This window comes from Clostridium sp. YIM B02555, assembly GCF_022320955.1.
Taxonomy (GTDB): Bacteria; Bacillota; Clostridia; order Clostridiales; family Clostridiaceae; genus Clostridium; species Clostridium saccharoperbutylacetonicum.
Genome location: NZ_JAKJJY010000001.1, coordinates 115,343 through 173,013, shown reverse-complemented (window position 1 = coordinate 173,013; position 57,671 = coordinate 115,343). Strand labels below are relative to the sequence as shown.

The 57,671-nt window shown below is 28.9% G+C and carries 44 protein-coding genes, 1 tRNA gene, 1 riboswitch and 1 other annotated feature (2 of these 47 running past the window's edge); of the genes, 12 read left to right on the top strand and 33 right to left on the bottom strand.

The features are described 5' to 3' along the window. The 3 genes from L3B98_RS00765 to L3B98_RS00755 all read right to left on the bottom strand — a co-directional run. On the bottom strand, nucleotides 1–2,231 hold the 5' portion of the coding sequence (locus L3B98_RS00765; protein WP_238915178.1) for a YhgE/Pip domain-containing protein. The gene continues 70 nt to the left of window position 1, outside the view; only the first 2,231 of its 2,301 coding nucleotides appear in the window; its start codon is at nucleotides 2,229–2,231; its stop codon lies off the left edge, out of view. A gap of 648 nt (nucleotides 2,232–2,879) precedes the next feature. Then, entirely contained in the window at nucleotides 2,880–3,533 is a 654-nt protein-coding gene (locus tag L3B98_RS00760) for a class I SAM-dependent methyltransferase (RefSeq protein WP_238915177.1), read from the bottom strand. A gap of 112 nt (nucleotides 3,534–3,645) precedes the next feature. Further along, nucleotides 3,646–5,613: a class I tRNA ligase family protein gene (locus tag L3B98_RS00755; protein ID WP_238915634.1), complete on the bottom strand. Its 1,968-nt coding sequence runs from the start codon at nucleotides 5,611–5,613 to the stop codon at nucleotides 3,646–3,648. A gap of 128 nt (nucleotides 5,614–5,741) precedes the next feature. Further along, nucleotides 5,742–6,016, bottom strand: a binding site (T-box leader). A 254-nt stretch (nucleotides 6,017–6,270) separates the two neighbouring features. Between L3B98_RS00755 and L3B98_RS00750 the strand changes: the two genes are divergently transcribed. From L3B98_RS00750 to L3B98_RS00725, 6 genes are all read left to right on the top strand, one after another. Then, complete coding sequence (locus L3B98_RS00750; RefSeq protein WP_238915176.1) at nucleotides 6,271–6,570, top strand: hypothetical protein; 300 nt, start codon at nucleotides 6,271–6,273, stop codon at nucleotides 6,568–6,570. Between the two features lie 457 nt (nucleotides 6,571–7,027). Beyond that, nucleotides 7,028–7,112 (top strand) — tRNA-Leu (locus L3B98_RS00745). A gap of 384 nt (nucleotides 7,113–7,496) precedes the next feature. After that, entirely contained in the window at nucleotides 7,497–9,095 is a 1,599-nt protein-coding gene (locus L3B98_RS00740; RefSeq protein ID WP_238915175.1) for an MBOAT family O-acyltransferase, read from the top strand. Continuing rightward, nucleotides 9,082–10,431: a lipolytic protein G-D-S-L family gene (locus L3B98_RS00735; protein ID WP_238915174.1), complete on the top strand. Its 1,350-nt coding sequence runs from the start codon at nucleotides 9,082–9,084 to the stop codon at nucleotides 10,429–10,431. The genes L3B98_RS00740 and L3B98_RS00735 overlap by 14 nt, the downstream gene beginning before the upstream one ends. A gap of 27 nt (nucleotides 10,432–10,458) precedes the next feature. After that, nucleotides 10,459–11,970, top strand: coding sequence for an amino acid adenylation domain-containing protein (locus L3B98_RS00730; RefSeq protein ID WP_238915173.1), 1,512 nt, complete (start codon nucleotides 10,459–10,461; stop codon nucleotides 11,968–11,970). Nucleotides 11,971–12,087: 117 nt separating this feature from the next. Further along, nucleotides 12,088–12,315 carry an acyl carrier protein gene (locus L3B98_RS00725; protein ID WP_077360715.1) on the top strand — a complete coding sequence of 76 codons (228 nt, stop codon included), beginning with the start codon at nucleotides 12,088–12,090 and terminating at the stop codon, nucleotides 12,313–12,315. Between the two features lie 201 nt (nucleotides 12,316–12,516). On the opposite strand, the gene L3B98_RS00720 is transcribed toward L3B98_RS00725, so the two are convergent. The 12 genes from L3B98_RS00720 to L3B98_RS00665 all read right to left on the bottom strand — a co-directional run bounded on the left by L3B98_RS00720 (nucleotide 12,517) and on the right by L3B98_RS00665 (nucleotide 24,612). Then, a complete protein-coding gene (locus L3B98_RS00720) occupies nucleotides 12,517–13,152 on the bottom strand; it encodes a lytic transglycosylase domain-containing protein (RefSeq protein WP_238915172.1) in 636 nt (211 codons plus the stop codon). A gap of 45 nt (nucleotides 13,153–13,197) precedes the next feature. Continuing rightward, nucleotides 13,198–13,797 (bottom strand): dephospho-CoA kinase, encoded by a 600-nt coding sequence (gene coaE, locus L3B98_RS00715; RefSeq protein WP_015390985.1) that lies wholly within the window; start codon nucleotides 13,795–13,797, stop codon nucleotides 13,198–13,200. A gap of 35 nt (nucleotides 13,798–13,832) precedes the next feature. Beyond that, nucleotides 13,833–16,436: a DNA polymerase I gene (gene polA, locus L3B98_RS00710; RefSeq protein WP_015390984.1), complete on the bottom strand. Its 2,604-nt coding sequence runs from the start codon at nucleotides 16,434–16,436 to the stop codon at nucleotides 13,833–13,835. A 289-nt stretch (nucleotides 16,437–16,725) separates the two neighbouring features. Further along, on the bottom strand, nucleotides 16,726–17,178 hold the full coding sequence (locus L3B98_RS00705; protein ID WP_015390983.1) for a DUF3284 domain-containing protein: 453 nt from the start codon (nucleotides 17,176–17,178) through the stop codon (nucleotides 16,726–16,728). 35 nt (nucleotides 17,179–17,213) lie between these two features. After that, complete coding sequence (gene trpS, locus L3B98_RS00700; RefSeq protein ID WP_077360711.1) at nucleotides 17,214–18,233, bottom strand: tryptophan--tRNA ligase; 1,020 nt, start codon at nucleotides 18,231–18,233, stop codon at nucleotides 17,214–17,216. 36 nt (nucleotides 18,234–18,269) lie between these two features. Then, a complete protein-coding gene (locus tag L3B98_RS00695) occupies nucleotides 18,270–18,509 on the bottom strand; it encodes a TIGR04540 family protein (RefSeq protein ID WP_015390981.1) in 240 nt (79 codons plus the stop codon). Between the two features lie 325 nt (nucleotides 18,510–18,834). Next, nucleotides 18,835–19,269 carry a universal stress protein gene (locus L3B98_RS00690; RefSeq protein WP_015390980.1) on the bottom strand — a complete coding sequence of 145 codons (435 nt, stop codon included), beginning with the start codon at nucleotides 19,267–19,269 and terminating at the stop codon, nucleotides 18,835–18,837. A gap of 180 nt (nucleotides 19,270–19,449) precedes the next feature. Further along, nucleotides 19,450–20,187 (bottom strand): 4Fe-4S binding protein, encoded by a 738-nt coding sequence (locus L3B98_RS00685; RefSeq protein ID WP_238915171.1) that lies wholly within the window; start codon nucleotides 20,185–20,187, stop codon nucleotides 19,450–19,452. 154 nt (nucleotides 20,188–20,341) lie between these two features. After that, nucleotides 20,342–21,178 (bottom strand): carboxylating nicotinate-nucleotide diphosphorylase, encoded by an 837-nt coding sequence (gene nadC / locus L3B98_RS00680; protein WP_343073590.1) that lies wholly within the window; start codon nucleotides 21,176–21,178, stop codon nucleotides 20,342–20,344. Then, entirely contained in the window at nucleotides 21,156–22,463 is a 1,308-nt protein-coding gene (locus tag L3B98_RS00675; protein WP_238915169.1) for an L-aspartate oxidase, read from the bottom strand. The genes nadC and L3B98_RS00675 overlap by 23 nt, the downstream gene beginning before the upstream one ends. Nucleotides 22,464–22,482: 19 nt before the next feature. Then, nucleotides 22,483–23,403, bottom strand: a complete 921-nt coding sequence (gene nadA / locus L3B98_RS00670; protein WP_238915168.1) for a quinolinate synthase NadA — start codon at nucleotides 23,401–23,403, stop codon at nucleotides 22,483–22,485. A gap of 162 nt (nucleotides 23,404–23,565) precedes the next feature. Further along, nucleotides 23,566–24,612, bottom strand: coding sequence for a PocR ligand-binding domain-containing protein (locus L3B98_RS00665; RefSeq protein WP_238915167.1), 1,047 nt, complete (start codon nucleotides 24,610–24,612; stop codon nucleotides 23,566–23,568). 246 nt (nucleotides 24,613–24,858) lie between these two features. On the opposite strand from L3B98_RS00665, the gene L3B98_RS00660 reads away from it, so the two are divergent. The 4 genes from L3B98_RS00660 to L3B98_RS00645 all read left to right on the top strand — a co-directional run bounded on the left by L3B98_RS00660 (nucleotide 24,859) and on the right by L3B98_RS00645 (nucleotide 28,207). Further along, nucleotides 24,859–25,227 carry a GntR family transcriptional regulator gene (locus L3B98_RS00660; RefSeq protein ID WP_015390974.1) on the top strand — a complete coding sequence of 123 codons (369 nt, stop codon included), beginning with the start codon at nucleotides 24,859–24,861 and terminating at the stop codon, nucleotides 25,225–25,227. A 74-nt stretch (nucleotides 25,228–25,301) separates the two neighbouring features. Continuing rightward, nucleotides 25,302–26,006, top strand: a complete 705-nt coding sequence (locus tag L3B98_RS00655; RefSeq protein WP_026106449.1) for an ABC transporter ATP-binding protein — start codon at nucleotides 25,302–25,304, stop codon at nucleotides 26,004–26,006. After that, complete coding sequence (locus L3B98_RS00650) at nucleotides 26,000–26,803, top strand: ABC transporter permease (RefSeq protein ID WP_238915166.1); 804 nt, start codon at nucleotides 26,000–26,002, stop codon at nucleotides 26,801–26,803. The genes L3B98_RS00655 and L3B98_RS00650 overlap by 7 nt, the downstream gene beginning before the upstream one ends. A 228-nt stretch (nucleotides 26,804–27,031) precedes the next feature. Next, nucleotides 27,032–28,207, top strand: coding sequence for a metallophosphoesterase (locus L3B98_RS00645; RefSeq protein ID WP_238915165.1), 1,176 nt, complete (start codon nucleotides 27,032–27,034; stop codon nucleotides 28,205–28,207). 134 nt (nucleotides 28,208–28,341) lie between these two features. On the opposite strand, the gene L3B98_RS00640 is transcribed toward L3B98_RS00645, so the two are convergent. The 3 genes from L3B98_RS00640 to L3B98_RS00630 form a co-directional block, all read right to left on the bottom strand. Beyond that, on the bottom strand, nucleotides 28,342–29,106 hold the full coding sequence (locus L3B98_RS00640) for an amino acid ABC transporter ATP-binding protein (protein ID WP_275298338.1): 765 nt from the start codon (nucleotides 29,104–29,106) through the stop codon (nucleotides 28,342–28,344). Continuing rightward, the gene (locus tag L3B98_RS00635; protein ID WP_238915164.1) at nucleotides 29,106–29,912 is read right to left on the bottom strand and encodes an amino acid ABC transporter permease; all 807 of its coding nucleotides are present in this window, start codon (nucleotides 29,910–29,912) and stop codon (nucleotides 29,106–29,108) included. The genes L3B98_RS00640 and L3B98_RS00635 overlap by 1 nt, the downstream gene beginning before the upstream one ends. Before the next feature lie 85 nt (nucleotides 29,913–29,997). Continuing rightward, nucleotides 29,998–30,831, bottom strand: a complete 834-nt coding sequence (locus L3B98_RS00630) for a transporter substrate-binding domain-containing protein (protein ID WP_238915163.1) — start codon at nucleotides 30,829–30,831, stop codon at nucleotides 29,998–30,000. A 315-nt stretch (nucleotides 30,832–31,146) separates the two neighbouring features. Next, nucleotides 31,147–31,324: riboswitch (Lysine riboswitch) on the top strand. Between the two features lie 152 nt (nucleotides 31,325–31,476). On the opposite strand from L3B98_RS00630, the gene L3B98_RS00625 reads away from it, so the two are divergent. Further along, nucleotides 31,477–32,970: an amino acid permease gene (locus L3B98_RS00625; RefSeq protein ID WP_238915162.1), complete on the top strand. Its 1,494-nt coding sequence runs from the start codon at nucleotides 31,477–31,479 to the stop codon at nucleotides 32,968–32,970. A 536-nt stretch (nucleotides 32,971–33,506) separates the two neighbouring features. Here the strand turns inward: L3B98_RS00625 and L3B98_RS00620 are convergent. The 7 genes from L3B98_RS00620 to L3B98_RS00590 all read right to left on the bottom strand — a co-directional run bounded on the left by L3B98_RS00620 (nucleotide 33,507) and on the right by L3B98_RS00590 (nucleotide 44,203). Next, nucleotides 33,507–35,345: an APC family permease gene (locus tag L3B98_RS00620; protein WP_015390966.1), complete on the bottom strand. Its 1,839-nt coding sequence runs from the start codon at nucleotides 35,343–35,345 to the stop codon at nucleotides 33,507–33,509. Between the two features lie 333 nt (nucleotides 35,346–35,678). Then, complete coding sequence (hcp, locus tag L3B98_RS00615) at nucleotides 35,679–37,316, bottom strand: hydroxylamine reductase (RefSeq protein WP_238915161.1); 1,638 nt, start codon at nucleotides 37,314–37,316, stop codon at nucleotides 35,679–35,681. Nucleotides 37,317–37,562: 246 nt separating this feature from the next. Next, nucleotides 37,563–38,243 (bottom strand): Crp/Fnr family transcriptional regulator, encoded by a 681-nt coding sequence (locus L3B98_RS00610; protein WP_238915160.1) that lies wholly within the window; start codon nucleotides 38,241–38,243, stop codon nucleotides 37,563–37,565. Nucleotides 38,244–38,411: 168 nt separating this feature from the next. Continuing rightward, nucleotides 38,412–40,997: a right-handed parallel beta-helix repeat-containing protein gene (locus tag L3B98_RS00605; RefSeq protein ID WP_238915159.1), complete on the bottom strand. Its 2,586-nt coding sequence runs from the start codon at nucleotides 40,995–40,997 to the stop codon at nucleotides 38,412–38,414. Between the two features lie 270 nt (nucleotides 40,998–41,267). Next, nucleotides 41,268–41,801 carry an ECF transporter S component gene (locus L3B98_RS00600; RefSeq protein WP_238915158.1) on the bottom strand — a complete coding sequence of 178 codons (534 nt, stop codon included), beginning with the start codon at nucleotides 41,799–41,801 and terminating at the stop codon, nucleotides 41,268–41,270. A gap of 30 nt (nucleotides 41,802–41,831) precedes the next feature. Next, nucleotides 41,832–42,977: an alanine--glyoxylate aminotransferase family protein gene (locus tag L3B98_RS00595; RefSeq protein WP_238915157.1), complete on the bottom strand. Its 1,146-nt coding sequence runs from the start codon at nucleotides 42,975–42,977 to the stop codon at nucleotides 41,832–41,834. 209 nt (nucleotides 42,978–43,186) lie between these two features. Continuing rightward, on the bottom strand, nucleotides 43,187–44,203 hold the full coding sequence (locus tag L3B98_RS00590; RefSeq protein WP_238915156.1) for a CAP domain-containing protein: 1,017 nt from the start codon (nucleotides 44,201–44,203) through the stop codon (nucleotides 43,187–43,189). Nucleotides 44,204–44,495: 292 nt separating this feature from the next. Here L3B98_RS00590 and L3B98_RS00585 point away from each other — a divergent pair, with 292 nt between their 5' ends. Further along, nucleotides 44,496–45,185: a PHP domain-containing protein gene (locus L3B98_RS00585; protein ID WP_238915155.1), complete on the top strand. Its 690-nt coding sequence runs from the start codon at nucleotides 44,496–44,498 to the stop codon at nucleotides 45,183–45,185. 91 nt (nucleotides 45,186–45,276) lie between these two features. Here the strand turns inward: L3B98_RS00585 and L3B98_RS00580 are convergent, their stop codons facing one another. From L3B98_RS00580 to L3B98_RS00545, 8 genes are all read right to left on the bottom strand, one after another. After that, entirely contained in the window at nucleotides 45,277–45,873 is a 597-nt protein-coding gene (locus L3B98_RS00580; RefSeq protein ID WP_015390958.1) for an HD-GYP domain-containing protein, read from the bottom strand. A gap of 174 nt (nucleotides 45,874–46,047) precedes the next feature. Beyond that, on the bottom strand, nucleotides 46,048–48,798 hold the full coding sequence (locus L3B98_RS00575; RefSeq protein ID WP_238915154.1) for a calcium-translocating P-type ATPase, PMCA-type: 2,751 nt from the start codon (nucleotides 48,796–48,798) through the stop codon (nucleotides 46,048–46,050). Nucleotides 48,799–48,913: 115 nt separating this feature from the next. Then, complete coding sequence (recQ, locus tag L3B98_RS00570) at nucleotides 48,914–50,695, bottom strand: DNA helicase RecQ (RefSeq protein WP_238915153.1); 1,782 nt, start codon at nucleotides 50,693–50,695, stop codon at nucleotides 48,914–48,916. Nucleotides 50,696–50,914: 219 nt separating this feature from the next. Then, nucleotides 50,915–51,943, bottom strand: a complete 1,029-nt coding sequence (locus L3B98_RS00565; protein ID WP_077360683.1) for a sugar diacid recognition domain-containing protein — start codon at nucleotides 51,941–51,943, stop codon at nucleotides 50,915–50,917. 189 nt (nucleotides 51,944–52,132) lie between these two features. Continuing rightward, nucleotides 52,133–53,275, bottom strand: a complete 1,143-nt coding sequence (locus L3B98_RS00560) for a glycerate kinase (protein WP_077360681.1) — start codon at nucleotides 53,273–53,275, stop codon at nucleotides 52,133–52,135. Nucleotides 53,276–53,327: 52 nt separating this feature from the next. Beyond that, a complete protein-coding gene (locus L3B98_RS00555) occupies nucleotides 53,328–54,626 on the bottom strand; it encodes an SLC13 family permease (RefSeq protein WP_077360679.1) in 1,299 nt (432 codons plus the stop codon). A gap of 459 nt (nucleotides 54,627–55,085) precedes the next feature. Further along, nucleotides 55,086–55,925: a sugar phosphate isomerase/epimerase family protein gene (locus L3B98_RS00550; protein ID WP_238915152.1), complete on the bottom strand. Its 840-nt coding sequence runs from the start codon at nucleotides 55,923–55,925 to the stop codon at nucleotides 55,086–55,088. A 509-nt stretch (nucleotides 55,926–56,434) separates the two neighbouring features. Further along, on the bottom strand, nucleotides 56,435–57,671 hold the 3' portion of the coding sequence (locus L3B98_RS00545) for an FAD-dependent oxidoreductase (RefSeq protein WP_015390950.1). It continues 1,292 nt past the right edge of the window; the window shows 1,237 of its 2,529 coding nt (coding positions 1,293–2,529); its start codon lies off the right edge, out of view; it ends in the stop codon at nucleotides 56,435–56,437.

Genomic DNA, 57,671 nt, shown 5'->3' with positions numbered 1-57,671 from the left:
TTAAATAAGATTCCCATAACAACTGACACTATCATAAATACACACAGTATAGCAGTATCCTTAATTAATATTGAATAAATTATTCCTGCATTTATCTGCCTAACAGCACTTATTGCATAAGTGAAAGGAAGATATGGAAATAATTCTTGAAATCCAATTGGATTAACTTCTATTGGGAAATTACCATTGGTACCTGCCACTTGTAGTACTAATAATACTACTCCAATTACAATACCACCATAGCCAAACAAACTTACTGCAGTATATATTATACAGTTAAATACAATACTTATAAATATGCAATATAATACAAACATTACAGGATGAACAGCATAAGAATGTAATAATAATAATGCACCTAAACTTGCCACAATTGCTTGTCCTATTCCAATAAATAAGAACAAGGTCAATCGTCCAAAATATTTTTCATAGTTCTTTAATTTTTTACCTTCCTCCACTGGCTCTGCTTCTGTTCCAATTAATACTGATAGTATATATCCTCCAATCCAAAGACATAAAACTGTATAAAATGGTGTAACTGTAGAACCATAATTAGGCCATGGAAACAATCTGTTATCTTGAATTTCTACTGGACTAGCAAGAAAATCACTTTGCGTATCCCAGTTATTTGTTATCATATCTAACAATTCATCAATATCTTGCTTATTATCAATTCTTTTTAATTTTTCTGCTAATTCATGGACATTATCTTGAATGTCTGGGAATTTTTCTTTTAGTTTTTTTAATTCTTCATTAGATGAATCAGATGCATTTTTAAAGGTATTTAACATAGCTTGAACATCTGGTAATACATTCTTTCCTTGAGCTGATAGATTCAAACCATTGTCTAAAATCTCTCTCATTGAATCAAACCCCTTATTAATTGTTGGCATGATTTCGGAATCATATTTATCAGTAATATCTGAAACTAATTTATGTGAATCATCTAATACCTCTATAGTATCGGAAAGATTTTTTGTATCTATAGGGTTTTTCCCATTATTTAATTTATTTAAATCATCATTAATTCTATTAGTAAGTTTATCAAGGTTATCATCAACAGTATTCAATCTATCTTGAATATTAGATATAGTGCTGCTTTCCTTTTTCAATGCACTCTTTGCATTATCTAATGCCTCTGCCTGCTTATCAAGAGTGTTTTGAATATTTTTCATTTCAGGTGAACTCTGTTGAAGTGCAGGATCTATTGTAACTTTAGAAATTTGAATTTTAGTAAGATGATTTATGGCTCTTTTAATGTCACTTAATTTAGCTCTTGCCTCATCTACACTTGCTTTTGTGGCTTTTACAGAATCTGCAGCCTGTAATAAAGCTTTTTTCTCAACTTCAGGTAATACTTTTTGATCAATATTCTTAAGTTCAACACTTGCAGTATCAAGAGTATTTTCAGATTTAACTAAATCTTCTTTAATTTTTGGTGAATCTTTTTCTAAATCCTTTTGTGTTTCATTTAAATAATTTTGAGTATAATTTAAAAATTCAGAAGTTCCATCAATTGTATCTGCTACTGTTGGTATAAGCTGATTAGTTGTACTGACTAAGTCTGATGCACTTATTGTTCCATCTATAGCTTGATCTAACATTTGTCCAAGTTCTGGCATATTATCATCTAATTTATAAATTGAATCCATTATATTTCTAAGTTGAGATCTATTATTTTCTATATCCACTCCAATTTCATCTAATAACCTAAACATAATTCCAGAAATACTCTTTGCAATGTTTTGATCTAATTGAGTTTTTACAGAACTTACACCAGCATCTGTTATCTTGGAAGCTATAACATTTTTCTTTTCATTTACTGTATAAATTAATTTAGGCTTTATAACATCCTTTTTTACTAATGTTGTAACATCTTTGGAAAAGTCTTCTGGTATTTCAATAGTTGCATAATATTTTTCATTAAGTAAGCCTTCTTGTGCAGTTTCCTTGTCTACAAATACCCACCCTAATTTGTCATTATCCTTAAGCTTATCAACTAAATCATTACCCAGATTTATATCATGCTCCTTATATACGGTTCCTTTATCCTCATTAACAATTGCAACTTGTATCCCACTAGTATTCGCATATGGGTCCCATGATGCCTCAATGTTTACTAATGAGTATAAAGACGGTAGTATCATCAAAACAATTACCACAACAGTTGCTATCCAGTTTGTAAATATATTTTTTATATCTCTCACAAAAATTTTCACTATATTCTTCATGCTTTATCCCCTATTAAAAATCATTTATGTTTTTTAATTTATGTATAACTAATATCATTTTACTAAATAGATTATAACACAAAAAATGACTACGAGTCATTTTTCAAATAATAATTTTTTGTAAATTTAATTTTAATCTTTAATTCCAATAAAAATATCCAAATCGAAAATTAGACTTATGCAACAATTACCTAAATTAGATACATTTATCTTCCACAGGACTAGTGAAATTTTCGCTGGAAGGTTCTAAATGGCGGCTTGTCGTCATTTCAGCGTGTTCCAGATGTAAAATCTGGACAAGCTGTAAATAAAACAAGCCCCCATTAAGAACCATCATCATCTCAATTTCACATGCCTGCTTCCAGAAAAATGTATCTGATTTCTAGTGTAGTGTTACGATTATAATTTCTCAACAATACATATATATTAAATTTATAAGTTGAATTATTAATTTGGATATCTATATACAATCAACAATATATAAATACTATTATACTATATGTTCTTTATAATTATAAAAAATTCTAAAATTTAATCAAATACACGTTTATATCAAAAAAAGGAACTCAAGATCACTCTTAAATTCCTAATATCGCAACTTTTTATTTATGATTTTATCTCTTACTGTATTTAAATTTATATAACGAATTAAATTCGTATTGCTTCAATATAGTAGTGCTTACTATTTTGCCTCTTTCCATCAAAATAACAATCATCAACATGTCTAATTCGTTTTATTTTGAAGTTCTTAAGAAGCCTATCAATGTCATTTAAATCAACAAAGTAATGTGGAACATCTTTCTCCGGTCCATCTGTTTTTATAACAGTATTATCATCAATATGTTCAAAATTTGCTTCTGAAAATGACCAAGTTTCCTTTGAACATAAAGTAAAATAGATACATCCATTTGGTTTTAATACTCTTTCAATTTCAGCTAATATTTTAATAAAACCTTCTGTATCTGTGTGAGAAATCACATGATAGGACCATATACAATCAAACTCATTATCAAGAAAAGGTAACACATTCATATCACATACTTTTGTTTCAATATCAACCTTTTCTCTTTCCTTCCACTGATTTAAATAATTTACACCATAATCTGATAAATCCACAGCTGTAACTTTGAATCCATTCTCTGCAAATAATATTGAGTGTCTACCCAAACCACACCCCAAATCAAGTATTGATTTTCTACCTTCCTCACGCCACTTATGTACATAATAGTAGCTTTCTTCACAAGGTGTAGTCCATACAGACTTATTTGCTATTCCCCAATCCCATTCTTTTGACTCAACCATAAAATCCTCCCAAATACATGTTATAAATAGAATTACATCTTAATAAGTTAATTCATAATTTACAAATATAATTCAATTATAACACATATTGTAACCTTCATATTATTCTTGTTTAATATTGATATTCCAATTTTTTAAAGAAATCCACCTTTGGTTCAAGGAATTTAAATTTATGATTCTCACCATCTTTAAAATAGGAAGTAATCGGGTCAAATATCTTATCCCAGTTCCATAACTCATCATCTACATTTAAGTAATCTCTAAACATTTCTGAACCTTCTGGCGCTATTGGATGAATTAGTATTGCTATAACTTTGCAAGCATAAAAACAATCCGCAATTATTTTTCTTTTCAATTCCTCATTTTTAATATTACTAGCCCAATGCTTATTTACATCTCTTATATAATCATCAAGAACATATGCTATTCTATGAAAATCTTGATTATACATATGTCTCTCATATTCCAATACTGTTTTTTCTGTTAACTCTTTAATTTTTTCGCTTACTTCTTCTTTTGGAATATTTTCATTTAAGCTTTGTAAAGTATAAAAGCATGAACGTATCAATCTATTAAATACATTAGTTAAAAGGTTTCCTTCTTTTAGCACTGGATCTGCTCCTGACTTTTCTTCTTCCTTCATATAAACTTGTGGTTTAAATCCAACACTTTTTGAAGATAGCCCCAAACTCATGAAATGCATACGCAATTGATCCTTTGTATAAAATTCCAACAATTCATCTGCCATTGGTGGCTTGATTTCTGAGCTGCTGCTTGCTTTTTTATCCATAAACAAAATATGTTTATTAGATACAATATGTGGTAATTTTACTTTGGTTATATCTACATTATCACCTTTAGCTGTCTTAAGACCAATTAAAATTGCCATCTCAGCAATTGAATAAAAATAAATATTATCTTCTCCAATAAATTGATATACCATTGAGTCTTCATCTTCCCACCAATTATGCCATTCTTCAGGATTTTTTCCTATTGACTCTAAATATGTCTTTATAAAAGAAATTGGTGCCCATAAAGATTCTGGCCATACCCAAAAAGTTAAATTTTTCAATTCTTCTTTATCTGGTACTTTTACTCCCCATTCAATATTTCCTGATAATCTGAATGGAACTAAAGTCTTTCCACTAGTATAATTAATACTTAAATCATCTAATATTTCTTTAGCTTTATCTCTGTCTTCTAATTTTTCAAAAACAAAAGTTATTGAAGATTTTTTTTCTTCATCTATAGTCTCATGCTTTGGAAATTTAGCTTCTAATTCATTTATATCGTCTATATATTTTCTTGGCACATAAATTAGTGGTTTCTTTAAAAATTCATCTATAGCATTAATTTCATATTTTCTTCTATTAGAATTCTTCTTTAAAAATTCATTAAGTTCCTTCATTATATCCATAGAATCCTCTAAATTGAAATACCAGTTATCAACGTTTTTTAATATAGGCTTATTTCCAGATAAGGTGCTAATAGGATTAATTAGTTCTGATGCCATATATTGATGACCTAATGAACATTCTTCTGCATATGCTTTGTCTGAATTACATCCCGCAATTGGGCACTTCCCAACTACTTGTCTTCCATTAAGAAATGTTTTTTTCTCTTCATCGTAAAATTGTAATGCTGACAACTTCTTTATATAACCATTTTCGAATAATGTATTAAATATTTCTTCTGAAACTTCATTATGAATTTCTCCTGACCTTCCAAGGGCTGAAGCCCCAAAAATATTTAAGCTGATATTATAATCCTCTAAGGTTTTCTTTTGACTTAAATGATTAGCTGTCACATAGTCTTCCATGGTATTTTTATATCCATCTTCCTTTAACTTTCTGTAGCTTTCAAGAATAGGTGAACCATAACAATCTGTACCTGATACAAAGATAACATTTTCCTTTCCAATTCTATCTCTTAAGAATCTTGCAAATATATCCGCATGAATGAACATTCCTCCAATATGGCCAAAATGAAGATTCTTATTTCCATAAGGCATTCCTGCAGTAACTACAGCTTTTTTAGGAAATATTGGTCTTTCGTTTCTTTCTAATCTTTTACTTATCATACATCTCACTCCTGCTTTAGGCACTATCAAATAAATAACAAGTCCTCTTGCTAACCTATTTTCATGTGCCTTAAAATTCAAACTTAATATTTTTTTCGTCAAAAAAGCCCCTGCAGAAAATTTACTTCTACAGGGGCGAAAATTCAATTTCACGTTGCCACCCTTTTTTCTAAAATGTCACCATTTTAGACTCATTTAAGTACACCATCTTCCTATAATTCTAGGCAAAATCATACTCTAGTTCTGTAACGTGAACCCACGTCATAGCATCACTTATAATTCAATTCATAAGATCCGTATGCAGCTCCAAGACTTGCTTCATTATGTTTTCATAATTTCCTCACACCAACCGAAAACTCTCTGAATATTCCTTCATAATTACTCTTCTCTTCATAGCCTTTATTTTTTATAATTATATACCTCCAGTATTAACATGTCAATTATATTGAATAACACTTTTTCTATTACAATAAATGCAATCATTTTTACTTACTCTTTTTGAAACTATTAACTTGCAGAAGAATATATTTACTTTATTTATTTTTAGATATTTTAATTTTTATAATACTCTTAGTTATTATATATCCAATTAATCCAAACACTAAATAAATCAAAATATATATAAATGCTGAATCATTCAAATAAACCATCAGTAATATGATAAAGTCTAATGTAGAAATACACAATGCTAATAATATATTAGTATTATTTACAGCACTTATAATTCCTTGCAAAAGAAATAACAAAGGAAATAATAAAATTAACGATAAAATAAAAATCCCTTTAAATTCAATTACATTAAAATTAAGCATATTAGAAAATGAGATTATTGTTATTATAGTCATAAATAATGAAGGGAATATAATTGTAAGCACATTTCTCTTTTTTATAAAAACTCCACCTTTCCTACTGACCACTTATACCTATAAAACATTAGAAGAAAATACATACATTTAACTTAGATAATATTATTCAAAAGCCCTCTTTAAAATCCTATATACTCCCGCCTGATAGCCCTTCCATTGTTTCACACCTTTCAGCATTCCTAAAGTTTTTCTTATTATGTTACATTGTTAATATCTAATTATCACTAATTTACTTAACTTTCCATATAATTATATTATATACATAATCAGAAGTACTTACTATAATTTATTCCATATTAATTGTTTTACAAAAATCATCTTAAACCAGTATGTTTCCTATAAATTGTTATCTTTTTATATTGTTATATTTAAAACAAGTTTTAACTCCAATTTCTTCTTAATAGCATTTTTTGTAATTTTGGTGAATTATATAATCTAAATAAGTAATATCAACGATTTCACATAAAATTAATGTTCAGGTCTCAAAACGAAACTTCTTGAAATTTTAGTAAAAATGAATTATTATTATATTGTTACTTTTATATTTTGCAGGTGTGCTGGAACTGGCAGACAGGCACGTTTGAGGGGCGTGTGTTGAATAACGTACGGGTTCAAGTCCCGTCACCTGCACCAACACCACACCTACACTGTAGGTGATATAGGAAATAACACACGATTCTTTGGTAAAGATAACCGAATCGTGTGTTATTTTTTTGTAACTACATTAAATAATTGATTCTTGAAAATTAATGAATTTTATTAAAATTAATAACTATTTAAACTACCCCAAGTAAAGTCCACAAAGTTTGGAGCTTACTTGGGCTTTTCTATTTTATAGGCTCTATTAAATTGGCTGATAAATGCTATTAATAGTATTAAATTATTACCTATCGTTTAATCATGCTTATAGTTGGATTAACTTCTAAATATTTTTAAAGCTGTCACTATTTTGACAATATAATAAATTATACTGAATACAATATTATATATTATGTACTTAAATGAGGAAGTGAAGTAATGTCATTTTTGCAGTTTAATTTTTGGCTTTTCTTATGTATATTAATTTCTGCATATTATCTATTACCTAAAAAATTTCAGTGGATATGTTTACTGATTGGCAGTTATGTTTTTTATTCATTTGCTGGTTTAAAGACTATTGGATATATACTTTTTACAACACTTAGTGTTTGGATTGGGACAATTTTCATTGATAAAATTAATGAGAAGAAGGAAATTGAGCTAAATGAAAAAAAAGAAGTTCTTACACCTGAAGTTAAGAAAAATATAATAACTTTAGCAAAGAAAAAACAGAAAATAATTTTTTGGTGCGTATTATTAATTAATTTTGGAATTCTCGGTTTTTTAAAATACTTTAATTTCTTAGCTATAAATCTTACTGATTTGTTCAATTTGGTATCGAAAGGAAAAATAGAACCTATTACATTAGGGTTATTGCTCCCACTTGGCATATCGTTTTATACCTTTCAATCCATGGGATATTTGATTGATGTATATAATGGCAAATATAAAGCTGAAAATAATATTTTTAAATTCGCACTATTTATCTCCTTTTTTCCTCAAATTATACAAGGTCCCATTAATAGATTTGATAAATTAGCAAATCAACTATATGAAACTCATAAATTTGATTTAAAAAAATTTGAATATGGAACGCAGTTAATTTTATGGGGACTGTTTAAAAAAATGATAATTGCTGATAGAGCTGTTTCAGTTGTTAATCAAGTATTTAATCATTACGACCAGTATGGTGGCGGTATTACAATATTAGGAATATTATTTTATTCCTTACAACAGTATGCAGATTTTTCAGGTGGAATTGATGTAGCAATGGGAATTGCAGAATTATTTGGAATTGATATGGCGATAAATTTTAAACGCCCTTATTTTTCAACTTCCTTGTCAGAATTTTGGCGTAGATGGCATATAACTCTAGGCTCATGGATGAGAGATTATATTTTCTATCCTTTAGCACTAACCAAAAGAATGTCCAAATTAGGAAAACTAGCAGGTAAATACCTGGGAAAGAGAATGGGAAAAGTCATACCAGTTGCCATTTCTAACCTTGTTGTGTTTTTAGTTGTTGGAATTTGGCATGGACCATATTGGCATTACGTGGCATGGGGATTATATAACGGTATTATAATTGCCTTTAGTGCAATTATAGATCCCTTTTATATATGGTTAAAAAGAATACTAAAAGTAAATACTGAATGCTTCTCATATCATCTATTTAGGATATTAAGAACATTTTTTATTGTAAATTTAGGCTGGTATTTTGATAGAGCAAATAGCTTAGACGCTTCACTTTATATGCTGCATAATACAATAGTGAATTTTAATATTAATCAATTAATGGATGGAACAATCTTTAAACTAGGACTTAAAGAATTTGATTTTCAAGTTTTAATCGTGGCAACTATTGTTCTATTAACAATAAGTATAATGCAAGAAGCTGGTATAAAAATTCGTTCATTTTTATCTGAGCAAAATTTAGTTTTTAGATGGATAGTGCTATATATATTAATTTTTACCATCATCTATTTTGATGCTAGTTCTACAAATTTATTGGGAGGTTTTATGTATGCACAATTCTAAAGCAGCATGGTTTAAAGTAATTACATTTGTAATAGTATTTATTATGATAAATTATGCTTTAACCTTTGCATTTGTACCAAAAGGCAATAATACAAGAATGACGATGCGTGAAATGTATTCCAAAAAAGAAAATATAGATGTGGCATTTGTAGGTGCTTCACTATCAGAAAGAGATATTAACCCATACACAATGAACAAAGAACTAGGCTTAAAAACCTTCGATTATGCATTTCCTTCACAAATGTTTGTTGGTACTTACTATTCCTTAAAGGAGTTGTTTAATTATCAAAAGCCTAAATTAATCATTTTAACTGCAGAACAAAATAATTTTACATCTAAGGTAGAAAAATCCTTGGTATATCTTTCAACGGCACCATATATGAATTCATTTTTTAATGAAGTACAATATTATTTTGCTTCCTCAGCTCAAGATGGTTCTTATTTAGACAGACTGTTTCCATGGCGTGGATATCATGTAGACTCTATACAAAATTTAATAAAAAATATTTATGGAAAATTAACTCCGACTTATATCAATTATCCAGAAGCTGGACAAGTAGAAGCTTTAGCAAATAATAAAAGTGGTTATATAGGAAAAGGAGCTGTAAAAGTTAATCCAACTGATTCAAAAGGAACTATTAATTATGATAATGTGAAAGGTTCTCATGACATTAGAAATATAAGTGATATACAAAAAATGAATGTGGACTACTTGAAAAAAATATCTGACTTATGCAAAGCAAATAATTGCGAATTAATCCTCTTGACTACACCTGCTCCTGTATATCAAGTTCTAAGAGTAAAGAATTATTTTGACTTTAATAATGAAATAGCTAAAATTGCCAAGAATTTAAATATTGAATATTATGATTATAATTTAATTAAACCAGAGTTATTTAAATCAAAGGAAGATTACTTTAGTGATGCTGAGCATCTTAACAGCAAGGGAGCTGAAGCTTTTTCTGAGTCTTTGGCAAACTTCTTGAAACTAAGGCAAAATGGCGAAGATATGAATAAATATTTTTATAAGCCTGAAGAATATAATGCAGCCGAAAACTATGTTTCAATTACATGGTTCAGTTTTACAAAGAAAGACAGTAAAATAACATTAACAGCGGATTCTATTCATGGAACTAAGGTAACTCCAGAATATCAATTTGTGTTGACAGACTTACAAAATGGTAAGGAGCAGATAATACGAAATTATGATAAAAATCCAACGTTTGTCTTTGATTCTACAATATATAAGAAATACAAGATACGTGTAAATGCCAAAATAGCAGGTTCTAATGATAATAATAATGTTCGTTACTATGAAGAAGACATTTCAAAATAATATTTTATAGAATTTGGAGGAAATGATATGGAAAAAAGTATTTTAGCATACTTAGAAAATTCAGAGCAAACATTTCCAAATAAAGTTGCCTTTTCCGATAACCAATATGAACTTACTTATAGTGAATTGGCAGATTCAGCTCGAAGTATTGGAAGCTATTTAATAGAAAAAATCAGTACACATAAAGCAGTTGTTGTTTATATGGAAAAAAATTCACGAAATATTGCAGTTTTTATGGGAGCGGCATATGGAGGATGCTTTTATGTACCAATTGATTCACAAATGCCAATTGAACGTATTAACATAATCTTAAAAACACTTGAGCCTGCGGCTGTAATTTATGATGATAAAACAGCGAAATTCCTTTCCCTTATGGAAACAGATTGTATAAAAATATCTTATGATGAAATTTGCAAAACTCCTCAAGATAAAGAAAAGCTTGCGATTGTCAGAAGAAAAATGATTGACACTGATCCTTTATATATTCTTTTTACAAGTGGATCAACAGGAATACCAAAAGGAGTTATTGTATGTCATCGTTCCGTAATTGACTACTCTGGTTGGGTAGTTAAAACCTTTGATTTAAATGAAAACACTATATTCGGAAATCAAACGCCATTTTATTTTAGCATGTCTGTATTAGATATATTTGCAACAATTCGAAGTGGTGCAACACTTCATATTATACCTAAACTGCTCTTTTCATTTCCAATAAAATTATTGGAGTTTTTAAATGAAAAAGATATAAACACAATATACTGGGTACCTTCGGCATTAAGCATAGTAGCTAATTTTGGTGCATTAGAGGTCGTAAATCCACAAAATTTGAAGAAAATTTTGTTTGCAGGTGAAACAATGCCTACTAAACAACTTAATATTTGGCGTAAACATGTTCCTAACGCAATTTATGCAAACTTATTTGGACCTACTGAAATTACTGACATTGGAATTTATTATATAGTAGATAGAGAATTTAAAGATGATGAACCTATTCCAATAGGAACCCCATGCGACAATGTAGATGCAGTGATTCTTGATGAGAATGGAAAAGCAGTTGAAGAATATGGCAAGATTGGTGAATTGCTAATTCGTGGTTCTTTTTTATCCTGTGGATATTATAATAACCCAGAAAAAACAAAAGAAGTCTTTATTCAAAATCCATTAAATAATAGTTATCCTGAAAAAGTTTATTGTACAGGTGATTTAGTTTATTTAAATGAAAATGGAGAGATGATATATGTATCACGAAAAGATTTCCAAATTAAGCACATGGGAAACCGAATAGAATTAGGAGAAATAGAAAATGCAATTGGTGCATTAGATGGTGTTGATATGTGTTGTTGTCTATATAATAAGGAAAGTGATCAAATTATTGCTGTATACACAGGAAATTTAGAGTTAAAAAAATTATCTCAGCTTTTAAAGCAAAAGTTACCTCGCTATATGATACCAAATATTTATCACAAGAAGGAAAGCATGCCACTTAATGCGAACGATAAAATTGATCGAGTAAAATTAAAGAATGACTATATAAAATAACCATGCATACATTGAAATTAATTTTTATATTTAAGTAAATAACTTGTTATGCAGGTTATTTACTATGATTTTGTTATAACAACATAATATAAATTATTATAATAAAGGAGAATTGTTATGGAAAATTTAATTGAATTATTAAAAGGTGTTAGAGACGATATTGATTTTAGAGAATGTGGTTCTCTAGTAGATGATGGAATTTTAGATTCATTTGATATTGTTGAAATTGTCAACTTGATTGGTGAGGAATATGATATTAAAATTCCTGCCATTGAAATAGTTCCTGAAAATTTTAATAGTGTAGATGCAATTTTAAATATGATACAGCGCTTACAGGAAGAATAAGTATTATAAAAATAAAAAATAACGTTCAATCAAACCAAGATTAAGTGCTCATAACTTCTAAAAAAATTCTATACTCTAAAAGGACTAATGCCAGAAATGTTCTAAAAAAAAGCTTAGTAATTCGCAGTTACTAAGCTTTTCTTATTTATATTATATCGGAAATTTAGATAAAATAATCAATATAATAAATAAAATAATTGATTAACTTAAAAAATGAACACTAATCAAACTTTTAATTAAATTAGCTGCTTTATTTATATCAAAGAAACTTGCGTTTTCCTTATATAAATATTTGTATATATTATAGTAGGTATTTACTTTATCTACATATTTCTTAGTCTCTCCAAAAGGTATATAATCTATACACTTTCCATTTGAAGAATACTTTTCATTATCAAGCCAGGCTTTCACATTTGTTGGTCCCGCATTATAAGCTGCAATTGTCAAATCTAAATTCTTATCAAAACTATCGTTTAATTTTTTTAGATACCAGCATCCCATTTTTATATTATATTCTTCATTATATAAATCTTCTTTGGAAAATTTACTGTATCCCATTTCCTTAGCTGCCCATTCTCCAGTCTCAACAGTAATTTGCATGAGTCCTACAGCATTTTTATGAGAACGTGCATCATCATCAAAATTACTTTCAGTTTTTATTACAGCCAGAACAAACAATGGATCCAGCTCATATTGAGAACTATATTTATCTACATATTCTTTATATTTATATGGAAAAAAGTTCTCTTTTATGAGATACCTGCATCCTACAATAATTGCTACAAAAATTACAATAAACCATATTAATTTACGTAGAATCTTTCCTCCAAAACTCATTATCTTCTCCTTAATTTAGGCGTACTTTAGAAATTAACAAAGAGTTTAACTTATTAATTTTATAAAATCTATCAAATCATAAACTTGCTTTTGTGTTGCAATTTCTTCTCCGTTGTTATCAATAATAATATTTGCAAATTCCTTCTTAGCTTCCATAGACATTTGAGCATTTATTCTAGTTACAACCTCAGATTTACTTAATTTATCTCTATTCATAACTCTTTGAATTTGTACTGAATTATCTACACACACTAAAATAATATAATCCATCTCACCCTGCATATTATTCTCAATTAAGGTTGGAGCATCTATTATTACTATCTTTTCACCTTTTTTTTCATATAATTTAATCTGATTTTCTAATTCCTTCTTAATGTATGGCATAATTATATTTTCATATTTTACTCTTTCCTTTGGAAATCTAAATATGTGATTTCCAAATTCTCTTCTTCTAAATTCTCCTCTCCAATCAAAAAAACCTGATCCAAATTGTGAACGAACTTGCTCTAAAATCTGATGATTTTTTTCTAAAACTTCCTTAGATATCATATCTGCATCAATAATTTTAAAGCCTTCACTCTTTAAAATACTACAAACGGTACTTTTTCCTGTGCCGATCCCACCTGTTAAACCTATCTTAATCATTTTTGTATATAAACTCCTTTTTAATGCATAATTTATTATTTTGCATCATACCATGTTTTTCCAAAATTCACATCTACATCTAGAGCTACTTTTAGTTTAATAGCATTTTCCATTTCTTCTGCAACTAACTTTTTAACCTCTTCAAATTCTTCTTTTTTAACATTTAATATAAGTTCATCATGAACTTGAAGAATCAATTCACTCTTTAAATTCTTTTCATTTAACTTATTATAAACATTAACCATTGCTAACTTAATTATGTCTGCAGCACTTCCTTGAATTGGCGCATTCATTGCCAATCTATCTCCTAAAGCTTTTACTATTTTATTTGAAGCTTTTATTTCTGGAATAAATCTTCTTCTATTTAAAATTGTAAGTACATATCCTTTTTCTTGAGCTTCTTTAACTACATTTTCCAGATATTCTTTTATCTTCGGATATCTTTCTAAGTAAATTGACATATATTCTTCTGCTTCTTTTTTAGATATCTTTAAATCTTCTGCCAAACTAAATGCACTTATTCCGTATACTATTCCAAAGTTAACAGCTTTTGCTCTACTTCTCATAAGAGAAGTCACCTCATCTATTGGTACTTTGAAAACCTCTGAAGCTGTCTTTGTATGAATATCACTATGATGTTCAAATGCATCTATCATATTTTCATCTCCAGCAATGTGTGCCAAAACTCTCAACTCAATTTGAGAATAGTCGCATGAAACAAGTATATCAGTTTCTTCCATAGGTATAAAAACTTTTCTTATTTCACGGCCCATTTCATATTTTATTGGGATATTCTGCAAATTAGGTTCTGTACTTGATAATCTTCCTGTTGTAGTTACAGTTTGATTGAAGTTTGAATGAATACGTCCATCTTCATCAATTACATTTTTTAATCCTTCAACATAGGTTGAATTAATTTTAGTAATCTGCCTATAATACATTATCTTTGGAATTATTTCATGTTTATCAATTAACTTTTCTAGAACCTCTTGATTAGTTGAATATCCTGTCTTAGTCTTCTTGAGCACTGGTAAATCCAATTTTTCAAAAAGTATTTTTCCTAATTGCTTTGGAGAACTTATATTAAATTCTTCTTCAGACAATTTGTATATTTCGTTTTGAGTTTCTTCTATTTCTTTCTTAAACTTAATCTGTAATTCATCTAGCATGCCTTTATTTATATTAAATCCAATGCTCTCCATAGATGAAAGTACATAAATAAGCGGATGCTCAACTTCATAATAAAGTTTATCCATATTTTCTTTATGAAGAGTTTCTTTTAATTCCTCATAAATTTCTGGCAAGTAACTAGAAAGAATTCCTTTTAGGTTCTCATCTTCGGTATTTGGATTATCACCAATGTAACGATTAACAAGTTCTAAAATTTCATATTTATTTTTAGATGAGTCTATTAAATAAGCTGCTATTGCTGTATCAAAATCAAAACCTTTAATTTCAATTTTATTCTTATTTAAATAAGTAACAAAGTTTTTTCCATCGTGAATAACTTTCTTAATATTTTCATCTTCCATTAACGTTCTTAAAACCTTTAATGCTTCATCTTTATTTTCAGAAATTATATCTTTAAAGTATATAATAATACCTTTATTATCTTCACCCAAAACCAAATATTCAAGTTCTAACTTAGAATATATAGAGGCATCACTTAAAGTATAATCTATATAAATTCTATTTTTCTTTTCTAAAAATAATTCCTTCATTTCTTTTATATTATGTATCTTTTTTATTTCAACCGTTGATTCTTCTGAAACCGTATCATCTTTAAACTTTGCTAAAATTGATTTCATTTCAAGTTTTATAAGCATTTTCTTTATTTCTGCTATGTTTTCCTTTTCCATTGAATTAATATCGTCTAATGTTAATTCAATTGGAACCTCTCTCATTATAGTAGCAAGTTTTTTGGAAAATATTGCTTGTTCAACATTGTTTTCTAAATTTTCCTTAAGTTTTTTACCTGGAATATTATCAATATTTTTCATGACTTCTTCAACAGAACCATATTCTTTAATTAGTTTAAACGCAGTTTTCTCTCCTACTCCAGGAACCCCTGGAATATTGTCAGATTTATCGCCCATAAGTCCTTTAACATCTATGAATTGAGTTGGAGTCACTTCAAATTCATCTATAAAAGTCTTACTATCATAAACTGCTGTTTCACTAACACCTTTTTTAGTTATAATAACTTTAGTACTATCAGATGCTAATTGAAGTGCATCCTTATCTCCTGTGACTATTGCCACTTCTGTAGCATTGTTTTCTGCAAACTTAGATACTGTACCAATTAAGTCATCTGCCTCAAAACCTTCTATTTCAAAAATCTTTATTCCCATAAGTTTAAATAAGTCTTTAATAATCGGAAATTGCTCTGCAAGTTCAGGCGGCATCTTATTTCTACCAGCTTTATATTCTGCATATTCCTTATGTCTAAAGGTTGGAGCCTTTAAATCAAAGGTAGCTATTATAGAATCTGGATTAATTTCATCCTTTATTTTAAATAACATATTTATAAAACCATAAATGGCATTAGTATTTATTCCGTCACTATTTGTAAGAGGAGGTAAGGCATAAAAAGCCCTATTCATAAGCGAATTGGAATCTAATATTAATAATTTTTTCATTGAAATCCTCCTAAAATATTTTTAATAATTTATTATATGTGTTTATTTAATTCAAACTTTTACCCTCATTATACTATATTGTGTAACTTAAAGTATATATAAGATGAAATTAAAATTTTATCAACAAAGCTTGGAATTTCAATACTATTATTTCCAAAATCTCCATTAGTATTCCTATATATTCTAATCAGAAATTCTTTGTCTATTAAAATTCATATCAAAACATAATACAGTGTTGTTTCAAAATATTATATTTTGAAACAGCACTGTACTATACATTTTCACTATTTTATTTTTTAGGTGTACTTCTTTTTACGTTTTCAGTATATGTCTTCAATTCATTACTAAGGCCATCAATTATATTATTATATTTTGCCTTAAAGTTACGCCTCGCCATATATCTTTGAACCCATAAGGATAAATAACCAAAAAACTTTTCTGTTGTTTGATTTTCTTCAAATTCTAATTTAGTTGTGCCATCTTTTTGACCTTTAAAATAATATGTTGATACACACGATGCATAGTTTGTTGAAGTTGTAATTTGATATTTTTCATTTTTAATATAATCTGTTATTTCAATTGTACATTCTATTGGTTTATCACCACCAGAAGTAATATTTTTTTGTATTTTACAACCTTTAGCATCTTCTTCATTAAAATCCGAGAAATCCTTCTTTGCATTCTTAATGAAAATATGAAATACATCTTCTAATGGATAATTTAATATCCCTGCTGCTTTCATTCTGTTTCCCCCTCAAATGAAACTAATTTACTATTTTATTTTCCTGCAAAATATTCTATACCTATTGCTTCTCGGACCTCTTTTAATGTATTAGCTGCTACTGCTCTAGCTTTATCACTACCATCCTTTAACATCTTATATACATAATCAAGATCCTTTTCAAATTCTAATCTTCTATTTCTTATTGGCTCCAATTCAGCTTGAAGAACTTCATTTAAATATTTTTTTACTTTAACATCCCCAAGACCACCGCGCTTGTAATGTTCTTTCATTTCTTCTACAGCATTTTTATCAGTAGCAAAAACATCTAAATACGTAAATACAGTATTTCCTTCTACTTGCCCTGGATCTTCAACCCTTATATGATTAGGATCTGTATACATTGACATAACTTTCTTCTTTATAGTATCTGCATCATCAGATAAGTATATACAATTTCCTATTGATTTACTCATTTTTGCTTTACCATCAGTACCTGGTAATCTTCCAGCATTTGAACTTGGAAGCACAGCTTCAGGCTCAACTAAAACTTCTCCATATAGAGAATTAAAACTTCTAACAATTTCTCTGGTTTGCTCAATCATAGGTAATTGATCTTCTCCAACTGGAACTGTATCAGCTTTAAAAGCTGTAATATCAGCCGCTTGGCTTACTGGATAAATAAGAAATCCTGCTGGAATGCTATTTTCAAAATTCTTTTGTTTTATTTCAGCTTTAACGGTTGGATTTCTTTCTAATCTTGATAAAGTAACCAAATTTAAATAATGCATTGTAAGTTCATTTAATTCTGGTATTTGTGACTGCACAAATATAATAGATTTGCTTGGATCAATTCCAACTGCTAAATAATCTAATGCTACTTCAGTTAAACTATTTCTTATTTTTTCAGGATTTCTCGCATTATCTGTCAAGGCTTGTTGATCTGCAATCATTATAAAGCTTTCATATAATCCTGATTCTTGAAGTGCAACTCTATTTTTCAAAGAACCTATATAATGTCCTATATGTAACTTTCCTGTTGGTCTATCTCCTGTTAGTATTATTTTTTTGCCCATTAAAACTCCACTCCTAAACTGTAAAGCAAATTAATACTATTGTCCTGCTTTACTTTCAACTACTTTATTGATAACTTCTACTCTTTCGTCCCCTAAGACATTAGCGATTTTTACTGACATAGCTTTTTCTTTATAAATCGAATCTCTGTTTGCATCTACAATCTTCATGATTCTTTCTTCCATCTTTTCATATGAAATTAAATCATCATTGTATGTATCTACAATATCCTTTAAACATGTTGCTAATTCTCTTGGGTTTCTATAAACTGCTCTCATCTCTAACTCCTTAATACTGAATATAATTTATCTTATGTCTAGCAATTCTATTACCTATTATCAATTCAATTTATATAGGAATAAAAATTCTACACCATAGATATACTTAACTAATTTTTAATAGAGTACATAACTCATAATAAAGATGCACCTATGAAAAATTTTAATATTTTATTGTTTCTATTTTCTACAATTATAGTAAAATAGTTTCGTTTTATTATATCATTATATAAAGTAAAATTCCATATACCATAGATAAAAGACTATCTTAATTCCACTTTTAAGATAGCCTTTAAAATCCATTTTAAAATTATAATTCTCACATTTAATTAAGACTAATTGTAAAATCATTTGGAACTATCATTACAATACATTTAGCTCTCTTCACAACACTTGTTGTTACTGAACCAATAATTCTATTTAAACCTCTTTTGGTTGATTTCGTCATAACGATTACACCAATATTTTCTTCTTGAGCTTTTTTTATAATTTCATCTCCTGGATATCCAAAAGTAAAATACGTATCAACTTTACTATAATCTTTCATTTTTTCTTTAGCTGCTTCTAATATTTCTTCACCTAATTCTTGTGCAAATTTTATTTCATCTGCAACTATCATCTCATTAATTAATACTAATTCTTTAACATTCATTAACATGATTTCAATTGAATCATTGGGAAATATTTCTTTTACGAAATCTAAAGAATGCATGCTTCTTTCAGTTCCATCTATAGGTATTAATACTTTCCTCTTATTCATATATACTCCCCCTTCCAGTTTTATATTATATAGTATTCTACATAATGGGAGTAATATCCTCTTTTCTCTAAATTTAATATAAAAGATTTCTCAATTATAATTTATAATTAAATATATTAAGGTACAACCAGCTCATCATAATTTGATGCTACAGTCATACCTTAATTTTATATTCATCTGCTATTCTATGATTTCTCCATTGGTTGAAATAGTTACTACCTGCCATGGAATCATCTTATCACAAGCTTTTAATGCATTCTTAACAGCATTTTCAATTCCTCCACAACAAGGAACTTCCATTCTCACTACAGTAACACTCTTGATATCATTCATTTTTAAAATTGCTGTAAGCTTTTCTGAATAATCTCCTTCATCAAGTTTTGGACAGCCTATTAATGTAATTCTATTTCTAATAAATTTATTATGAAAATCTCCATATGCATATGCTGTACAGTCAGCTGCAATAAGTAAATTTGCATTATTTAAATATGCTGCATTTGGTGACACAAGTTTAATTTGTACTGGCCATTGATTTAATTGAGATGTTACCTCTCCATTACTACTAACATCCTTTTTAACTTCGACTTTGTCACGATTAATTACTTTTCCCTGCATTCCTGGACATCCAAGATGAATTTTTCCGTTGTTATTTGCTTCCATGTTTTTTACCTCCATTCTTCTCTTTTCCATATTTATCTTAACAGCTTCTTCGTCATAAGCTACTGCTTCACGTTCTTCAAATGTAATAGCCCCAACTGCACATGAAGGAAGACAGTCTCCTAACCCATCACAATAATCATCACGAAGCAATTTAGCTTTTCCATCTATTATACCTATTGCCCCTTCATGACATGCATTTGCACAAAGTCCACATCCATTACATTTTTCTTCATCTATTTTAATTACTCTTCTTATCATAAATCTCATCCTCCTAAACCTCATTTATATTTTATTATATTTAAGTGATTTATTAATTTTAGTATACTTGAATTTAATTATATTTTCTGTTTCATTTGAAACAAATTAAATAATAATAAAAAAAGCATCAAAATGATACTTTTTTTATTCTGTCTTATAACAAAGTTAAGTTTTTCATGCTAAGATCAAGAATTTTAGCTGAATGAGTTAAAGCTCCTACTGATATATAATCTACTCCTATATCAGCTATTTCTTTGATATTATCTAATTCCACATTCCCTGAAAACTCAATTAAAGCCCTTTTATTTATAAGCTTAACAGCCTCTTTTGCTGTATCTAATTTCATGTTATCAAGCATAATTATATCAGCCTTAGCTTCAATGGCTTCTTTTACCATATCAATATTTTCAACTTCAACTTCTATCTTTCTAACAAATGAAGAATTTTCTCTTGCCAGCATGACAGCCTTCTGTATTCCTCCAGCAGCACTGATATGATTATCCTTAAGCATAATTCCATCTGACAAATTGAATCTGTGATTACACCCTCCACCAACTTTTACTGAATATTTTTCTAAAGCTCTTAAATTGGGTGTTGTTTTTCTTGTATCTAATAATTTTGTATTTGTATATTTTATTTCTTGAACAAATTTATTAGTTAAAGTAGCTATCCCACTCATTCTTTGAAGCAAATTTAGTGCTATTCTCTCACCCATTAATAAATTTCTAGTACTTCCTTTTAATAATCCAATCTTCTCTTTAGGATATACACTTTCACCATCATGTTTACAAAATTTTATTTCTACATTTCCTAAAATATCAAATACTCTTTTGAACACATCTAGTCCTGCAATTATGCCCTCTTCTTTACATAATAATTCCACAGTAGCCATACTTTTTTCATCTATAATTGAGTTAGTTGTTATATCTTCATTAGGAATATCCTCTAAAAGTGCAGTCTTTATTATTTTATCTACAACTAAGTAATTGATCATCTAATATTCCACCCTTTTCTTTTATAACTGCCTTAGCTAATTCTGTATTTTCTCTTAAAACTTTTTCTATTGATTTATTTAATTTATCGACAATAGAGACTTCAATCTCTAATCTATCAACAATATTGTTAATAAAATTTGCAGCTCTTCTCGAAAATACAAGCCCTTCAAGCAATGAATTACTAGCAAGTCTATTTGCACCATGTATTCCAGTACAGCTTGTCTCACCAACTGCATATAAATTATTCATAGATGTTCTAGAATTTAAATCCACTCTTATCCCACCCATAAAAAAGTGTTGGGCCGGAGAAACTTTAATATATTCTTTCGTAATATCAGTTCCTCTCTTTAAACATTCTCTATAAATAGTTGAAAATCTATTTTTTATAAAATCTTCGCCTAAGAATCTTATATCTAAATTTACATATGGAGTTTCAGTTTCTGCCATTTGTTCATATACTGCTTGAGAAACAACATCTCTTGGTAACAGCTCATTAACAAACCTTTCTCCATTAACATTTGTAAGAATCCCTCCTTCTCCCCTTAAAGACTCAGATATTAGAAATCTTCTTTGATTTATTTCTTCCTCATAAAATGCTGTTGGATGTATTTGAATATAATTTACATCTTTTAATGATATATTATGCTTTACAGCCGCTACTATTCCATCTCCTGTTAATATCCTTTGATTTGTTGAGTTATTATATAATCCACCAATACCACCTGTCGCAAGAACCACAGCTTTTGCATAAACATTTATCTGCTCATTTTCTTTTAAAAGTACTGCTCCAATACAGCGTTCTTCCTTTTCTATAATATCTATAAAAAAAGTTTCCTCATAAATCTTTATATTATCTTTTTGTTTAACATTTTTAATCAGAATCTTTGCTGTACTCTCCCCAGTATTATCTTTTGTATGAACGATTCTATTTATAGAATGTGCTCCCTCTTTTGTGTAATTTAAACTTCCATCTTTATTTCTATCAAATTCAATTCCCATATCTATTAACTTATCTATATTCACCCTAGATTCTAAAGCTAAAACCTTAACTGCTTCTAAATCATTTTTATACTTTCCTGCTCTTAAAGTATCTTCAATATATATGGGAATATCTTTTTCATCTCTTGCAACAGATATTCCTCCTTGGGCTAAATAAGTATTACTGCAATCAATCTTGCCTTTGCATACCACTAAAACATTCAAATCACTCTTCAAATTTAATGCACAATAAAGACCTGATACCCCTGAACCAACTATTAATACATCAACAAATCTATTCACTTATAATCGCCTTACTTTCTTAAGGTTCTACAGAACCTAATTTATGCATGTTTTCTAAGGATTTTAGAGCCTTTAATCTAATCTCCTCATCTAAAGTTATTTCATTATTCATATTTAATAGTGCATCATAGAGATTTTCAAGGTTTGTCATCTTCATGTCTTGACAGCATATCTTATCCCCTGGGATAAAAAATTTTTTAGTGGGATTTTTCTTTTTAAGTTCATGTAAAATACCTTCTTCGGTTCCTATAATGAATTTATTTCCTTTATCTTTGGTTGCATAATCTATTATTCCACTCGTACTTCCAACATAATCAGCCATATCTCTAATTTCTTTTGGACATTCTGGGTGGACTAAAACCTTTGCTTCTTTATGTTCCTCTTTTACCTTTAATATATCTTTCTTGCTTATTTTATTATGACACCTACAAAATCCATCCCACAAGATAAACTCTTTTTCTGGAAAAAATTCAGAAATATATTCTCCCAAATTTTTATCTGGTAAAAACATTATTTGCTTGCTCTGAATATTTTTTAATATTTTTAACGCACTTGAAGATGTTACTGCTACATCACAGTGCGCTTTAACGTTATATGTTGAATTAATATAGCATACAACAAATGCTTCTGGATATTTTTCTTTTAATTCTAATAAAGCTTTTCCACTTGCCATATCTGCCATAGAACAGCCAGCACTAGGGCAAGGCATCAAAATTCTTTTATTAGGTGATAATATTTTTGCACTTTCTGCCATAAATCTTACTCCACAAAACATTACCACCTCTTCACTGCAATCTCTCGCAACTTCACTTAAGTAATAAGAATCTCCAACATAATCTGCCAACTCTTGAATAATTCCTGGTTGATAATAATGAGCCAAAATAATTGCATTTTTTTCTTTCTTTAATCTTAATATTTCTTCTGATAAATCACTCGTCATTTTACACCTCTTCTTATTTTTTATTACACGTGTATATACACTTAATTATATCATACAAAATCTCATCTTCAACTTATTGAGAAAATTATTATTACTATTGCTGTAAAAAACAAAAAACTATCTCCAACATTAATTAGAGATAGTCTTTTTACTAAACTTATTCTATTTTAAATTTTCTGTCATATTACTCAATTGATCTACAACAAATACTGAATCTTGAATAGTTGCTGAAACGGCCTCCATTGCTCTAGATTGCTCCTTAGTTGTATCTAAAGTTATCTTTGCATTTTTTACAGTTCCATCAACTGATTCTTTTATTTTATTTGTTAAATCAGAAATACTTTTTGCTGTTTCCTTTGAAGTCTCTGCTAAATTTTTTATTTCTGTTGCAACAACAGAAAATCCTTTTCCAACTTCTCCTGCCTTGGCAGCTTCAATCGATGCATTAAGACCTAACATCTTAGTTTGAGCTGCTATATTCTTTATTGCATCAAGTATGTTATTAATCTGTTCTGTTATTTCTCCAACATGACTAATTTCACTATTTAATTCCTCTTGTTGTGATGAAATATTATTTGCTGAAGCTGAAAGTTCTTCTATTGTAGCAGATACTTGCATAAAATTATTGGATAATTTTTTTGATATTAAGTCTAATTCAAGACCATTAAATCCATTTTTAGCTAAGGCATTTACTACAATATGTAATACGCTTGCTCCTTTTTCTATATGCTTTAAATCAACTACACTAACTTCTCTTGAAGCCCCTACAAGTCCATTTCCATCTACATCAATTTCTCTAGCAATTTGAAGAACATTACTTTCTTGAGGACTTTCAGTCACCATTTGTCCTCCTAAAACTGTACCAATTAATTTTCCTTCTACAATAATTGGCGCAGCAAAATCGACAAGCCCAGCATGGCATGGTCCTATATATGGTTTACCTGTTCTAGCAGCTTCTTCTCCCATTCTCTTATGAGATGCTGCACATCTATCATCACCTTTTTTAGTTGTATGTATAAATCCATCACAAAATCTTGTATAAGAACTTGGTTTTGTTACTGGAGTCCCATCTTTATCTACAGTTACACTGGCACAATTCATTGCAAAAGCAAAATCATCTTGAAATTTTTGCAGTAGATCAATATCAATTATATCCTTTATTTCCAATGCATCCATATCCAACGTATTGCCATCTAATATTCTTATCATAACACTCTACCCCTTTTCATCAATATAATAAAAAACACTCTAAAAAACTTTATACACTCTACATTTTCATAATTTATTATCGAGTTTTATTAATCTATCTTAATATATTTAAATGAAATATACTGAAATTTTCACTTAAAATAAAAGATTAGGTATTGACATGATCTTTTAATAATTGTATTATTGTATTAACAACTTAGTACAATAATGCAATAATACAATTTCTATAATTTAAGGAGTGAGATTATGTCATGGAATTTTAGTGATGATAGGCCAATTTATATGCAGCTTATGGAACAAATTCAGCTCAGAATTGTTTCAGGCATATATAAGGCTGGTGAAAAATTACCATCTGTAAGAGATATGGCAGGTGACGCAGCTGTTAATCCAAATACAATGCAAAAAGCATTAACAGAATTAGAGCGTACTGGATTAGTATTTAGTCAAAGAACAAGTGGTAGATTTATAACGGAGGATATTGAAATGATTAAAGATATTAGAAATAATTTGGCTCAAGAACAAATTGAAAAATTTCTATATAACATGAGAAAAATCGGTTATACAAACCAAGAAACAATAGAACTTATTACAATTATATCCAAGGAGATGAAATAATGAATAATGATTACAATAAAATATTGCATGATTCTAATGAAATTAATACCAATATTTCTAATGAAAATTTCAGCATGGATAATAGCCCTATTTTAGAATGTAGAAATTTAATAAAGACATATTCTAATAAAGAAGCATTAAAAGGTATAGATTTAACAATTAACCGTGGCAGAATTGTTGGCCTTTTAGGACCTAATGGAAGTGGAAAAAGTACACTAATAAAAATTGCAAATGGCTTGTTAACTCCATCAAGCGGAGAAATCCTTATAGCTGGAAATAAGCCTGGAATTGAAACAAAAAAAATTGTATCATATCTTCCTGAAAGAACTTATTTAAATGATTGGATGAAAGTTTCTGATATAATAAATTTCTTCCAAGATTTTTATGATAACTTTAACTCAGAAAAAGCATATAGCATGCTTGAAAAATTAAATATTAATCCTAACGATAAACTAAAAACTATGTCAAAAGGTACTAAAGAAAAAGTTCAACTTATTTTAGTCATGAGCAGAGAAGCAGATCTTTACTTACTAGACGAACCTATAGCTGGTGTTGACCCTGCTGCTAGAGATTACATTTTAAATACAATAATATCTAACTACAATGAAAATGCTACAATTATTATTTGTACACATTTAATTTCAGATATAGAAAGAATATTAGATGATGTTGTATTTATATCTTATGGAAAAATATTCTTAAGCAAAAGTGTTGATGAAATTCGAGAAAATGAAGGAAAGAGTGTTGATGCTCTATTTAGGGAGGTTTTTAGATGTTAGGAAAATTAATGAAATATGAAATAAAAGCAACTGGTAGAACCCTTATTCCACTTTACATTGCATTATTAGTATTGGCTACTATAATTAAATTCTTTATAGGTACTGGTTTATCAGAAAAACTCGAAGGTTGGGGGGCACTACCTTTTATTTTAAGCATATTTGCCTACGGCTGTACTATGGCTGCAGTTGTTATAGTAACTCTATTTATAATCATACAAAGATTTTATAAGAACTTACTTGGGGATGAAGGATATTTAATGAACACATTGCCTGTAAGTACAACAACTAATATCGCAAGCAAGCTTTCAATTGCAGTTTTTTGGAATATAATTGGTGGTTTAGTTGCAATACTTTCAATTATTATAATGGCATTTAATCCTACTGTTTTTGGTGACTTCTTCTCTGAAATTTCTAAAGCTTTTTCTGAAATTTCTGCTGAAATTGGAGTACATGTATTTGCATTTATTGTTGAATTTATTGTTCTAGCTTTATTATCAATATCATCATCAATTGCTATGATTTACTCTTCTATATCAATTGGGCACTTATTTAGCAAACACAGAATATTGTTATCCTTTTGTGCTTTTATAGCTTTAAGTATCATCTCTGGAATAATTACACAACTTTTAGGAACAGCTGCCTCATATACAAACTTAAGTACACTATTGCATAATATACATTCACCTTACCCAGTTCATATGATGTTATTGCTTGGCATTCTATATAATTTACTTTTCTTAATTGCTTATTTTATAATACCTAACTATATATTAAAAAATAAATTAAATTTAGAATAAATTCACTGCCTTCATTAGAACTAATTATTAATTTTGTTTAATGAAGGCATAATTTTTAATACATGCTTTACTAAATCAACAGCATATACATGAACTTTCTCCTTTGAGCTTTAGTGACTAATTGACACTTTATAATTGAACATTAATAATTAGAATGGATATTGGACAAGTATATTAAATATAAAGCATATACGCAGATATAATAATAGGGCGGTGAAATAAATAATAATGACAATTCTAATTGTTTTAGTAGTACTTATGGCCTTTGTACTGCTTTCATATTACATTGGAAGAAAAGTGAAATTTGCAATTGAAGGAATTGGAATAGATATTAATGATAGAATTAAACATATAGTCTATTGGATAATCTATTGGAGTATTGCATTATCCTTCATTTTTAGCAATATACTTCGTGGTATTTTATCAACAGATAATTTTATCACAGAGACTTCAAAAATAATTGGTGCAATTTATCTTGGGTTCTTTTTCTACTCAATTCTAATATTGCCTCTTGTGGATTTATTAAAATTCATTATTAAAAAAATAAATTTTAAAATCACAATAAAGAAACGATTAAAAAAAATATATTGTAATGGAATTTCAGTATTTATAACAATTTTAATTATCCTCACATTTGGTGCTTGGAATTGTCAGCATAAAGTTGTAACAAATTACAAAGTGAATATAAACAAAAATGCTGGAAGTCTTAATTCCTTAAATGTAGTTATGCTGTCTGATGTTCACATTGGTATAGGAGTAAGAAAGAATGGAATTTCTCAAATGGTTAACTCAATAAATGCATTAAAGCCTGACGTTGTAGTATTTTGCGGAGATATATTTGATGATAGTACTACTACTGAATTAAAAGAATACTCAAGAGATGAATTTAAAAACATAAAATCAAAATATGGAGTTTATGCCATTACAGGAAATCATGAATATGGAGCTGGTAATTTAACAGATACTATCACCTATTTCGAAGATGCTAATATTAAATACTTACAGGACCAATCGATAAAAATTGCTGATAGTTTTTACATAATTGGACGAAGTGATCAAGGACAAGGTGGAAATTCTGGACATAATAATACAGCTCCTCTTAATGAAATATTAAAAGATACTGATAAATCTCTTCCTATGATAGTCTTAAATCATAGACCAGATAAATTAGAAGAAGCAGAGGCTGAAAATATAGATTTACAACTTTCAGGTCACACACATAAAGGACAACTCTTCCCTGGTAATCTGATAATTAATGCAGTATATGAAGATGCTTATGGTCTTCTAAAAAAAGATAATTTCAATTTAATTGTCAGTTCAGGTTACGGCACTTGGGGACCTCCTATAAGAACTGGAAGCAATAGTGAAATTGTGAAGATAACTATTAACTTTAATAAACCATAACCAAATTTATATTAAAAATTTGAATATTAAATTATCTATAAAAAATAAAAGAGCATAACGCTCTTTTATTTTTTATAGATAGTATTGCTTTTTATCTTATTTAAATACATGTACAATCAATGATATGAAAACCATCATTGTTCCATAAATCTTGATAAAAATTCACGAGTACGTGTATGCTTTGGATTATTAAATATAACTTGTGGTATATCATCTTCAACTATGACCCCTTTTTCCATAAATACTGTCCTAGTTGAAACATCTCTAGCAAATGCCATTTCATGAGTAACTATAATCATTGTCATACCTTCTTTAGCAAGTTCACGCATAACTGCTAAAACTTCTCCAACCATTTCAGGGTCTAATGCACTTGTTGGCTCATCGAATAATAACACTTCTGGTTCCATAGCTAATGCACGAGCAATAGCTACACGCTGTTTTTGTCCTCCTGAAAGTTGATGAGGCTTAGCATTAATGTAAGGTGCCATACCTACTTTTTCTAGATATTTCAATGAAATGTTCTTTGCATATTCCTTATCCTTTTTTAATACCTTAGTAACTCCAATCATACAATTTTCAATTACATTCATATTATTAAAAAGATTAAATTGTTGAAATACCATACCAACTTTTGCTCTATAACTAGTTATTTCCTTACGTTTATTTAATATATTTTCTTTATCATGTAATATTTCCCCTGAAGTAGGAGTTTCCAACATATTTATACACCTAAGAAGGGTTGATTTACCAGATCCTGATGAACCAATAATGCAAACTACATCGCCTTGTTTAATTTTAAAATCAATGTCTTTTAACACTTGATTACTTCCAAAAGCTTTTCCTAAATGATTAACTTCTAAGATAGGAGTTATGTTATCAATGTTTTTTAAAGCTTCCATTATTGTTTTCCTCCCTTCACTTTTATAATAGAGCTATTTTCTGTTATTTCTCCTGACATATAATCACTTTTAACTAACTTATAATTATCTGGACCATCCATTTTCTTTTCTACAAAACGTAATATTCTAGAAACAGTAAGATTCATGACAAAATAAATCAAACATATTATAAAGAACACTTCAAAGTACTTGTAATATGTACCAATTGCAGATTTACCCGAAAAGAATAATTCTGTTACAGATATTACATTTAATACAGATGTATCTTTAATATTTATAATTAAGTTATTACCTATTTGAGGCATGATATTACGCAATGTTTGTGGAAGCACGATATACAACATGGTTTGAAAATGTGTCATTCCAATTGCCTTTGCACCTTCAGTCTGCCCAATATCAATGGAAGCAATTCCACCACGCACAGTTTCTGCCATATATGCACCTGTATTAATAGACACAACTAATAATCCTGCAGATAATGGAGACATATCAATATTAAAGACTTCCATAGCACCATAATATATTACCATGGCTTGCACTATCATTGGTGTACCTCTAAAGAATTCTACATAAGCAGACAATATCCAATGTAAACATTTTAATAGAACTTTCTTTATTGTATTATCCTCTGGGTTCACTTCAATAGTCCGTACAATTCCCACAAAAAAACCGATAATACATCCTGCTACAGTACCAATTATTGCAATTAAAAGTGTATATAATGCTCCTTGTAGAAACAATCCTCCATATTGCTGCAATATAAACCATACCCACTGAAAAAAACCTTCTGGTAAATTTGATGTCATACTATTTTCCACCTCACAAAAATATTTTACTACTGTAAAATTACAAAAAGGAGGCTAATCAAAAAACCTCCTTATTATTTTACTGCTACTTTGATAATGGTTGGTTTTTTATAGCCTGTTCCATCATTTTGTTACGATCATCTTCTGATATTTCTGAAATAGCCTTATTAATCTTATCTGTTAATTCCTTATTTCCTTTTTTAATTGCAATACCGATATTTACATCTTCATCAGAAGCATTAAATCCCTTATCTCCTTCTGGAGTAATCATAACTAAATCTGGATTTGAATAAACTGCAGCCATTGCTGTTGGTTTATCCATAGTAACAACATTTACTTTACCTGAAGACAAAGCAACTATAAGTGAAGGTACAGTATCCATAGCAGGTTGAATCTTAGCATCTGGAATTTGCTTTAACATGTCATACCAAACTGTACTTAACTGTGATGTACAAATAGCTCCCTTTAAATCAGCAACACTTTTAGCATTTTCATATGCAGTTCCTTTCTTAGTAAGTGCTACTATATTAGCTTTATAATATGGATCTGAAAAGTCTACACTTTGCATACGTTCTTTTGTAATACTCATTTGTGCAATTGCAACGTCTATTTTACCAGTGCTTACACCAGGAATTAACCCATCAAAGTCCATTTTATGAACTTCTAATTTATACCCAATTTTATCTGCAATCTTTTGAGCAATCATTAAATCATACCCATTTGCATATTCATTGGTCCCATTAATCTGAACTGCATTATTTGAATTATCAGTTTGAGTCCAGTTAAATGGTGCAGATGCCCCTTCTGTTCCCACGCGTAGGACTTTGTCATCTCCTGTCTTTTTAGAGCCACAGCCACTTAATGCTAAAATAGTTGCAACACATAAAGTTACTGCAATTATTTTTCTTATTTTTTTCATAATATAGTCCCCTTTCAATATTCAATTGCTAAAAAAACAAGCCAACCTCTTTAATAAAGCTGACTACATTGTCAATAACAATTATTTCTATACTGAATTATACCCTCCGCCTATATCATTGTCAATTAAAAAGCTTTTCGTTTACTTTTTAAACATTTTATTACCATTATGCTAATTCCATTAACAATCTATCAACAAAATAGTATTTTTGTTAAATTAACCAAAATCACTTTTTTTAATTTTTATATTAAAATATTATAAAATGTTGACTTATTTTTAATTTTATTAGATAATTATATAAATTAATAGTTAGATAACTAAGATAGAGGCGCGAAATTTAAGAGTAGTATTACTTTATTACAAGCAAACTGATGTAATTACCAAAGGAAATTTCGCCGAAGTAAATAGCTAATTGCTTTAACGCTATTTGCTGGGCTTATGTAAAATATACATAAGACTGTCACAAATTATTTTGTGGAGAGCTATTTTCAATGGAAATATTACGGTATAATGCATTTATTTTATATGCAACTTTCGTATTTATGTCATGAAGATGCTTTCATGGCATTTTTTATTGTTTAAATCTTTGTATTATCTTAGTTGCTTACTTATAAAATTTTTATTATAAGGAGAGTAAATAGAATAATGGATGAAAAGAATAACGAGTTAAAAAGAGGTCTAAAAGCAAGACATTTAAACATGATTGCTCTAGGCGGTTCCATTGGTACAGGAATTTTCGTTGCAATGGGAGACACTTTAAATCAAGCAGGACCTGGTGGTGCATTACTCGCATATGGTCTAATCGGTATTATGGTATATTTTTTAATAACTAGTTTAGGTGAAATGGCAACACATATGCCAATCTCTGGTTCCTTCAGTACTTATGCTACCAAATTTATAGATCCAGCTCTTGGCTTTGCACTTGGTTGGAACTACTGGTATAACTGGGCTATAACAGTTGCAGCAGAAATGGTTGCTGGTTCTTTAATTATGAAATATTGGTTTCCAAATGTTAGCGGATTTGTTTGGAGTATAATGTTTCTAATTATAATAGTCGGTTTAAATATTCTATCATCAAAAGCATATGGTGAATCAGAATACTGGTTTGCGGGAATTAAAGTTGTTACAGTTATTGTATTTTTAATTATCGGTATTTTAATGATAGTTGGTATAATGGGTGGAAGTGAAATTGGATTTCATAACTATGTTGTTGAAGATGGTCCTTTCCACGGCGGTATAAAATCAATTTTTGCTATATTTTTAATTGCTGGTTTTTCATTTCAAGGAACTGAACTTATAGGTGTTGCTGCAGGTGAAAGTGAAAATCCTGAAAAAACAATTCCTAAAGCAATTAAATCTATATTTTGGAGAATATTAATATTTTATTTAGGAACAATTATAATCTTAGGCGCAATAATACCATTTACTGAAGCAAGCGTTGATACAAGCCCATTCACAATGGTATTTGAGAGAGCTGGTGTAGCTGGTGCTGCATCTTTAATGAATGCTATCATATTAACTTCTGTATTATCTGCAGGTAATTCAGGTATGTATGCTTCAACTAGAATGCTTTTTTCAATGGCTAAAGAAGGTATGGCTCCAAAACTTTTTGCTAAGACTAATAAACGTGGTGTTCCAATAAATGCATTAATACTAACAACTATAGTTGCTTCTGCTTGTTTCTTAACTGGAATTTTTGCCGAAAGTACAGTTTATGTATGGATTGTTGCAGCATCAGGACTTGCTGGCTTCATAGCTTGGGTTGGTATTGCTGTTTGTCACTATAGATTTAGAAAAGCATTTATTCATCAAGGTAAAGATTTAGGTACATTGAAATATAAAGCTATGTGGTATCCTTTTGGTCCTATATTAGCATTATTAATGTGTATAATTATAATCATTGGACAAGGTTATTCATGTATAAAACCTGAAGGAGTTGATTGGCAAGGCCTAATTGCTTCTTATATAGGAATCCCTTTATTTGTTGGGTTATACGCATGGTATAAAATCAAACATAAGACAAAAGTTATTCCTTTAGACGAAGTTGATTTATCTTATAATGATAATACTTCTGATAACTCTAGCAAGGAAATAAATGATGAGGCTCTTTTGCCTAATACTTCATTTGATCTAAACTAACTTATTTAATTAAAAAAACGTAAGGTACTCTAGTAAAGTTACCTTACGCTTTTTCTTTATATAACAATTATCAAGTTCTAAGAGTATAGATATCCAATTTAATAATCAAACTTATAAATGGAATATGTATGCATTATCGAGAAATTATAATCGTAACACTACACTAGAAATCCGATACATTTTTTCTGGAGCAGGCATGTGAAATTGAGCTGATGAAGGTTCTTAATGGGAGCTTGTTCCATTTTAGCATGTCTAAAAGTGAATGTCCAAAAAGTAAGTGTCCAAATTTTATATTTGGAAACACGAACTTTCTCCCTGGAGCTTTTATATTTGGAAACATGAACTTTCTCCTTGGGGATTTTACATCTGGAACACGCTAAAATGGCGATAAACTCCAATTTAGAACCTTCCAGTGAAAATTTCACTAGTCCTGTGGAAGATAAATGTATCTGGTTTCGGTAATTGTTGCATAAGTCTAATTCTTGCCTTGGATATCTATATTTCTTTCCAAATTGACAATTGTCAATTTTATTAATCTATTCATTAATTATATATGGTACAGTAACTATTGTTACATTTCTCATCTTTAATATAGATCTTCTTAACAAAATTGATGTTTGATTATGTAGTGCTTGGTGCCACCACTTATGTATAATAAATTGAGGCATTACTATTGTGATTACTTCATGTTTTTTCAATTGTCTATGTTTTTCTTCTACATAGGCAAGTAATTTTTCATTAACATTTCTATATGGCGCATTTTCTATTACAAGTTGTGCTGCTATTCCTAATTTAGAGTATTTTTCTATTAATTTTTTTGTTGCTTCTTCATCTGTACTAACATGATAAACTTCTATGTTATCTCCAAAGGTTAAAGCAAAATTCAAACTTTTAATAAATGATTTATTTATAGTCTGAACTGGTACAATAACATGCTTAGTTACTGCTTCCCTTACAATTAAACTTTCTAATCCTGTTTCAATTTTTAAATTCTCTCTTACTTTTGTATAATGCCTTCTAACTCTCAACATTCCTGTAACAAGTATTGGTATACAAACCAGTACAATCCATGCACCATGAGTGAATTTTTCAACACCTATAATTATACAAGTTGCTGCTGTAACAGCTGCTCCTAATCCATTAATAAATGCTTTATGTCTCCAGCCCTTTTCTTTACTTTTAGTCCATTTCTTAAGCATTCCAAATTGAGATAATGTAAATGATATAAATACACCTACTGCATATAATGATAGTAATATATGTGTACTACCATTAGCAATATAAACTAACAATGAAGCAAGCAAAAATAATAATACAATCCCATTTGAAAAGCTTAATCTCGTTCCCCTTTTTCCAAGCTGTCTTGGAACATATCCGTCTTTGGCCAAAATTGATAATAATAAAGGCAAATCTGAAAATGCAGTATTAGCTGCAAGAGTAAGAATAACGGCAGTAGTAGCTTGTACAACAAAGAACATTATATTACCTGGTCCAAAAACCTGCATAGCAATTTGTGCTATTACTGTTATATCTTCCCCTGGCACTGCTTTATACATTGTAGAAAGATATGATATTCCACCAAATATTCCAAAAACAATACATGCCAATGTACCTAATACTATTTTTGCATTTTTTTGAGCTGGATTTTTGAAATTTGGTATTCCATCACTTACAGCTTCAATACCAGTTAGAGCTGTACATCCAGAAGAAAATGCCTTTAAAAATAGTAATATTGTTAAATCTCCAGTAGCTTGCTTAATTGGATATACTGGCATTGGATTTTCTTTTAATACTAAAACCTTAAATATTCCTGTTATTATCATTACTATAATCGAAAAAATAAATAAATATGTTGGTATACCAAATAATTTAGAAGAATCTCTTATTCCTCTTAAATTGCCAAGTGTTATTAAACCTATTACAATAACTGCTATTATTGCTTGATATGGCAATAATTGTGGTATCGCAGATGTTATTGCTGCTGCACCTGCACAAGTACTAACTGCAACTGTTAGCAAATAATCTATTATCAGTGATGATGCTGCCACTAATCCTGGAATCTTTCCAATATTTTGACTTGCAACAATATACGACCCTCCCCCATGAGGAAAGTTATCAATTATTTGTCTATAAGAAAATACAATTATAGCTAATAAAACTGTGATAGCAATTGCAATTTCTATCATTGACCCGTATGCACGCGCTCCTAGCACTGGTATGAGTACCAATAATATTTCTTCACTAGCATAAGCTACTGATGAAATAGCATCACTTGACAATATTGGTAATCCCCAAAGAACATTGAACTTCTCTTCTGCTAGTTCAGTTGTCTTAAGAGCTCTTCCAATCAAGAATGATTGAATTTTTTTGAACATAATTATTCCTCCACTATAGAAAATAATATATTACAGAAATAATTTTTATTTTCTAAAATATATATTTTTTTTCAAAAAATTATACAACATTATATAATAAAAGATTAAAGTCTTTTATTATATAATGTTGCAATACAACTGATTATATCTCCATATTTTAATAATGTAAATATATTTATTCTTTATAAATACGTTTTCACGACATCTTTTTCATTATATTTTTTTCGACACTGTCTAACCCAATTCTTTTTCCATATCATTCCAATAATATAATATGAACCTTTAACTATATCAAAATATATGTTAAAGGTTCAGTACATTTAATTTAAATTCTTATTTTAAAAACATTTCAATATCGTCTTCTACAGTTGTAATTCCACCAATTCCAAAGTTTTCAACTAAAACATTAGCAACATTTGGTGAAAGGAATGCTGGAAGTGTTGGTCCTAAGTGAATATTCTTTACTCCTAAGTGTAATAGTGATAATAAAACTATTACTGCTTTTTGTTCATACCATGCAATATTAAATGCTATTGGTAATTCGTTTATATCTTCAAGTTCAAATACTTCTTTTAGTTTTAATGCAATTACTGCTAATGAATAAGAATCATTACATTGTCCTGCATCTAAAACTCTAGGAATTCCACCGATATCTCCTAAATCTAATTTGTTATATTTATATTTTGCACAACCTGCAGTTAATATAACTGTATCCTTTGGAAGTGCTACAGCAAAATCTGTGTAGTATGATCTAGACTTTTGTCTTCCATCACAACCTGCCATTACAAAGAACTTCTTTATTGCTCCTGTTTTAACAGCATCAACTACCTTATCAGCTAACGCTAATACTTGATTATGAGCAAATCCACCAATGATTTCTCCTTCTTCAATTTGAGTTGGAGCAGCACATTTCTTAGCTTGTTCTATAATTGCTGAGAAATCTTTCTTTCCATTTTCATCCGCTGAAATATGAGTACATCCTTCATATCCTGATGCACCAGTAGTGTATAATCTTCCTTTATAGCTATCCTTTGGAGGAACTATACAGTTTGTTGTCATAAGTATTGGACCATTGAAGCTTTCAAATTCTTCTGGTTGTTTCCACCAAGCATTTCCGTAGTTACCTACTAAGTGTGAATATTTCTTTAATTGTGGATAATAGTGAGCTGGTAACATTTCAGAGTGAGTATAAACATCTACTCCTGTTCCTTCTGTTTGAATTAATAATTGTTCTAAATCTTTTAAGTCATGTCCTGAAATTAATATTCCTGGGTTTGTACCAACACCAATATTAACTTTTGTTACTTCTGGGTTACCATAACTTTCTGTATTAGCTTTATCTAATAAAGCCATTCCATCAACACCAACTTTTCCTGTTTCTAAAGTTAATGCAATGTATTCATCTATAGTTACATTGTTATCAGCAGTTAATGATAATGCTTTTTGCATAAATGCGCATATATTTTCATCTTCATACCCTAATGCATTAGCATGTTTCATGTATGCAGATAATCCTTTTAATCCATATGTAATAAGTTCTCTTAAACTTCTAATATCTTCATTTTCAGTAGCAAGTACTCCAACTGTTTCTGCTTTAGCTTCCATATCTTCTCTAGTTTCAGCAGTATATAAAGCAGCTCCACTTAAGTTTTCTTTATTATTTAATTTTGCTAATAATTCTTCTTTTAATCTTAAAGTTTCTTTTACTCTTCCATAAAATACTTCTTTATCAAAGTTAGCATTAGTTATAGTTGTGAAAAGATTCATTGTAACTGTAGTATTAATTTCTCCAGATACAGTAACTCCTTGTTCTCTAGCTCTAGTTGCAACTTCTGATAAGCCTCTAGTTGTATATATTAATAAATCTTGCATTTTTGCTAAATCTGGAGTCTTACCACATACTCCTCTTACAGTACAGCCTGTACATCCTGCTGCTTCTTGACATTGAAAACAAAACATTTTATTATCCATCTTAATTTCTCCTTTACAAATAAATTAATCATATGCTTAAATTTTGCACTCATTAAGGCTTATTAAGCATTTCCTGTAATTCTATTTTATATTTGCATAAAAAAATAGTATGTACCATTTGTTACACACTATTTTTATTTCTATATTTCAATTATCAATTTTCAATACTCAATTATCAATTTGGAAATCTTTAAGTTTTGAATAATTCTTTTTACAACATATATATGTTAATTTTCAAATATCTATTTAATCAAATAATTCAGCTTCTAATCCTTCAATATCAAGAATATTAATTGTGTTTCTACTAAACTCAATATAATTTAAATCTCTTAGATTCATCAGTTCTCTTGACAAAGAAGGTCTCGGGATACCCATTGTTGATGCAATTTCTTCTTTGCTTTCTTTCAATTTAATACTTTCACTTTTTTGCACCGTAGCTTGTTCTAAAATATAATTAATCACCCTATGCTTAATACTTTTAAATGCAATACTTTTTATTTTAGAATTTAGCATGAATATCTTATTGCTTAATGTAGCCATAAAATTCCCCAAAACTCTTTCATCTATAGTACATAATTTTAATATATCTGATTTACTTATATAAAGTATTTTACAATCATTAACTGCTATAATAGTAGCTGGGTAATTAGACTTATTAGAAAAGACTAAGGCTTCCCCAAAAACATCCCCATTAGATAATCTTTTTAAAACAATTTGTTTTCCACTCAAATATATTCTTTGAATTTCTACTACTCCATCCAAAACAAAGCCTAAGCTGCTACATTCATCTTCCTCATTGGCAATAACTTCTCCTTTGTTATATTTTTTTAAAGAATATGAAATATGTGAAATAAGCTTTTCTATCTCATTAAAACTAAGATTCTTGAAAAATTCGTTTCCTTCTAATTTATTAAGCATCTCATCCATATGTATTTTCCTCCAAAATTATTTTGGCTATATTTATTCATTAATAATTTTTTCTTATTATATCATTATTATATCACTCAAAACAATCTCATATAATAATAAAAACTATGAGTTTTTATTCCCATAGTTTTTATTATTACCTTGTATACATTAATTTACCTTTATGCCTTATCTTTCTAAGTTCTTGATATCCTTCCTATAGGTTTCTATAGTTTCAACTTCTGTGTTGTTATTCTTTATTGTCAAGACAGATTCTTTCTCCTCCGAATATTGTGATAAATCATTTTTTTCATTAGAGTTTGGCGGATTAGAAAAATCTCTAACTATAATTGTATCAATGTTATCATTTTTGCCTATCAAAGCATTTCTTATTTCCTGTTCTGAGAACAAGTCTTCAGGTACTAAATCAACCTTGAACTCCTCATCTTCAATAACTTTTCCATCTTTTATTTTTTTCAAATAGTAATGACTTTGGTATTTGAAACTGTACTCAATTATACGTTTCAGCTTCTTTTCCTCATAGTCATAAATTAGATTTTCTTTGTAAAGTATTTTCTTATACTCATCTACTGTTATTTCAACAAAAGCCTTATGTTTTTTCTTACGTTTTGTTGTAGCCGCCGATGGAGTTGTAACAACTGCTGGCGGTGTTGTAATCACTGCCGGTGGAGTCGTGATTACTGCTGGTGGTGTAGTAGGAGGAACCACTATTACTGGTATAAGTGCCTTAGTCTTCTGAGTCACTTCATTACTCCATTGGCTTTGTCCAACTATTCTCACCTTAAATTTATAAGTAGTATCACTTGATAAACCAAGTTTCTTATAAAAATTTATAGCTCCAACAACAGTAGTTGTTGTATTTCCATTAACTTGAACTTCATAGTTTTGACCAGTTTCTGCATTCCATCGTATTTCTATACTATCTTCTGTATAATCTCCAACAGTAAGAATTGGTGCTAGGAAATCATCAGTTTTTTGACTTATATAACTATATTCTCCAAAATTATTTACTCTAACCTTATAACTATGAGTTTCTCCTCTATTCAAACCATTATGTAAGTAAGTAGTAACATTATTCACATTAATCCACGTTGAATTTCCATCAATCTCAACTTCATATTTTATTGCTGTATCAGTTGTACTTCCAACTGGATCCCAACTTAATCTTATGCTATTATCTGTGGCTGTTGCATTAAGATTTGAAGGTTTTACATAAGCAATTGAATTTCCATTTGAATCACTTATTGGTGGATTTATAGCTTGTACAAAATTACCAAGAACAAGATTTCCATTAACAATATTATTTGAATTATCAGTGCTATTTGATATTAATATACCACTAGGACAAGTGTTAGTATTGTTTAAATAGTTATTACCAATACTTGAATTACTAACCTTTGAATCCAAGTAAATAGAAGCCTCTGTTCCAGCCGCCCAAGGATGCGATAAATTTTTATAAGAATTTAATATTCTATTGTTTTCAACTATTAAATTCTTTGATTTCAAAAGATATACTCCATAATAATCAATGTTACTAATATTATTTCCTGTTATTATTCCACCATCAGAATTATTTATCTCTATCCCAAAATAATTAGTATTGTCTACACTATTATTCATTACTTCAATACCTGTGTAAGTATTATTATCTGCTGAATCACCAACTACTGCAATTCCAGAATCATGTGTATTAGAAATAGTATTATTTCTTACTTTAACATTATTACCGGATAATATAACCTTAATTCCTCCCTTTTGGGAATTGTCGAGCGTATTATCCTCAATCACAATATTATTTGATTTTGATACATTTATACCAACATCATGTGATTTATTCACTTTATTATTTGATATAATTCCACCAGATACATTATTTATTTCAATACCAATATATTGAGTAGTGTCTATAGTATTATTTTTCACATTAATTCCACTATATGTAGTATTTACTCCACTATCTACAACAATTGATATTCCTGCTTCTGTTGTATTTTTTATATTATTATTATTTATAGTAATATTATCTGCAGATAAATTCACTTTTATTCCAGGTTCTTCATTAGAATTTTGAATACTATTATTATTTAAATTTAAATTGTAGCAATGATATGCATACAAATCAGATCCATAAATATCATTACCTGTAATAATACCACCTTCCTGAAAATAATAACTAATAGCTTCGTGTTTTGTAGCTGAATTAATTACCGTAGAATGAATTTCATTATTTTGTATAGAATTTCCATAGCTTCTATTTCCATCATCCAATCCATAAAAAGCAATAGCTGAATTTGTATTAGAACCATAGATTTTGCAATCTTTTATAAGAACATCGTGGACACTCAATCCATTTTGTGCATGGATTACTTCTTTTCCAACGCTTCCATCTATATATAAATTTGAAATTTCAATATCATGTTCCGAAATAGCAATAGTTTTAGCGCCAGCATTAATTTGATTTAAAATTGTTCCCGCATTTGATTCACCATAAATCTTAATTCCTGGCTTATTTATGATTATTGAATCACTCAAATTATATGTTCCATTTTTTATATAAAACTGTGTTTTACTATTATTGGTTATTTCATAATTAATATAATTATTTAAATCCTTAGATGCACTGCTCAAAACACTTGCATCAATTGTTACCCATGACGAATCACCAACAGTAGCATGTACTTCATCAAATATCAGCCACTGACTCATAAACATAAATATTAATATAAAGCTAATCCCCCGAAATTTTGCACTCACCCCTAATGCTCCCTTCCCCTAAATACATAACACATCTGTCATTTCAAATTTTATCCTACAATATTTGGAAAATAATTTAATAATTAGTTAATTAGCATAAAAATTTGATTTAAACTATTGTGTAATTTTTTGTTTTCTTTGCATTTTCCCCTCATAATAATATAATACTACAATATTATCATATAAAAAAGAAGGTAGAACAAATTTCTACCTTCTTTTCACATTATCCTTTCCCACCATATTATACACTTTTTTCTTTTTTAATTGTGTTTAAAAGTAATTAGAATATCTTTTAAGAACTTTTGAAAAAGGTAATCCAATTACTGCTCCTATTACAAGTTGAGTAATATCCCCTGGTATAGATGCTATTGGTGCAACCCAATTACCATAAATAATAACTTCAGAAATATAATATCCTGCTATCATCCATATTGCAGCTATAAGTACTGAAATAAGATTCCATGTAAAATTATTTCCTTCTCTTCCTTTTCCCCAAGAAATAGTACCTATTATATACCCCATTACACCTCTAATAATGAATGTAAATGGTGCCCAAACAGCCCATCCTGAAGATAAATCAAAAAGTGCCATTCCTATAGCGCCTGCTATAGCACCCTTTTGTCTTCCAAAGACAATTGCTGTAGTAAATAACATTACATTTCCTAAATGAACTAATCCTCCACTAGCCATTATTGGTAATTGAATTTGAACAAAAAATGTTGTTACAAACACTAATGCTGTTAATAATGCTGTTTCTACCATGTCTTTTGTTGTAAATTTACTTTTTGTTTTGTTTATTTCCATAATGTTGCCCCACCTTACTATTATTATATATTATTCATTGATATGCTTATTAAATAATTCAACCAAATTATGCTCACTGCTAAAACCCAAATCTTTTAATCCATTGTCTATTATATTTAATGCATATGTAAGTTTTTCTTCAAATGCATTTTCTCCCATATGTCCTATCCTTAAAATAGTGTCATCATATGGTTTTAAAGATGTTATTATTAAAGTATTATAGTTACTTAACATATGCTCTTTTAATTTCAATGCTCCTATATTTTCTGGTATTTTAACAGCTGTTACTGTATTAGAATATCCATCTTTTAAAAACAATTCTAATCCATATTCCTTAACCGCCTCTCTAGTTGCATTGGCTATTCTTGAATGTCTATTAATTACATTATTGCTTCCTTCCTCTAAAATATTATCAACAGCAATGCTTAACCCCATAATATCACTAATTGGCATAGTATAAGGAAACCACTTATCTTTATAATAATTAGACCATATATTTAGATTACAATAAAACCCTACAATAGGCTTTTTTCTATCCAGCATTGACTCTTTAGCTTTTTCACTAATACTAACAATAGTCAATCCCGCTGGAGCTGAAAATACTTTTTGTGATCCACCTAATGCTATATCAATTTTCCAATCATCAACTCTTATTTCTTCTCCTCCCATAGCTGAAACAGAATCAACTACAGTTATAATCCCATATTTCTTTAGAATTGGACATATTTTAGATAAATCATTTAAAACTCCTGTTGGTGTATCACAATGAACTATTGTTGCATATTTAAAATCATGATCTATTTCTAAGAATTCGCTTAATTTTTCTACATCTATATTTTTGTTGTAATCATCTGAAAAATATACCCCTTCTCCTCCATAGATTTCAACAAAATCTTTAAAACCTCTTCCATAAATTCCATTATCCAAAACAAGAACTCTGTCTCCAGACTCAGTTAGAGATGCACAGGCTGCTTCAAGTCCTAATATGCCTTCTCCACTTAATATATAAACAGGATTCTTTGTATGTATTATCTGCCCTATCTTATCACAGGTGTCTTTATAAAACTCTACAAATTCTTCATCAACATCTGGATTTGTAGTTATTTTAGCTCTCTCTAATCTAACATTTTCCCTCACACTTGTAGGGCCTGGTGCATATACAAATTTATTATTCATCGAATCCCCCTCCTTTCTTATTAAATATTTAATATAAATAAAATATCATATAAATCTATAACAGTAAATTGTACGGATACAATATTAATTTATAAATTGAATACATTGTTATTCCATGTCTGCTAACTCAAAAAATTAGAACTATATAAAAAATGCTGTTAATTTTAAAAAATTATAATTAACAGCATTTTTAATAATTTAATATTTAACTAATTTGAAAATGTTTGTGTTCCCATATACTTTTCATTTCCTTTAATTACGCCTATACCAACTTTAGTATATGATGCATTCATCATATTTGCTCTATGGCCAGGAGAATTCCACCATTGATTAAATAATTCAAATGAATCGTAATTATTGTATGCTATATTTTCTCCTGTTGTAGTATATTTATAATTAATAACTTCTAACCAGTTTGTCCAATTTTCTCCGATAGGCGTTGTATGATCAAAATAATCATTTTGTATCATATGATTGCTTTTATACCTTGCTATCTTTACCAATGTATTGTCCAATACTAACAATGATAATCCTGCTTCATTTCTTTTTTGATTCATTAACTCAAGTATTTTATTTTCAGCAGCTTCTTGTATACTTATAGAATAATTTTGTGGCAGACTTGGTAATTCACTTATATCAACTAATTCACTGCCTCCGTATACTTCTTCTTTGTTTTTACCTAATTTTATAGAGTTTGATGTGTTAATTGAATATTTATTTTCTTTTAACTCCCCAGATTCGTTTAGATAATATACTTTACCACCAATATTTATATTTCCAATTTGCATTGCTCCTGAATTATCAGTATAATACCATTTACCATTGTCTTTTATCCAACCTATCTGCATCGCTCCACTCGAATCTAGATAATACCATTTCTCTTTATCTTTTATCCAGCCTCTTTCCATTGCTCCAGTTTTATTTAAGTAATACCATTTGCCATCATTTTTTATCCAACCAGTTTGCATTATTCCCAAATTATTCATATAATACCAAGTTCCATTATCACTAACCCAATCTGTTTTCATCTTCCCATCAAAATTAAAATAATACCAGGCTCCTGAAATTTTCATCCATCCTTTAACAACTGAATTTCCATCCGTGTAACTTAGTGTTTTATCATAATTTTGCCTCCATTCAGCTGATACTCCCAATGGTAATAATGCAGTACTTGTTGTACTTAAAACAACAGCGATAATTATCTTTTTTAAAAATGCTTTCTTCATTAGTTTTTCCCCTCTTTTTTGGTATTTCAAGCTTTAAACAACTTCATATAATCGTTTTCAAAAAGATACAAACTTTCTAACTTGTCCATATTTTAATTTTACCATATTTTCGACATCATTCAACATATTATAGCTAATTCACTAGTTGTAAAAATTATGGTTAATCGTGAACATAATGTTTTATATGGTTTATTATTCAATAAAGTAAGTAATTTTTAGTTTTCTTAAAACAATATCAATTGGGATTTATAATCATATATTAAATACATATAATATTACAAGAGGCATTAAGATGTATCATAGAGGTGATTTTCATATACACTCAACCTTTTCAGATGGTAAACATACTCCACAAGAAATAGTTATGCTTTGCAAGAAAAAAAATATAGATATTATTGCATTAACTGACCATAATACTACGGCTGGTATCGATGAAGCTATTTTAGTCGGAGAAAAACTTGGTGTTAAAGTCATTCCTGGAATTGAACTTTCTACTTCATATAAAGGGTCTAAGGTTCATATATTAGGCTATTTTAAAGATGATAGTTATAAAAATGAACTTTTCCTTAAGATATTAAAAAACATAAAAAATCATACAATTTCACCTATTAAATCGTTATTTAAAAATGATATTAATTTTTATGATTCAAAGTATAAATTATATGTGAAAACAGGAATTGATATATTAAGATTTTTTGGTGCAATAGTTATTTTAGCACATCCAGTCATTTTAACTAAAGCTAATTTCAATGATATTATAGAAATGAATTTTAATGGTATTGAAGCAAAATATTTTAGTAATACAAATGAAGATACTGAAAACTTCATAAAAACGGCATATACTAAAAATATTATTTATACAGCCGGTTCAGATTTTCATAGTCTTAATACTAAGAAGAAAACTCATGGAATAATTGGAGATGTCTATCTTAATGAAAATGAAATAAGAAATTTTCTTATTTCATGCGAATTGCCTTATTAATAAAGTTAATACGTATTCTTGAATTATAAAATATTACTGCAAAATAAAAAATTAGCTATTGTATAGAATAACCTATATATAGCTAATTTTATTAATTATAACACTTCATCACTACTACATCCCAATTTTTAAGCATACATTCTGCTATATCTGAATCATACATTATCCCTTTATTTTTTCTTATTTCATCCTTACATATTTCATCACTTATTGATTTTCTGTACGGCCTATCGCTTTTCATTGCATCTACTGAATCACAGACTGCTAGTATCCTTGATTCTAATGGGATTTGATTTTCTTTTAAACCATCAGGGTAACCTTTACCATCCCATCTTTCATGATGATGCAAAACTATTTTTGAAACCTCTTCAAAGTATCTTGCTTTACTTAATATAGAGTATCCAATATTTGAATGTCTTTTCATCATCCGCCATTCATCTGATTCAAGTCTTTCTGGCTTATTTAATATGATATCTGGTATTCCAATTTTTCCAATGTCATGAAGATCTCCAGCGATATACATAAGCTCCAATTCTACTTTACTCATTCCTAAAAGTTCTCCTAAAACATAAGCCATTTCTGCTACTCTAGTTGAATGATTATAGGTATAAAGATCCTTAGCTTCTAATGTTGCTACCATTGTGTTTAAGATGTCATGATTCATATAATCATTATATTCTTCTAGCATTTTTACACCTCGTAAATATTTTTTTCTATATCATATATTACCATATTATTAGCATTGTTGAAATAATTAATGATGAAAATTAATTCAAATTTAACGCCCTTTTCAAAATATATTAATAATACAAAAAAATAGAGAATAAATCAAAAAATAATTTATCCTCCAATAATAAATTAACTATTTTCTTATTGTTCTCACAGTAAATTTTACTATTTCATTTATTACTATTATCATAAATGCCAAGCCTAATACCTTAAGCCACATTAATGGTGATAATGCTACTGAATTAAAGAATGTAGTAAATACTTGCGTGAAAATAATTTGAGCTATTCCTGTAATAATTATTGTTTTAATTGCTATAGTATTTTTCAAAAAATTAGGAATTATACTATCTAATCCAAATTCCCTACAATTAAATGCATTAAATAATGCACTAAATGCAAACAATCCAAAAAGAACAGTTTCCATTTCATTAGCAGTACCAATTTTGTTTGTAGCTGCACCTAAAATATTATATTTCATTTGTATAAACAAAATTGCTGCAACATATACTGCATTTAAAACTATGCTTATAATCATAGTTCTTGTAATTATACTCGAATCTCTATCTACAGGTTTTTTGTTAAATACATTATTTCTAATTGGCTCTAATCCTAAAACTAAAGCTGGTGGTCCATCCATTATTATATTTATCCACAATAATTGAATTGTTGTAAATGGCATTTCAAAATTTAAAATCTGAGATATAATTGCAATTAAAAATGCAATTATATTTACTGTAAGCTGAAATTGTATGAACCTTTGGAAGTTTTGATATACTCCTCTTCCCCATTTTATTCCATGAATAATTGTTGCAAAGTTATCATCAGTTAAAATTATATCTGCAGCACTTTTTGAAACTTCTGATCCTGAAATCCCCATTGCTATACCTACATCGGCTTTTGTTAAAGCTGGCGCATCATTGATTCCATCACCTGTAACTCCTACTACTTGACCATTTCTTTGAAGTATATCTACAATTCTCATTTTTGTTTCTGGTTTACTTCTAGCTACAATTGCTATATTATTAATTTCTCTTTGCAATTCTTCATCACTTAATGTATCAATATACGTTGCCTCAACTGCTCTTTTTCCATCATTAAGCATTCCAAGGTCGTTTCCTATTGCAATTGCTGTATTTATATTATCTCCAGTCAACATTTTAGTTTCAACACCAGCCTTTTTAGCTGTTAAAATAGCTTGCGTTACATCTGGTCTTAATGGATCTCTTATTGCTACAAATCCGCTAAATATTAAATCATTTGCTCCTTTTGATAATTTTGGCTTTAAAATACTAGCTTCATTAGTAATTGCAGCTTCAGCTTCCATTTCTTCTGCGACTCTAAATCCAAACCCTAAGATTCTCATAGATTTAGCTTGAAATTTATGAATTTCATTTTTAATTTCATTTCTTCTTTCTTCTGTTAATTCTATATATTTATTGTCTATTACTTCTTTTGAAGCATTAGATAATATTATTTCTGGTGCTCCTTTTACAAGAACCACATCTTTACCTTTTATTTTAATAACCGTTGCCATAAATTTATTCTTAGAATTAAATGGTATTTGATGAATAACCTCGGTTTCTCTTCTTTCCTTTTTATAATCATACTCTTCTAAATACGAAAGTAATGCACATTCTGTTGAATTCCCCAAATAATTCCACATTCCATCTTCAGAACTAATATGAGCAGTTGAATTTACAAGACAATTTTTTATAAAATAAGCATCTATCTCATTTTTATCATCAAAAAACTTTCCATTTAAGTAAAGACTTTCTACCGTCATTTTATTTTGTGTTAATGTTCCTGTTTTATCAGAACAAATTACACTAACTGAACCTATAGTTTCACATGCTTCCTTTTTAGTAACCAATGCATTAATTTTTGCCATCTTCTGCATAGTAATCGCTAAAGTCATATTAATCATTGTTGGTAACCCTTCTGGTACAGCTGCTACTATTAATGCTATGCACACAACAAAAGCAGTTTTTATAGGATCTATTGAATCTAAAAATGCAATTATCCCTGACATATCTATGTTTAGCTTATCGGCTAAAATCATTTTGGTTACCATGAATATAAATAACACTCCTGCTATAACACTAGATATTTTAGTTATTATTTTCCCTAAATTGCCCAGCTTCCTTTGAAGTGGAGTTTCTTCTTCATCTATTTGAAGCTCTTGTGCTATTTTTCCAACTTCAGTAGTATCTCCAATACTGGTTATAACCATAGTAGCTTTACCATATGCAATTAATGTTCCCCCAAACCCCATATTTATCTGCTTCGCTGGAATTGGATCTTGCATCTTCTTAATCCCATTTGACTCTATTTCTTCCATTTGAACTACGACATTAGAATCTTTTTTTACATCATCAGATTCTCCAGTTAGCATATCTTCTCTTACCTTCAAATCAATTGTTTCAACAAATCGTCCATCTGCTGGTATCATATCTCCTGTTTCAAGATAAACTATATCTCCTGGTACTAGTTCACTTTTATTAACCTGTATTACCGAATTATTTCTAAGTACCTTTACAACAATATCTTCTGTCATTTTAGCTAAAGCTTCAGCTGCTTTTTTAGATTTTCCTTCAGTAATAATTCCAATAGTTATTCCTATTGCTACAGCACATACTATACCAATTGAATCATAGATTTCTCCAATTATTCCACTTACTAAAGCTGCCACTAAAAGAATGACCATCATTGGTTCCAATAAAGCATTTTTTATATCATCAAATATACTTCCTTGTTCTTTACTAGTAAATTCATTTTTTCCATAATTTAAATTTCTTTTTTTAACTTCTGAGTCATTTAAACCGCTTTCTAAATTTACTTCTAAATTTTTCAAAACCGACTCTATATTTTCATTAAAATATTTCATTGGTTAACTCCTTTTGTAATTTTCTTTAATTAATCAAACTTTATTTAAACATAACATTTACTATTTTAACATAAAATTAAATTGAGCACATATAAATAAACACTTTAGATAACATTTATTTAGCTTCTCTTTCATCAGTTATCTGAACTATATTTAATAACTCCTTACCATAAGCTTCTATCTTCTTAATTCCTACCCCTCTAATTTCTAATAATTCCTCTATTGTTTTAGGTTTACTATTAGATATAGCAATTAAACTAGTATCTGAAAAAATTATGTATGGTTTTATTCTTTCTTTATAAGCTTTCTCTTTTCTCCATTTCTTTAAGGCTTCAAAGAGCTCCTTATTTAAAAGAGGTTCCCTCTTATCTAGAATTTTCAACACTAATTTTTCTTGACTCTTTAATAATTTCATTGATCTAGCATTTAGCTTTAGCATGGAATATGTTCCTTCTTTTAAATCAACATACCCTTCACTTAGTAAATTTTTAATTAAATCTTTTATAAAGCCACTATCGTATTCCTTCATTATTCCATAGGTAGTAAGCTTATCTAAGTTATTTTGAATTATTTTAGGGCCCTTAAATCCCTTTAAAATATCAACAAGAACTGATACTCCATACTTTTCCTTAGTTCTAAAAACTGTTGATAATATCATTTGACTTTCTCTTGTAAAATCTTTTAATTCATCATCATTTAAACAGTTGCTACAATTATTACAATAATTCAGTTTACGTTCATTACCAAAGTAATTTAATATATATTTCCTATAACATTCTTTTAAATTACAATAATTAATCATAGCTTGAAATTGCCTAAGTTGAATTTCTCTTCTTTTTATTGACGAACTTTTATTTATTATGTATTCGACTCTACTTATATCCGCTTCACAATAAAATAAATAACAACTGCATTTTTCTCCATCACGTCCACCTCTGCCTATTTCCTGATAATAAGATTCTATATTTTGCGGAAGTGTAAAGTGAACAACAAACCTTATATTGGACTTATCTATTCCCATTCCAAAGGCATTAGTTGCTATAATTATATCTATATTTTCATACAAGAAATTTTCTTGATATCTTTCTTTTTCTTCATCCTTAAGTCCACCATGATATTTCCCAACATTATAGCCTAAATCTTTTAAATAATAATAAAGTTCATCTACTTCTTTCCTTGAAGCACAATATACTATTCCTGCTTCCCCTTCATTTTCCCTTATTATATCTTTTAATATCTCAAGCTTATCTACTTCTTTAAGCACATTAATATTTAAATTTTCTCTATTAATATCACCCCTATATACATAAGGATTTTTAAGTCCTAAAAGTTTTATTGAATCTTCCCTAACAGCTTCTGTTGCTGTTGCTGTAAAAGCTGACAGTGTAGGTTTAAATTTAAGACTGTCATAAAAATTAGAGATTTCTAAATAACTCTGTCTAAAATCATGTCCCCATTGTGATACACAATGAGCTTCATCTATTACAATTTGTGAAATATATAAATCTTTAATCATATCTTTGAAAATTTTAGATTCAAGGCGTTCTGGAGAAATATATAGTATTTTATATTCTCCCATTGCTGCTTCTATTAATATTTTTTTTATAGTATCTATACTTTGGGTGCTATTAATATAAGTTGCTTTAACGCCAACACTTATAAGGTTATCTACTTGGTCTTTCATAAGTGAAATCAATGGTGCTATTACAATTGTTATACCTTGAAGTATTATTGCTGGTATCTGATAACAAATTGATTTTCCAGCACCTGTTGGCATAAGGCAAAAAGTATCTATACCATTTAAAATACTATTCATTATTTCAAGTTGACCTCTTCTTAAAGTCTCAAAACCATAATACTTTTTTAAAGCATAAAAAATCTTTTGCTTATTATCCATACTAATTACCTTTCTAAACTAATACTGAAATTAACCTTAAATTTACACTTAATCATTTAATTAATAGTATATACCAGATTTTTAGATTTTTAAACATACTATATAATAGCTAACTTTTTACCATTGAAATCTAATTAATAGTACATGAAACAAACAGCTAGTATACAAAATACTAACTGCCATACTTAATGTTTTAATTCTTATTTTAATATCTAAAACTTATCTCCAAATTAATCCACATAATAATTCAAATAGTTCTAACAAATTTTTTGGATTCTTACCAGTTAGGTTGTTAATTCTCTCCAACCTATAATTTAAAGTATTTCTATGTATATTTAATTTATTGGCAACACTACTAATATCTCCATTTTCCTCAATATATGCTTCTATAGTTTGAATTAATTCTAACTTATTTCCTGCTTTATCTAGATTGGACATTAACGAAACTAATTCCATCTTATTTGCATGTGCTAAATGAATAATAAATTTCAATTCTTCATAATTATAGAATAGGCTTGCTGGCTTTATCTTTGCTCCAAATTCCATTGCTAGTTCAGCATTTTCCAATGAAATTGCTGCAATATCCTCCATCCCACCAATACTAATCTTATTTACTTCATTATTTCCTTTTAAATCCTCTAATAGCGATTTATATATATGATTAGATGTTGTAAAGAAAGCCATTCTATTATTAATCTCATTATAATGTGAATACTTTTGACACAAGGTTTTAAATTTATGTGCATTTATATTTCCTTCTACAAGAATAACTTGGCACTTTTTTGTTAGATCAAGTCCATAACTTTTAGCTCTTTCGTGAAATTTATCATCATATATAGTTTTTCTATGTGCTAATTCATGATAAAATTTCTGCATATTTAATCTTTCATTTTGAACCTCTTCGTCAATTTTTGCTTGCTCAATCAATAAAACAGCTGTTACACGTACTAATTTACTAAATCTTCTTACCTCATCTGGATGCCCTGTAATGCCTATAACTCCTATCACTTCTTCGTTAAATATAATTGGCTCATTTACTCCTGGTTTCATTTTTTCATCTTCAGCATAAACTTGATTTATATGTTTATTATTTATAGCATTTTTAGCTCCTTCATGAATATTTCCAATACGATTTATATCACCACTGCCAATAATTACTCCATTTTCATCCATAACATTTATATTGTAAGGAATCACATTCATCATTTCTAAAACAATCTTTTGTGCTATAGTTTTTGATAATTTCATAATTCTTCACATCCTCATTAATATTATTGATATTATAACAAATATAAATTAAAAGTGCGTTTAAAAATCAAACGCACTCTTAAATAATCTTAATAAGTTTAGGTTTTTAAATTGTCAATGCTCAGTTGTCAATAATCAATAACTGTTGATTTCCTTTGAACAGCTTGCAACTCTTTTCCCAACATATAATTATAGTAAATTAATTAGTCTTATTATATTTTCAGCTGTCTTTTCAATATTTTCTTTTCCTTTTACTAATGCCTCTTCTAAAGAAGTTGCCCCTTTAGTTATACCAAATATTGAATCAATACCTTTTTCATATAAGACTTCTATATCTTCTCCAACTCTTCCTGCCAATGCAATTACTGGTTTATTATATTTCTTAGCAATTGTTGCAACCCCTAATGGTGTTTTTCCATATTGTGTTTGGAAATCTATACTTCCTTCTCCAGTCCAAACCATATCTGCTTCTTTAACTTTTTCTTCAAGTTTAGCGTACTCTATCACCATTTCAATTCCTTTTTTTAAAGTACCATTTAAGAAAGCCATAAGTCCTGCACCAAGTCCTCCTGCTGCTCCAGCACCAGGTTCATCAATTACATCTTTTCCTAATTGCTTTTTTATTACACCTGCATAGTGTCTTAAATTATCATCTAATACATCTATCATTGCTTTATTAGCACCTTTTTGTGGACCAAATACATTTGAAGCTCCCTTTTCACCACAAAGTGGATTATTAACATCACAAGCTACTTCTATAGTAACATCTTTTAATCTGGCATCGAATTCACTTAAATCAATAGTATTTAATTTCCCAAGCTCTCCTCCGCCAAAGCCTAATTCAGTTCCTTGTTTATCTAATAATTTTCCGCCAAGTGCTTGTATAACTCCTGCTCCTCCGTCATTCGTTGCACTTCCACCAATACCTATTAATAATTTTTTAACACCATGATCTAAGCAAGCTTTTATAAGTTGTCCTGTACCATAAGTAGTAGTTAATAATGGATTCCTTTTTTCAGGAGAAACTAAATGTATTCCGCTTGCACTAGCCATTTCTAATATTCCTATTTCACCATCACCTAAAATTCCATATTCTGCTTCCACTTCATTTCCTAAAGGACCAACTACTTTTAAAGAATATATCTTTCCATCAGTCGCATCTACTAATGACTGCATAGTTCCTTCTCCACCATCAGCCATAGGTACATGTATACAATTAATCTTATCATTTACTTTCTTTATACCATTTTCTATTGCTTCACATACTTCTTTTGCTGTCATACTTTCCTTGAATGAGTCTGGTGCTAATACAATAGTTAATTCTTTTTCCATATTAAACTCTCCTTATTTCTCGCTTATATTAAAAACTAATTAATAATTGAAATTACATTAAAAATCCATATACAATTGTTGCTACAATACACGTAGCTCCACCAATTAGAGATTCAAGTGGCATTAACTTCATACGTTCCTTAATATCCATTTTTACACAATCTGCTGTAGTATGGAAGAATGTTCCATGTGGTAAGTGATCAATTACTATTGCTCCTGTATGAACCATAACAGCTGCATTTAACGGAGCTACTCCCATAGCTAATATTGCTTTCCCAAAACTACCAGCTGCTACAAGTGCTCCTGTTGATGTTGATGCTGTAGCTCCTGCCATTAATATACCTGATATTGGTGCTAAAAATACTCCTGAAATACCTGTTGTTTGAATACAGTATACTACTGCATCACTTAAATTAGATTTAGAAATTATACCTGCTATTGCTCCTGCTCCAATTAAAATAACTGCTGTACCTGTCATTTTATTTAAACCTGAAGTTGTGTAAGGAATAAATTTATTAAATTTACCCATTGCAATTAACCCTATAATACCCGCAAATGGTAGTATAATCAATGAATCAATTTTAATCGCCGCAAGTGCTGGTATGTTAAGCATACTTCCAACAGGACTAATTGCTAACAATATTATAGCTACTATTGGTGCTACCATTGCTTTGCCAAAACTTGTTTTTTCCTTATTAGTTGTTATTGATGCTTCTGATTCTTTTATAGTTATTTCTTTAATTGCTTCTCCTCTTTTATTTAGCAATGTAGCAACAAAATATGTAACTACTAATCCTACTATTGCTGGAATAAATCCTCTTATCATTACTTGTGCCAAGTCTACATCAAACCCTTTTGCTACTGCAATAGTATTTGGATTAGGTGACATTATATTTCCAGACTTACCTCCACCTATCATAGCTAAAAGTATTGCAGATTTAGTAAGTCCTGCTTTTTTAGCTACAGATAATGCTATTGGTGCAACTATAATGACTGCAACTGTAACAAATACACCTACTGCTGTAATAACCATAGTTGCTAAAGCTATTGCAAGCAATGCTTTTTTCTCACCAAGTTTTTCTACTATAGTTTCTGCAATTTTTTCTGCTGCACCAGATTCAATCAAAATCCCTGCAAGTACTCCTGCTGCAAGTACTCTAACTACTGCCCCCATTACGCTACTAGTACCATCAATAAGCGCCTGTGTTGTTTGAGCTAAGCTCGCTCCTCCAATTAGTCCACCTATTATAGCTCCGCCAAAAAGTGCATATACTGGATTTACCTTTCTTAAAATTAATATTATTGCAATTGCTAAACCAATAACCGCTCCACTCCAATGAATAATTGCCATTTTACTTCCTCCTAAATTTAATAAATTAAAAAATTATATAACTTGCTACAATAGCTAAATAACGTTAACGTTTACTAACATATTAAAATAATAATATATTTATTATTCAGCTGATATTGTTTACTTAACGTTTTTTTTTGTTCATTTGCACAAATAATTTTATTTTTTTATACATTGAATCAATTATTTCCCATAAAATTAATGTTTTTTCTAATTTATTAACCAAATTTATCATTAATATGTATTGATATAGTTGTTCATTGAAGGAAGTTTTAATTAAAATGTATTTATGAATACAAATAAAATAGAAACTGTTATATCAAGTAAATGCGATAATATATTAGTTTGTTATAAAAACAACTTAATATATTATCTTTTTATCTTAATGTAACAGTCACTCAATTTCTTGTGGTTATTCAATTCTTAGTAATTTAATTTTTCTGTTAAACTTAATATGTCTTACTTCACACTATTATATATTTTAGTAATGTAATCAACGCTATCATCTACATGTTCTGGTTTTGTACTTTCAAGAAACACCTCAATATAAGGATTATTTTCTTTTATTAGTGATAGTAATAATTCATAATTTAACAAACCTTTTCCAATTGGGACTAATTTAATTTCGTTATCTTCACATATAAAATCTTTTGCATGAATAGCAACTATTCTATCTCCAAATAATTCAAAGTTTTTTTTCATCATTTCATCTTGATCTTTATAATTTTCTACAGTTATATAATTTGTTGGATCAAAAATTACTTGTAGATTATTAGATAGAATATTGTTAAGTACCCTCTTCATTCTTTCTGGAGTATTGATTATATGATTTGCAACTCCTTCAATAGCAACAATTACTCCAAACTTCTCAGCTTCTTCTGCTAATATTCTTACAGAATTTAAAGTTCTTAAAAAAGCTTCTTCTGTATTATTTTCTGGTCCATAAACATATTCTTTATTCAAAGCACCAGTTTCTGTTCCCACAAGACTACATCCAAAATCTCTTGCAAATCTTATATGTTCTTTGAATCTATCTAATAATACCTTAAGTTCATCATCATCAGGATGAGCTATATTCACATAGCAACCTAATATACCTATACCTATATCATGTTTAGCAAATATATCTCTTATATGCTTTGCCATTCCTGGTGTTATATGAGCTTTATTAGCATTGAAGCCAGTATTAATTTTCCTTAGTGCTAACTGAACAGTTTTAAAATTTTTACTTTGTATACTCTCGCTTAAATCTTCAAGATTAGTATGAACTACATCATGACATCTCATTCCAAGTCTCATAACAATTCTCCTTTATAATCACAAATTCTTGCACACGTGTTCATTTTTCTGTTTCACTTTTAATATAAACAATTTTTAAATAAAACTTTACAAAAAATTGCTCCCTGCAATAGACTATAATTTTGTAATACATTTCTACATAATAAAAGTATCATAATTTAGTATTCTTTTCAACATTCAACTATGATGTATATAAAAAAATCGTAGGCGACTATGGAGCCGGAGATTTTTAATATTAAGTTCCGTATTGTGCTTCGCACTCTTTTTATAGGTGCGCATCTGCCTTTTCGAACGCATGTGAGAAAAATGTGCACCTTAGAAAAGGCAGCTATGCTGCATATGAGAACATTTTATGCAGGCGAATATGATTTGTTTTTTATTCTTTTCTTATACACAACTCAGTTAAATAGTCTTTTTTATATATTATCCACAGATCTTACTGAATTATAAATTTCAAAGAATAAAAAAATTAGAGCTCATAATAAGCTCTAATTTTTTCAGGTATTACTTTAAAAAACGTCAGTAAATAATTTATTTTCTTTTACATCTTGTGTTACTTTAACAATCTTTTTTGTATCTCCAATTAAAATTGCTCCACATAAACGATTATTAGCGAAATAGTATTTTTCATATATTTTCTTAATTGGATCTTTGAATTCTACTGTTTTATATTTTAGATATGGATTTTTTCCATTATCTCCAATTGCATATATTGAAGTGTTCATTCCACTAAAAGTTAAAGCTGCATCTACTGTTTCATATTTCAAAGAATCTCCTGCAGCATTTGCTCCAGCTACTTTCCCCATTTCCAAAGCTTGTGGCCAAGTTCCATAATTTATTCCATCATATTCTGCACAATCTCCACAGGCATAGATATCTGCCACATTAGTTTCCATTTTTTCATTTACAAGCACGGATTTATGAGAATTGATTCCTGCTTCTTTAGCAATCTTCGAATTAGGCACTATTCCACAAGATACAATAATAAGGTCTGCCTCAAGAGTTTCATTTCCATTAATTTTAACTCCTGTTGCTAATTTTTTCCCTAATATTTCATCAATCTTAACATTTAATCTAATATCAATTCCAGTTCCTTTTATTACTTCTTCTAAGAACTTTCCACCTTCATGATCTAATTGTGTACCCATTAAGGTATCAGCAATTTCTAATACAGTCACTTTACACTTTGTTTTGCTTAATTCCCAAGCTGCTTCAAGCCCAAGAACTCCTCCACCAATTATAACTACATTTTTTACCTTTGGTAATACTTCTATAATTTTATCAACATCAGAAACACGACGTATTGCTATAACAGCTTTTTTATCAATTCCTGTTATTGGTGGAACAAAGCATTCAGAACCTAATGCATATATACATTTATCATATTTAAGTTTAATTCCATCATTAAATATTACTTCTTTTTCTTTTGTATCAAGCTTAATTATTTCTTTATCAAGAACATTAGTTATATTTTTTTCTTTGTACCAATATTTATCATGCATTAAGATTTGTTTTGGTCTAAATTTAGCTATAATTGATTTAGTTAACATAGGGCGATTATAGCCTAATATACTTTCATTTGAAACCATAACTATAGAACAAGTTTCATTTCTCTGCCTTATGGCGGTAGCTGCACTTACACCTGCCGCACCATTTCCTAAAATTAAATAAATTTCATCAGTGTTTTTCTTATAATCACTTTCGTCATCATCAACCTCTATGAAGTTTTCTTTTCCAACTCCACAA

Coding starts and splice junctions, on each gene's coding strand:
- L3B98_RS00760 (WP_238915177.1), bottom strand. CDS start 3,533: ATGGTTGAGTCAAAAGAATGGGATTGGGGAATAGCAAATAAGTCTGTA.
- L3B98_RS00755 (WP_238915634.1), bottom strand. CDS start 5,613: ATGATAAGTAAAAGATTAGAAAGAAACGAAAGACCAATATTTCCTAAA.
- L3B98_RS00750 (WP_238915176.1), top strand. CDS start 6,271: ATGATAAAGTCTAATGTAGAAATACACAATGCTAATAATATATTAGTA.
- L3B98_RS00740 (WP_238915175.1), top strand. CDS start 7,497: ATGTCATTTTTGCAGTTTAATTTTTGGCTTTTCTTATGTATATTAATT.
- L3B98_RS00735 (WP_238915174.1), top strand. CDS start 9,082: ATGCACAATTCTAAAGCAGCATGGTTTAAAGTAATTACATTTGTAATA.
- L3B98_RS00730 (WP_238915173.1), top strand. CDS start 10,459: ATGGAAAAAAGTATTTTAGCATACTTAGAAAATTCAGAGCAAACATTT.
- L3B98_RS00725 (WP_077360715.1), top strand. CDS start 12,088: ATGGAAAATTTAATTGAATTATTAAAAGGTGTTAGAGACGATATTGAT.
- L3B98_RS00720 (WP_238915172.1), bottom strand. CDS start 13,152: ATGAGTTTTGGAGGAAAGATTCTACGTAAATTAATATGGTTTATTGTA.
- coaE (WP_015390985.1), bottom strand. CDS start 13,797: ATGATTAAGATAGGTTTAACAGGTGGGATCGGCACAGGAAAAAGTACC.
- polA (WP_015390984.1), bottom strand. CDS start 16,436: ATGAAAAAATTATTAATATTAGATTCCAATTCGCTTATGAATAGGGCT.
- L3B98_RS00705 (WP_015390983.1), bottom strand. CDS start 17,178: ATGAAAGCAGCAGGGATATTAAATTATCCATTAGAAGATGTATTTCAT.
- trpS (WP_077360711.1), bottom strand. CDS start 18,233: ATGGGCAAAAAAATAATACTAACAGGAGATAGACCAACAGGAAAGTTA.
- L3B98_RS00695 (WP_015390981.1), bottom strand. CDS start 18,509: ATGAGAGCAGTTTATAGAAACCCAAGAGAATTAGCAACATGTTTAAAG.
- L3B98_RS00690 (WP_015390980.1), bottom strand. CDS start 19,269: ATGAATAAGAGGAAAGTATTAATACCTATAGATGGAACTGAAAGAAGC.
- L3B98_RS00685 (WP_238915171.1), bottom strand. CDS start 20,187: ATGATAAGAAGAGTAATTAAAATAGATGAAGAAAAATGTAATGGATGT.
- nadA (WP_238915168.1), bottom strand. CDS start 23,403: ATGACGAGTGATTTATCAGAAGAAATATTAAGATTAAAGAAAGAAAAA.
- L3B98_RS00665 (WP_238915167.1), bottom strand. CDS start 24,612: ATGATAAGAATATTAGATGGCAATACGTTGGATATGGATGCATTGGAA.
- L3B98_RS00660 (WP_015390974.1), top strand. CDS start 24,859: ATGTCATGGAATTTTAGTGATGATAGGCCAATTTATATGCAGCTTATG.
- L3B98_RS00655 (WP_026106449.1), top strand. CDS start 25,302: ATGGATAATAGCCCTATTTTAGAATGTAGAAATTTAATAAAGACATAT.
- L3B98_RS00650 (WP_238915166.1), top strand. CDS start 26,000: ATGTTAGGAAAATTAATGAAATATGAAATAAAAGCAACTGGTAGAACC.
- L3B98_RS00645 (WP_238915165.1), top strand. CDS start 27,032: ATGACAATTCTAATTGTTTTAGTAGTACTTATGGCCTTTGTACTGCTT.
- L3B98_RS00640 (WP_275298338.1), bottom strand. CDS start 29,106: ATGGAAGCTTTAAAAAACATTGATAACATAACTCCTATCTTAGAAGTT.
- L3B98_RS00635 (WP_238915164.1), bottom strand. CDS start 29,912: ATGACATCAAATTTACCAGAAGGTTTTTTTCAGTGGGTATGGTTTATA.
- L3B98_RS00630 (WP_238915163.1), bottom strand. CDS start 30,831: ATGAAAAAAATAAGAAAAATAATTGCAGTAACTTTATGTGTTGCAACT.
- L3B98_RS00625 (WP_238915162.1), top strand. CDS start 31,477: ATGGATGAAAAGAATAACGAGTTAAAAAGAGGTCTAAAAGCAAGACAT.
- L3B98_RS00620 (WP_015390966.1), bottom strand. CDS start 35,345: ATGTTCAAAAAAATTCAATCATTCTTGATTGGAAGAGCTCTTAAGACA.
- hcp (WP_238915161.1), bottom strand. CDS start 37,316: ATGGATAATAAAATGTTTTGTTTTCAATGTCAAGAAGCAGCAGGATGT.
- L3B98_RS00610 (WP_238915160.1), bottom strand. CDS start 38,243: ATGGATGAGATGCTTAATAAATTAGAAGGAAACGAATTTTTCAAGAAT.
- L3B98_RS00600 (WP_238915158.1), bottom strand. CDS start 41,801: ATGGAAATAAACAAAACAAAAAGTAAATTTACAACAAAAGACATGGTA.
- L3B98_RS00595 (WP_238915157.1), bottom strand. CDS start 42,977: ATGAATAATAAATTTGTATATGCACCAGGCCCTACAAGTGTGAGGGAA.
- L3B98_RS00590 (WP_238915156.1), bottom strand. CDS start 44,203: ATGAAGAAAGCATTTTTAAAAAAGATAATTATCGCTGTTGTTTTAAGT.
- L3B98_RS00585 (WP_238915155.1), top strand. CDS start 44,496: ATGTATCATAGAGGTGATTTTCATATACACTCAACCTTTTCAGATGGT.
- L3B98_RS00580 (WP_015390958.1), bottom strand. CDS start 45,873: ATGCTAGAAGAATATAATGATTATATGAATCATGACATCTTAAACACA.
- L3B98_RS00575 (WP_238915154.1), bottom strand. CDS start 48,798: ATGAAATATTTTAATGAAAATATAGAGTCGGTTTTGAAAAATTTAGAA.
- recQ (WP_238915153.1), bottom strand. CDS start 50,695: ATGGATAATAAGCAAAAGATTTTTTATGCTTTAAAAAAGTATTATGGT.
- L3B98_RS00565 (WP_077360683.1), bottom strand. CDS start 51,943: ATGAAATTATCAAAAACTATAGCACAAAAGATTGTTTTAGAAATGATG.
- L3B98_RS00560 (WP_077360681.1), bottom strand. CDS start 53,275: ATGGAAAAAGAATTAACTATTGTATTAGCACCAGACTCATTCAAGGAA.
- L3B98_RS00555 (WP_077360679.1), bottom strand. CDS start 54,626: ATGGCAATTATTCATTGGAGTGGAGCGGTTATTGGTTTAGCAATTGCA.
- L3B98_RS00550 (WP_238915152.1), bottom strand. CDS start 55,925: ATGAGACTTGGAATGAGATGTCATGATGTAGTTCATACTAATCTTGAA.